At 54.1% G+C, this 51,360-nt stretch carries 43 protein-coding genes, 1 tRNA gene, 1 other RNA gene and 1 pseudogene (1 of these 46 running past the window's edge); 35 read left to right on the forward strand and 11 right to left on the reverse strand.

The window, feature by feature from the left end; genetic code table 11:
* The 6 genes from xseA to Abor_RS05525 form a co-directional block, all read left to right on the forward strand.
* On the forward strand, positions 1-1,284 hold the 3' portion of the coding sequence (xseA, locus tag Abor_RS05500; protein WP_048840829.1) for an exodeoxyribonuclease VII large subunit. 177 nt of this gene lie to the left of the window's left edge; only the last 1,284 of its 1,461 coding nucleotides appear in the window; its start codon lies off the left edge, out of view; the stop codon is at positions 1,282-1,284.
* Between the two features lie 109 nt (positions 1,285-1,393).
* Positions 1,394-1,741, forward strand: coding sequence for a hypothetical protein (locus Abor_RS05505; protein WP_048840830.1), 348 nt, complete (start codon positions 1,394-1,396; stop codon positions 1,739-1,741).
* Positions 1,742-1,847: 106 nt separating this feature from the next.
* A tRNA-Leu gene (locus tag Abor_RS05510) sits at positions 1,848-1,934 on the forward strand.
* 34 nt (positions 1,935-1,968) lie between these two features.
* Positions 1,969-3,147 (forward strand): phosphoserine transaminase, encoded by a 1,179-nt coding sequence (locus tag Abor_RS05515; protein WP_048840831.1) that lies wholly within the window; start codon positions 1,969-1,971, stop codon positions 3,145-3,147.
* 249 nt (positions 3,148-3,396) lie between these two features.
* On the forward strand, positions 3,397-5,385 hold the full coding sequence (locus Abor_RS05520; RefSeq protein WP_048840832.1) for a CocE/NonD family hydrolase: 1,989 nt from the start codon (positions 3,397-3,399) through the stop codon (positions 5,383-5,385).
* A gap of 98 nt (positions 5,386-5,483) precedes the next feature.
* Positions 5,484-6,290, forward strand: coding sequence for a creatininase family protein (locus tag Abor_RS05525; protein WP_048840833.1), 807 nt, complete (start codon positions 5,484-5,486; stop codon positions 6,288-6,290).
* A gap of 254 nt (positions 6,291-6,544) precedes the next feature.
* Here the strand turns inward: Abor_RS05525 and Abor_RS05530 are convergent, their stop codons facing one another.
* Positions 6,545-6,937: a hypothetical protein gene (locus tag Abor_RS05530; RefSeq protein ID WP_126621275.1), complete on the reverse strand. Its 393-nt coding sequence runs from the start codon at positions 6,935-6,937 to the stop codon at positions 6,545-6,547.
* Positions 6,938-7,285: 348 nt separating this feature from the next.
* Between Abor_RS05530 and Abor_RS05535 the strand changes: the two genes are divergently transcribed.
* From Abor_RS05535 to Abor_RS05565, 7 genes are all read left to right on the forward strand, one after another.
* The gene (locus Abor_RS05535) at positions 7,286-8,308 is read left to right on the forward strand and encodes an aspartate-semialdehyde dehydrogenase (RefSeq protein ID WP_048840835.1); all 1,023 of its coding nucleotides are present in this window, start codon (positions 7,286-7,288) and stop codon (positions 8,306-8,308) included.
* Between the two features lie 142 nt (positions 8,309-8,450).
* Positions 8,451-8,924: a succinate dehydrogenase, cytochrome b556 subunit gene (gene sdhC, locus Abor_RS05540; protein ID WP_048840836.1), complete on the forward strand. Its 474-nt coding sequence runs from the start codon at positions 8,451-8,453 to the stop codon at positions 8,922-8,924.
* 2 nt (positions 8,925-8,926) lie between these two features.
* Positions 8,927-9,343: a succinate dehydrogenase, hydrophobic membrane anchor protein gene (gene sdhD / locus Abor_RS05545; protein ID WP_048840837.1), complete on the forward strand. Its 417-nt coding sequence runs from the start codon at positions 8,927-8,929 to the stop codon at positions 9,341-9,343.
* A gap of 97 nt (positions 9,344-9,440) precedes the next feature.
* Positions 9,441-11,252 carry a succinate dehydrogenase flavoprotein subunit gene (sdhA, locus tag Abor_RS05550; RefSeq protein WP_048840838.1) on the forward strand — a complete coding sequence of 604 codons (1,812 nt, stop codon included), beginning with the start codon at positions 9,441-9,443 and terminating at the stop codon, positions 11,250-11,252.
* A 36-nt stretch (positions 11,253-11,288) separates the two neighbouring features.
* Positions 11,289-12,071 (forward strand): succinate dehydrogenase iron-sulfur subunit, encoded by a 783-nt coding sequence (locus Abor_RS05555; RefSeq protein WP_048840839.1) that lies wholly within the window; start codon positions 11,289-11,291, stop codon positions 12,069-12,071.
* Between the two features lie 468 nt (positions 12,072-12,539).
* Positions 12,540-13,037: a GNAT family N-acetyltransferase gene (locus tag Abor_RS05560; RefSeq protein ID WP_048840840.1), complete on the forward strand. Its 498-nt coding sequence runs from the start codon at positions 12,540-12,542 to the stop codon at positions 13,035-13,037.
* Positions 13,038-13,276: 239 nt separating this feature from the next.
* Positions 13,277-13,939, forward strand: coding sequence for a tyrosine-protein phosphatase (locus Abor_RS05565; protein ID WP_048840841.1), 663 nt, complete (start codon positions 13,277-13,279; stop codon positions 13,937-13,939).
* 496 nt (positions 13,940-14,435) lie between these two features.
* On the opposite strand, the gene Abor_RS05570 is transcribed toward Abor_RS05565, so the two are convergent.
* The 3 genes from Abor_RS05570 to Abor_RS05580 are packed head-to-tail and all read right to left on the reverse strand — an operon-like array spanning position 14,436 to position 18,672.
* A complete protein-coding gene (locus Abor_RS05570; protein WP_048840842.1) occupies positions 14,436-15,659 on the reverse strand; it encodes a phosphoglycerate kinase in 1,224 nt (407 codons plus the stop codon).
* Entirely contained in the window at positions 15,659-16,681 is a 1,023-nt protein-coding gene (gap, locus tag Abor_RS05575) for a type I glyceraldehyde-3-phosphate dehydrogenase (protein WP_048840843.1), read from the reverse strand. Before gap ends, Abor_RS05570 begins: the two co-directional genes overlap by 1 nt.
* A gap of 35 nt (positions 16,682-16,716) precedes the next feature.
* Positions 16,717-18,672 (reverse strand): transketolase-like TK C-terminal-containing protein, encoded by a 1,956-nt coding sequence (locus Abor_RS05580; RefSeq protein ID WP_048840844.1) that lies wholly within the window; start codon positions 18,670-18,672, stop codon positions 16,717-16,719.
* A gap of 251 nt (positions 18,673-18,923) precedes the next feature.
* On the opposite strand from Abor_RS05580, the gene Abor_RS05585 reads away from it, so the two are divergent.
* Complete coding sequence (locus Abor_RS05585; protein WP_232014979.1) at positions 18,924-19,397, forward strand: hypothetical protein; 474 nt, start codon at positions 18,924-18,926, stop codon at positions 19,395-19,397.
* Positions 19,398-19,501: 104 nt separating this feature from the next.
* Positions 19,502-20,767, forward strand: a complete 1,266-nt coding sequence (gene hemA / locus Abor_RS05590) for a 5-aminolevulinate synthase (RefSeq protein ID WP_048840846.1) — start codon at positions 19,502-19,504, stop codon at positions 20,765-20,767.
* A 149-nt stretch (positions 20,768-20,916) separates the two neighbouring features.
* Here hemA and Abor_RS05595 read toward each other — a convergent pair whose 3' ends face one another.
* Positions 20,917-21,693, reverse strand: a complete 777-nt coding sequence (locus tag Abor_RS05595; RefSeq protein WP_084594388.1) for a DsbA family protein — start codon at positions 21,691-21,693, stop codon at positions 20,917-20,919.
* A 244-nt stretch (positions 21,694-21,937) separates the two neighbouring features.
* On the opposite strand from Abor_RS05595, the gene Abor_RS05600 reads away from it, so the two are divergent.
* A complete protein-coding gene (locus Abor_RS05600; RefSeq protein ID WP_084594394.1) occupies positions 21,938-23,314 on the forward strand; it encodes a gamma-glutamyltransferase in 1,377 nt (458 codons plus the stop codon).
* Between the two features lie 284 nt (positions 23,315-23,598).
* Positions 23,599-24,630, forward strand: a complete 1,032-nt coding sequence (gene recA / locus Abor_RS05605) for a recombinase RecA (RefSeq protein WP_048840847.1) — start codon at positions 23,599-23,601, stop codon at positions 24,628-24,630.
* Between the two features lie 448 nt (positions 24,631-25,078).
* Here the strand turns inward: recA and Abor_RS05610 are convergent, their stop codons facing one another.
* Positions 25,079-25,594: a GNAT family N-acetyltransferase gene (locus tag Abor_RS05610; protein WP_048840848.1), complete on the reverse strand. Its 516-nt coding sequence runs from the start codon at positions 25,592-25,594 to the stop codon at positions 25,079-25,081.
* Positions 25,595-25,690: 96 nt separating this feature from the next.
* On the opposite strand from Abor_RS05610, the gene Abor_RS05615 reads away from it, so the two are divergent.
* The 4 genes from Abor_RS05615 to ypfJ all read left to right on the forward strand — a co-directional run bounded on the left by Abor_RS05615 (position 25,691) and on the right by ypfJ (position 31,003).
* Positions 25,691-26,050 carry a winged helix-turn-helix domain-containing protein gene (locus Abor_RS05615; RefSeq protein ID WP_048840849.1) on the forward strand — a complete coding sequence of 120 codons (360 nt, stop codon included), beginning with the start codon at positions 25,691-25,693 and terminating at the stop codon, positions 26,048-26,050.
* Positions 26,051-26,131: 81 nt separating this feature from the next.
* Positions 26,132-27,691, forward strand: a complete 1,560-nt coding sequence (locus Abor_RS05620; protein ID WP_244877870.1) for an OpgD/OpgG family glucan biosynthesis protein — start codon at positions 26,132-26,134, stop codon at positions 27,689-27,691.
* The gene (gene mdoH, locus Abor_RS05625) at positions 27,679-29,835 is read left to right on the forward strand and encodes a glucans biosynthesis glucosyltransferase MdoH (protein WP_261767201.1); all 2,157 of its coding nucleotides are present in this window, start codon (positions 27,679-27,681) and stop codon (positions 29,833-29,835) included. The genes Abor_RS05620 and mdoH overlap by 13 nt, the downstream gene beginning before the upstream one ends.
* 298 nt (positions 29,836-30,133) lie before the next feature.
* Positions 30,134-31,003: a KPN_02809 family neutral zinc metallopeptidase gene (gene ypfJ, locus Abor_RS05630; protein WP_048840851.1), complete on the forward strand. Its 870-nt coding sequence runs from the start codon at positions 30,134-30,136 to the stop codon at positions 31,001-31,003.
* Positions 31,004-31,271: 268 nt separating this feature from the next.
* Here ypfJ and Abor_RS05635 read toward each other — a convergent pair whose 3' ends face one another.
* Positions 31,272-31,700 (reverse strand): hypothetical protein, encoded by a 429-nt coding sequence (locus tag Abor_RS05635; RefSeq protein ID WP_179193374.1) that lies wholly within the window; start codon positions 31,698-31,700, stop codon positions 31,272-31,274.
* Positions 31,701-31,879: 179 nt separating this feature from the next.
* Between Abor_RS05635 and ffs the strand changes: the two genes are divergently transcribed.
* The 6 genes from ffs (at position 31,880) to folB (ending at position 36,505) form a co-directional block, all read left to right on the forward strand.
* Positions 31,880-31,977: signal recognition particle sRNA small type (gene ffs / locus Abor_RS05640), an RNA gene on the forward strand.
* Between the two features lie 62 nt (positions 31,978-32,039).
* Entirely contained in the window at positions 32,040-34,166 is a 2,127-nt protein-coding gene (locus Abor_RS05645) for a DNA polymerase III subunit gamma/tau (RefSeq protein WP_048840853.1), read from the forward strand.
* Between the two features lie 104 nt (positions 34,167-34,270).
* Positions 34,271-34,594 (forward strand): YbaB/EbfC family nucleoid-associated protein, encoded by a 324-nt coding sequence (locus Abor_RS05650; RefSeq protein WP_048840854.1) that lies wholly within the window; start codon positions 34,271-34,273, stop codon positions 34,592-34,594.
* A 56-nt stretch (positions 34,595-34,650) separates the two neighbouring features.
* On the forward strand, positions 34,651-35,247 hold the full coding sequence (gene recR / locus Abor_RS05655) for a recombination mediator RecR (RefSeq protein WP_048840855.1): 597 nt from the start codon (positions 34,651-34,653) through the stop codon (positions 35,245-35,247).
* A gap of 42 nt (positions 35,248-35,289) precedes the next feature.
* The gene (locus Abor_RS05660; RefSeq protein ID WP_048840856.1) at positions 35,290-36,090 is read left to right on the forward strand and encodes an SDR family oxidoreductase; all 801 of its coding nucleotides are present in this window, start codon (positions 35,290-35,292) and stop codon (positions 36,088-36,090) included.
* 1 nt (position 36,091) lies between these two features.
* A complete protein-coding gene (gene folB / locus Abor_RS05665) occupies positions 36,092-36,505 on the forward strand; it encodes a dihydroneopterin aldolase (RefSeq protein WP_048840857.1) in 414 nt (137 codons plus the stop codon).
* 105 nt (positions 36,506-36,610) lie between these two features.
* On the opposite strand, the gene Abor_RS05670 is transcribed toward folB, so the two are convergent.
* Positions 36,611-36,937: an FYDLN acid domain-containing protein gene (locus Abor_RS05670; RefSeq protein WP_048840858.1), complete on the reverse strand. Its 327-nt coding sequence runs from the start codon at positions 36,935-36,937 to the stop codon at positions 36,611-36,613.
* Positions 36,938-37,175: 238 nt separating this feature from the next.
* Between Abor_RS05670 and aroA the strand changes: the two genes are divergently transcribed.
* The 4 genes from aroA to Abor_RS05690 all read left to right on the forward strand — a co-directional run bounded on the left by aroA (position 37,176) and on the right by Abor_RS05690 (position 42,763).
* Positions 37,176-38,546 carry a 3-phosphoshikimate 1-carboxyvinyltransferase gene (gene aroA, locus Abor_RS05675; RefSeq protein ID WP_084594395.1) on the forward strand — a complete coding sequence of 457 codons (1,371 nt, stop codon included), beginning with the start codon at positions 37,176-37,178 and terminating at the stop codon, positions 38,544-38,546.
* A complete protein-coding gene (gene cmk, locus Abor_RS05680) occupies positions 38,543-39,184 on the forward strand; it encodes a (d)CMP kinase (protein WP_048840859.1) in 642 nt (213 codons plus the stop codon). The genes aroA and cmk overlap by 4 nt, the downstream gene beginning before the upstream one ends.
* A gap of 307 nt (positions 39,185-39,491) precedes the next feature.
* Positions 39,492-41,204 (forward strand): 30S ribosomal protein S1, encoded by a 1,713-nt coding sequence (gene rpsA, locus Abor_RS05685; RefSeq protein ID WP_048840860.1) that lies wholly within the window; start codon positions 39,492-39,494, stop codon positions 41,202-41,204.
* Positions 41,205-41,446: 242 nt separating this feature from the next.
* On the forward strand, positions 41,447-42,763 hold the full coding sequence (locus Abor_RS05690; protein WP_232014982.1) for an SMP-30/gluconolactonase/LRE family protein: 1,317 nt from the start codon (positions 41,447-41,449) through the stop codon (positions 42,761-42,763).
* 12 nt (positions 42,764-42,775) lie between these two features.
* On the opposite strand, the gene mtnK is transcribed toward Abor_RS05690, so the two are convergent.
* The 3 genes from mtnK to rph form a co-directional block, all read right to left on the reverse strand.
* A complete protein-coding gene (mtnK, locus tag Abor_RS05695; RefSeq protein WP_048840862.1) occupies positions 42,776-44,005 on the reverse strand; it encodes an S-methyl-5-thioribose kinase in 1,230 nt (409 codons plus the stop codon).
* 164 nt (positions 44,006-44,169) lie between these two features.
* Positions 44,170-44,769, reverse strand: a complete 600-nt coding sequence (rdgB, locus tag Abor_RS05700; RefSeq protein ID WP_048840863.1) for an RdgB/HAM1 family non-canonical purine NTP pyrophosphatase — start codon at positions 44,767-44,769, stop codon at positions 44,170-44,172.
* A complete protein-coding gene (gene rph / locus Abor_RS05705) occupies positions 44,766-45,497 on the reverse strand; it encodes a ribonuclease PH (protein ID WP_048840864.1) in 732 nt (243 codons plus the stop codon). The genes rdgB and rph overlap by 4 nt, the downstream gene beginning before the upstream one ends.
* 90 nt (positions 45,498-45,587) lie before the next feature.
* Between rph and hrcA the strand changes: the two genes are divergently transcribed.
* From hrcA to Abor_RS05725, 4 genes and pseudogenes are all read left to right on the forward strand, one after another.
* Positions 45,588-46,658: a heat-inducible transcriptional repressor HrcA gene (gene hrcA, locus Abor_RS05710; RefSeq protein WP_048840865.1), complete on the forward strand. Its 1,071-nt coding sequence runs from the start codon at positions 45,588-45,590 to the stop codon at positions 46,656-46,658.
* A gap of 78 nt (positions 46,659-46,736) precedes the next feature.
* Positions 46,737-49,472, forward strand: a complete 2,736-nt coding sequence (locus Abor_RS05715) for a penicillin-binding protein 1A (protein ID WP_048840866.1) — start codon at positions 46,737-46,739, stop codon at positions 49,470-49,472.
* 51 nt (positions 49,473-49,523) lie between these two features.
* A protein-coding gene (gene prfB / locus Abor_RS05720; protein WP_126621276.1) for a peptide chain release factor 2 occupies positions 49,524-50,655 on the forward strand; the annotation gives its coding sequence in 2 pieces (ribosomal slippage) (positions 49,524-49,592 and positions 49,594-50,655; 1,131 coding nt in all).
* A gap of 472 nt (positions 50,656-51,127) precedes the next feature.
* Positions 51,128-51,360: pseudogene (locus tag Abor_RS05725) on the forward strand (energy transducer TonB); the annotation flags it as partial.

Raw genomic sequence — 51,360 nt, forward strand, 5'->3', positions numbered from 1 at the left:
AAAGATGAGCACGGAAAAATTTCCGGCGTGGTGTGGCGTGGCTCTGTCAGCCGCCTTGGGTTGGTGCCCGAAAACGGGCTGGAAATTATAGCAACCGGCAAAATTTCGGCTTATGGCGAGCGCTCAAGCTACCAGCTTGTGGTTGAGCGTATGGAATATGCAGGTGAAGGCGCGTTGCTGGCCCGCATTGAGCGCCTGCGCCTTAAACTGGCCGAAGAAGGCCTGTTTGACGCTGCTCGCAAACGCTCCCTGCCCTTGCTGCCCCAAGTTATTGGGGTTGTAACCTCAGCCCAAGGTGCGGTGCTGCACGATATTTGCACAACTTTGGCCCGCCGCTTTCCGCGCCGCGTTGTGGTATGGCCCGTTGCTGTGCAGGGTGAAGGCGCAGCGGCACAGGTCTGTGCCGCTATAAACGGTTTTTCCCGCCTTGAAGCTGGTGGCCGGGTGCCCCGCCCAGAGGTGCTTATTGTGGCGCGTGGCGGTGGCTCCCTAGAAGACCTGATGGCCTTTAACGATGAGGGCGTGGTGCGGGCGGCGGCAGGTTGCTCTATCCCGCTTATTTCTGCCGTAGGGCACGAGACAGACACGACTCTGATAGATTTTGCCTCAGACCGTCGTGCCCCTACCCCAACAGCCGCGGCAGAAATGGCCGTGCCGGTACGCACAGAGGTTCTGGCAGACCTAGAGCACAGAGGGGCTAGAGCACTTGGGGCGCTATCGCGCCAATTGCAAACGGGCCGCCTGCGCCTAGATAGAGCTGCCGCCGCCCTGCCTGACCTCCCTTCTTTGTTGCAAACTGCGCGTATGCAGCTTGATGACCGGGGCCGCAGGCTGGAAGTGGCCCTGCCCGGCTTTGTGCAAAAACAGCGTGCAAACTTAGTGGCGGTTGAACGGCACATGCCCTCTGTTGAAACATTGCTGGCAGGGCGGCGTACACGTGTGGCCTTATTGGGCAATGGCCTGCAAAGCGGCTTGCGGCATAGCTTACAGGTAAGAGAAGCCCGGTTGGGGCGCTTGCGTATTTCACCCGCCCCCTTGGCAGCTCTTGTGCGTGAGCGCACGGCTAGGCTTGTGGGTATGGCGGGGCAGCTTGCGGCTGTTTCTCCGCGGGCGGTGCTGGCGCGTGGGTATGCGCTGGTAACGGCGCAGGGCCAACCTGTCACCTCGGCCAAAGCCTTAAAAGTGGGTGAGGCCGTGCAACTGACCTTTGGTGATGGCACGCAAGATGCCGTAATTGGCACCCCTGGTGCACCGGTACGAGCGCAGGGCTTGTTAGATTTTTAAGGGCGGCTTGGTGCTGGCGTATGCGTGTGCTTAGAGTGTGCTCCAGAATAATAACCGGCAACGGGGCCACTTTGCTGCGCCCTGCGGGCTGAAGAAAAGGAAAGAGAGTATGTCTATCCGCTTTATGTCTCGCGTTTTTGGGTGTGTTGGCGTGGCTATGCTGGCAGGGTGTGCGGCAACGCCACACGCCCCTGCCCATAAAATACCCCCGCAAAGTTTTGCGCCGGGCATGGTTTCAGACACGCCTGCTGCCAACGAGAGCCAGTTGGTAAACGACCCCTCTGCAGCCCTTGATACGCCATTATGTGGTACAGCTGCGCGTGAAGCACAGGCAACGGCAGTGCAAAATTATCCTCAGCCGCTTTCAGTGGGGAATAGCTGCACGCAAAATGCCTGCTTTAACCCCCAGACAGGCACCTATATTGCCGCCGATGGCACCCCGCGCGTGTGCCGTTAAGGTACTTTTTCTGGTGCTTAGGCCATTTTCTCGTGCCTAAAGCGCTGTAAAACCACGAAGCAGACTTTTCCGAACGGCAATTTGCTGATAGGAGAGGTCTCCAGCCGCGAGAGTGACGGAATCGGTAGACGTAGTCGGCTCAAAATCGACCGCCTTTACGGGCATAGGGGTTCGAGTCCCCTCTCTCGCACCAGAACTTGTCCCATCTCCCTATCCGGACAGGGTAAATGACCTCCACACAATCCAGCCTTTCTTCCCGCCCGGCAACTCGTCCGGTCAATCCGTGTTTCTCATCTGGCCCATGTGCCAAGCGTCCGGGGTGGAGTGTTGCGGCACTCTCTAACGCGCTCACGGGGCGCTCTCATCGCTCGGCTGAAGGCCGTGCCCGCTTGGGCGATGTGATTGAGCGCTCCTGCGCTATTTTGGGTGTGCCGGAGGGGTGGCGTGTTGGCATTGTGCCCGCATCAGACACAGGCGCTGTTGAAATGGCGTTGTGGTCTTTGCTTGGCCCTCGCCCGGTTGATGTGCTGGCGTTTGAAAGTTTTTCTACCCTTTGGGCGCAAGATATTGTCTCGCAGCTTAAGCTGGACAATGCACGCGTGCTTAAAGCTGAATACGGCCAACTACCAGACCTGAGCGCTGTTAATTGGGCGCATGATGTTGTGCTGGCATGGAACGGCACAACCTCTGGCGTATGTCTGCCCAATGCGCAGGCCATTCCCGCAGAGCATGACGGGTTGGTTATTTGCGATGCAACCTCTGCCGCTTTTGCCATGGATTTACCGTGGGACAGGTTGGATGTGGTGACATGGTCTTGGCAAAAAGCCTTAGGGGGTGAGGCCGCACATGGCATGCTGGCCCTTTCCCCCAGTGCGGTTGCCCGGTTGGAGCAGTTTGAAGCCCCACGCCCGCTACCTAAAATTTTCCGCCTAACCAAAAAAGGCGCGTTGATTGAGGGCATCTTTAAAGGTGACACCATCAACACCCCGTCTATGCTGTGCGTTGAAGACGCGCTGGATAGCCTGAAATGGGCACAAAGTGTTGGGGGCCTTGCTGGCTTAAAAGCCCGTAGCCAAGCAAACCTTGCCGCAGTAGCGGCGTGGGAAGCAAAAACGGAGTGGGCGTCTTTTCTGGCAGAAAAACCAGAAGAACGGTCTTCTACCGCTATTTGCCTGCGTATTGTGGCCCCGTGGTTTTTAGCGCTTGAGCCAGCCGCCCAAACAAAGGTGGTTAAGCAGATGACAGCTCTGCTCGATAAAGAAGGCGTTGCCTTTGATATTGCCAGCTACCGCGACGCCCCACCCGGTTTGCGTATTTGGGGTGGCGCTACGGTAGAGGCGTCTGATGTACAAGCACTCCTGCCGTGGCTAGACTGGGCTTTTGCACAGGTTACCCCGCACGCCTAACAGTCGTTTTTCATAAACTGTCATAATTTTTTGAAGAAACCGGCCTTACAACAGGGCCGGTTTTTTTTATGGGCATTTGTAACAAAGGCGGCTTGGTAGGGCATGACGTATTTTTACCCTGCCATGGCTGCTTTGCCTTTTTGCCAACTAAACAAGGCTGGACGGAGGGCAAAAACCCACGCATCGTTCAGGCTAAGATTTTTGCCCCAGTGCAAAACCCAGATTGACTGAGAAAGCAGAGTGCGCGGTATGTCTTTACCTTCAATAAAACTACGTGGTGTTGTCTCTGGGGTGCTTGTTACCCTGTTATCGGGCACGGCGTTGGCTGCAGCATCGGCTCTGACCGCGGGTGCGCCCGCTAAACAACAGCCAGATCTGTTGAGCGTGCAAACCGGCACGGATATTCCGAGCAAACTCAGCTTTCCCGAGGTAGAGCAGCAGCGCGACTATACAAAGCGCGAAGTGATGATTCCCATGCGTGATGGGGTCAAACTTTATACCATACTGGTTATACCCAAAAATGTGCGTAACGCGCCTATGCTGCTTACCCGCACACCCTACCATGCCAAAAACCGGGTTGACCGTACTGAAAACGCCCTAACACTACGCGAAACCCTGCCGCAGGGTGATGATGTGTTTGCAGATGGTACCTATATTCGGGTGTTTCAGGACATACGCGGCAAATACGATTCACAGGGGGACTACGTAATGGCCCGCCCCCCGCGCGGCCCGCTCAACCCCACCAAAACGGATGAAACAACAGATGCCTGGGACACGATAAACTGGCTGGTGCATAACGTGCCTGAAAGTAATGGCCGCGTTGGCATGACAGGCTCTTCTTACGAAGGGTTTACTGTGGTTATGGCGTTATTAGACCCCCACCCGGCCCTAAAAGTAGCCGCACCAGAAAGCCCAATGGTTGATGGTTGGATGGGTGATGACTGGTTCCATTATGGTGCCTTTCGGCAAGGGTCGTTTGATTACTTTGTTGGCCAAATGAGCTCACGCCGGGGCGGGGATGATATTCCGCGTAAAGATGCAGATGATTACACAAATTTCCTTAAAGCAGGGTCTGCTGGGGCTTTTGCACAGCAAGCAGGGCTAAATCAATATCCATTTTGGAACCGCTTACACGCCCACCCAGCTTATGACCAGTTTTGGCAGGCGCAAGCGCTCGATAAAATTTTAGCCGATAAAAAGCCAACAGTGCCAATGCTGTGGGAACAAGGCCTGTGGGACCAAGAAGATATGTGGGGTGCTATACATACGTGGCAGGCCCTTAAAGACAAAGATATTAAAACCCCCAATACCCTTGTTATGGGGCCTTGGCGGCATAGTGGGGTCAATTACAATGGTTCAAGTTTAGGGCCATTAGATTTTTCTATAGATACAGCCTACCAATATCGGCATGATGTGTTTCGACCCTTTTTTGATGCCTACCTTAAGCCTGGCAGTGCTTCTGTACATTTGCCTGATGCCATTATTTATAATACGGCAGAAAAAAAATGGGATTATTACCGGGCATGGCCGCAAGTATGCGAAGAAAATTGCAATGGTGGGTTAACGCCGCTCTATTTGTCTGAAAACCATAGTTTGAGCTTTTCTGCTGCCAGCAAAGAGGGAACAGACAGCTATTACGCAGACCCAGCACACCCCGTACCGTTTTTACCGCGGCCCTTTGCTTTTTCTGAGGGCGCACGCTGGAAAAGCTGGCTGGTGCAAGACCAGCGCGAGGCAGAAGCTCGTCCCGATGTGCTGACCTACGAAACTGATGTGCTTGATGCCCCTGTGCGCGTTAGTGGCGTGCCTGTGGCAGACCTTTTTGCCCAAACAACCGGTACAGATGCTGACTGGGTTGTAAAACTAATAGACGTGCAACCCGCACAAGTACCAGATAATCCCAAAATGGGCGGGTACGAACTCCCCCTTTCAATGGATATAATGAGGGGGCGCTACCGCAACAGTTTTGCAAAGCCAGAACCAATAGAGGCCAATAAAACAGAGCACTACCATTTTACATTGCCTGCGGTTAACCATGTTTTTGAAAAAGGCCATAGAATTATGGTACAAATTCAATCTTCATGGTTTCCATTGTATGACCGTAACCCGCAAAAATATGTGGCTAATATTTTTGATGCTAAGCCAGAAGACTATATTGGCGCAACGCAAACCCTGCATTATGGTGGGGTAAAGGCGACTTCTATTTTATTGCCGGTTGTGCAGGCTGATAAAGACTAGAAAAACACATAAAGGGGCAGGGTTAACTCTCATAAATAATAAAGGTTTTTGAGAGTTTAGCTCTGAATTAAAACCAGAGTTGAGAGGGCAGAGATAAAATGAAAAACCCTGTTCAAATGGCACAGTTAACAGCAGATGCCATGCGCAAAGTAGTACAACGGCAGCCGGTTATTTTGCTTCCTTTAGGAAGTTTTGAAGACCAAGGCCCCCATATGCCAATGGGGGACTATCTTTTAGCAGACATTATGGCCCAACATATTGCAACAGCCGCTACAGAGCAGGGGTATGAGACCTATACAGCCCCGGTACTGCCTTTTGGTGGGGCAGATTATTTTGGGTATATGCCCGGCGGTATTGCGCTTTCTCAAACAACATTGCGTGCTGTGCTGCAAGATATGCTAATAAGTCTTATAAAGCATGGTTTTAAAAAACTTGTTATTATTAATGGTCATGGTGGTAATTGTACCATGATCCATGATGTAACGCAGGCTTTGTTTCAGCACAATAAAACAATGGTGCCTAGTTTTTACCTTTGGCGTGCTGCGGCTGCTTTGTTACCAGATGTTGTGGGGGTAGAGCAGGCTAAACGCTCTGGTGGGCATGGCGCTAACCCTTTAACCAGTATTGGCCAATATTTGGTGCCAGAACTGGTTAAGGCAGAAAATATGATAACCCCAGACCAGACTAAAAAAGTATGGGGGCTTGATGTGCTTGATTTTGGGACAGTAAGCCTGCACGGCGTGCCTATTTCTGTGCCGCTAGAGGGCGATAAAACAGCAACCCAAGGCGTAGGGCGTGGCGACCCCCATTTTTGCAATGCAGAAACAGGCAAAGCCCTAACAGAAAAATTGGTGCAGACAGGTGTAGCGCTTATTGCACATATGAACACGCAACCACCGGTTTGATCTTGAGGGTTTTATAAAGTTTAAACGTATTTCATTAAAAGTATGCATAAAGCCGTAAGTGATCAATACGGTCGTGCACGGGGTAATATGTGAGGTTGGAGGCGTGGTGAAAGAGGCGCTGGTGAAGGGAAGGCTGGCGCTCACCAAAGCTGAGTGGAGGCACTTTTTGTTATCTCAGTGCTCGTTTTGCCTGTAAAACAGAGTAGAAATAAAAATTGCCACCCGTTTTACGCGCCTTGCGTTAAGCTTAGCTCTCACACACTTTTTAAATATTTTTTTGAATAAAAAAGATACAGCGTTACAAGTATAAGGGCGTTACCTATAAAAATTCTGAAAAAATCAAAATAACCATGTAAAGAGAATACATTTTGTTCAAAATTTATATCGCCAAATAAAACGATCGCTATCGTTATTAAAGCGGTGATGCTATTTTGTTTCTGAAAAAGTTTACCTTTTATGGAGTCTAAGCAATATAGACCAGCATATATGCCTAAAAAGACAGACATAACTTTTCCATAATTATTGAGTTGCTCAGCTTGATTGTTTATTCCGCTATAAAAAAGAAAAGAGATGTAGGATAAACTGCCAACCAATAAGACTGTTGATATTGCTCTATTAATATAAAGCGCAAATTTATCAGTCATCATTTAATACCCATGCCAACACTGTTACGCGGTGTCTTAGCAATAAAATGCCTTTGTTAGAATAAGGTATGTGGGGGCGTTGGCCTATAATGGGGTAGGAGTAGGCTGCCGGGTTGTAACCCTGTTTGGGGAGCCTATATGTGAGCAATAAGGGGCTTGTAACTGGCGGCGTGGTTAGCCGGTTAGCTGTGCTTTACGGGAAACATACGGCTAAAATGGTCTATTACAGAGGTAAAAAGCCTCTTTTTGGCTTGCTTGTCTGGTATGTGACAATTCCATTTATAGCCAGTTTGGTTTAGGTTCCTGCCCCGGTCAGACTTTTAAACAAGAATATAGAAGATAGGTGACGAAATGGGGTATCGGGTTGCAGTTGTGGGTGCCACAGGCGCTGTTGGACGTGAAATACTGAAAACGCTGGCAGAGCGGGAATTCCCGATTGATGACATTGTTGCTCTTGCCTCTCCCCGCTCTGCCGGACGCGAAATTTCTTTTGGCGACAGAGTTCTGAAAGTTCAGAACCTTGAAACGTTCGACTTTACAGGCTGGGACGTGGGTCTGTTCTCTCCCGGTGGCTCTGTGTCTGCAAAATATGCGCCTATTGCTGCTAAAGCAGGGTGTGTGGTCATTGATAATACGTCCCACTTCCGTATGGAGCCGGGCGTGCCGTTGGTGGTGCCGGAAGTAAACCCCAATGCCCTTAAAGGCATGAAGCACAATATTATTGCCAACCCCAATTGCTCAACCATTCAGATGGTGGTGGCCCTTAAACCCCTGCACGACCTGTTTACGCTTAAGCGTGTTGTTGTTTCTACCTATCAGGCAACCGCTGGTGCGGGCAAAGACGGCATGGATGAGCTGTTTGCCCAGACTCGTGGCAGCTTTGTAAACGACCCACCAAAAATTGAGCAGTTCCAAAAACAGATCGCGTTTAACTGCATTCCCCAAATCGACCGCTTTATGGATGACGGCGCGACCAAGGAAGAGTGGAAAATGACGGTCGAGACCAAAAAAATTCTCGACCCCGATATTGCTGTTATTGCCACATGCGTACGTGTGCCGGTGTTTATTGGCCACTCTGAATCTGTTGTGGCAGAATTTGAAGAGCCGGTTGACCTGGCTAAAGCGCGTGCAGCCCTGCGTGAGGCTGAAGGCGTTATTCTGCGCGATGAGCGCGAAGATGGTGGCTACGTAACCCCCATCGAATGTGTTGGTGAAGACGCAACCTATGTCTCGCGCCTGCGGGTTGACCCTACAGTACCAAACGGTCTGGCGTTTTGGTGTGTGGCAGATAACCTGCGTAAAGGGGCGGCCCTTAATGCTGTTCAGATTGCTGAAACAATGATTGCCCTAAACCTGCTGCCTAAACACGGCTGAGTGAGGCTGCCCCGCCTCTCGGTCTCGTGTTGCCTGACTGAATTGACCGCTTGGCAGGCGGGGCGTAGGACAAAAATCAATGCACGAGCACCCGCCACTCAGGCGGGTGTAGGGATAGACGGACGGGATACGAGGCTGACCAATGCAGGATATCCGCAAGGCCCTCTATGTAGGGAGCCGTAGTGACGGCAAACTGATTCAGCGGCCTATGTCGCCGCATCTGCAAATTTACCGTAGCCGACTTTCAATGGTTCTTTCCATTTCGAACCGTATTACCGGCGTTGTAGCAACCGGCGGGGCCGCCTTGGGCGTGTTCTGGCTTGGGGCTGCGGCAAAGGGGCCAAAGTCGTTTGAGGTGGCGCGCAAGGTAACGGGTAACCCGGTTGGCCAGCTTATGCTGGTTGGGTGGCTTGCTTCTGTTGTGTACCACACCGTTGGCGGTATCCGCCATCTGATCTGGGATAGCGGCTACCGCTATGACAAAGCCGAGATCAATAAAGACGGCCCCGTTGCCGTTGGCGTAACGGCAGGCGTAAGCACCGCTTTGGCTGCCGGGCTACTGGCTGTGGCATGTGGGCGCAAACGTGCCCGTGCCAAAGTAGGGAAGGCTTCCTGACCATGAACGCTTCTGTTTCTCATATTGAGGTCATGCGCTCACAGCTTGGCCGCGCACGTGGCCTTGGGGCCGGTGGGTCTGGCGTAGGGCATTGGTGGGCAGAGCGCGTTTCTGCTGCCAGCCTGTTGCCGCTTTCTGCTTGGTTTGTGGTGCAAATGTTCCGCCTAAGCGGTGCAGAGCATGCCCAAGTAGTTAAGTGGGGCAGCAAGCCTGTTAATGCCACCATGCTGACAGCCTTAATCATTACCACATTCTACCACGCCCAAATGGGGCTACAGGTTATTGTGGATGATTACGTGCACGGCAAGGCGCATTTGCCCACACGTATTTTGGTAAAAATCGGAACGTCTCTTATTGGGCTTCTGGGTGTTTTTGCCGTCATTAAACTGGTGGTTGCAGGCAGCAGCCGCAAATCCTGAATTTTCAGTCTGCGCTTTGTGCCGCTGCCCCGTGTAGTTGGGTATGGCATAATGCCAAAGACATGACAGGCCGAACGCACATGGGAGCGCCGTCACGATGAATGCTTCTTCCTCTCCTTCTCGGGGAGCTTACCGGATTGTCGACCACTCATATGATGTGGTGGTTGTAGGCGCAGGTGGTTCTGGCCTGCGCGCCACACTGGGCATGGGGGCCGCTGGCCTTAAAACTGCCTGTGTTACCAAGGTTTTCCCAACACGTAGCCATACGGTTGCGGCGCAGGGCGGTATTGGGGCCTCTTTGGGCAACATGGCCGAAGATAACTGGCGTTGGCACATGTACGACACCGTAAAGGGGTCTGACTGGCTAGGCGACCAAGACGCCATTGAATTTATGTGCCGTGAGGCCGTGCCCGCCGTGCAGGAACTGGAACATTTTGGTGTGCCGTTCTCTCGCACGGAAGATGGTAAAATTTACCAGCGCCCCTTTGGCGGCCATATGAGCGACTTTGGTAAAGCACCTGTGCCACGTGCCTGTGCTGCGGCTGACCGTACCGGCCATGCCATTTTGCACACGCTTTACCAGCAGTGCCTCAAGCATAACGTTGAATTTTTTGTCGAATACTTCGCCATTGACCTTATCATGGATGATGAAGGGGCATGTCGGGGTGTTGTGGCATGGGCGCAGGACGATGGGGTTATCCATCGCTTCAATGCTAAAATGGTTGTGCTGGCAACGGGTGGTTATGGCCGTGCGTACCAGTCTTGTACCTCTGCCCACACTTGCACAGGTGATGGCGGCGGCATGGCCATGCGTGCGGGTATTCCCACGCAGGATATGGAGTTTGTGCAGTTTCACCCAACCGGCATTTACCCAGCAGGCTGCCTGCTGACCGAAGGCTGCCGTGGTGAGGGTGGCTACCTGACCAACTCTGAGGGTGAGCGCTTTATGGAGCGTTATGCTCCTACCGCTAAAGACCTTGCCTCGCGCGATGTGGTGTCTCGCGCCATGACCATCGAAATTAAAGAAGGTCGTGGTGTCGGGCCGAAAAAAGACCACATCATGATGCATCTTGAGCATCTGGGCGCAGACCTTCTGCACCAGCGCTTGCCGGGTATTAGTGAAACGGCCCGTGTTTTTGCTGGGGTTGATGTAAGTAAAGAACCTGTACCGGTTCTGCCTACTGTGCATTATAATATGGGTGGCATACCCACCAATATTCATGGTGAGGTTATTCGCCCAACCAAAGACAACCCCGATGCGATTGTACCCGGCCTTATGGCAGTGGGTGAGGCAGCCTGTGTGTCTGTGCATGGGGCTAACCGCTTGGGCACAAACTCTCTGCTTGACCTTATTGTGTTTGGTCGTGCGGCAGCCCGCCGTGCAGCAGAAGTTGTCAAACCAACAGATTTTGTAAAACCCTTACCAGCCGGTGCAGGTGAAGGTGCGCTCGATAGGCTTGACCGTTTGCGTTACGCTAAAGGTGGCACCAAGGTTTCTGCTATGCGTGAGCGCTTGCAGCGCGACATGCAAAGCCATGCAGCTGTGTTCCGTACTGAAGAAAGCCTTCAAGACGGGGTCAACAAAATTCACGAAATCTGGGGTGGGTTGGATGACATTTCCGTCGCAGACTCGTCACTTATTTGGAACAGCGACCTTATGGAAGCGCTGGAATTTGAAAACCTGCTGGCTAACGGTACGGTTACTCTGGAAAGCGGTCTGGCCCGGCACGAAAGCCGTGGCGCACATGCCCGCGATGACTACCCAGACCGTGATGATAAAGAGTGGCTCAAGCACTCTGTTTCTTGGTTGGACGAAAAAGGCAGCGTTAACCTGTCTTACCGTCCGGTTCATATGAAGACTTTGACCGATGAAGTTGAAGTCTTCCCACCCAAAAAGCGCGTTTACTGATCTGCCGGCACGAACGAGCGAACAAGGGAGGTAGAAATGGTCGAATTCAGACTGCCGCGCAACAGCGTGATTGGTAAAGGCAAAACCTATCCGGCACCTGCTGGGGCAAAAAATGTCAAAACTTTCAAGGTGTACCGTTGGTCACCTGATGATGACAAAAACCCAGTGGTGGATTCTTACGAACTGGATCTGGACACTATTGGGCCAATGGTGCTGGACGCCATTATTCATATCAAAAACGATGTAGACCCCACGCTTACCTTCCGGCGGTCTTGCCGCGAAGGGATTTGCGGGTCTTGCGCTATGAATATTGATGGCGAAAACACGCTGGCGTGCCTTAAACCCATCAAAGACATTAAAGGTGATGTGCGCATTTACCCGCTGCCACATATGCCAATTGTAAAAGACCTTGTGTCTAACCTTGATGGTGCCTACGCACAGTTGCGCTCTGTTGAACCTTGGATGAAGTCTGACAGTGCGCCACCGCCTGATGCAGAGCGCCGGCAGAGCATTGAAGAACGTGCGAAGCTTGACGGTATGTGGGAGTGCATTTTGTGCTTCTGCTGCACAACCTCCTGCCCATCTTACTGGTGGAATGGTGACCGCTACCTAGGCCCAGCAGTGTTGTTGGCAGCCTATCGCTGGATTGCAGACAGCCGTGATGAGCACACGGGTGACCGTCTGGACGCACTTGAAGATACTTTCAAGTTGTATGCCTGCCGCACAATTATGAACTGCACGCAAACATGCCCCAAAGGCTTGAACCCAGCCAAAGCAATTGGCCGGATTAAAGAGTTGCAGCTCGAACGCAAAGTGTAAGATTTTTCGCATCATTTTGCGCATGCGTTTAAAGCCCGGTCTGCTTTATGCAGGCCGGTTTTTTTTATTGCGTATTTTTTTAAGAACTTTGCCAAATAACCAGAGTATATAATGGCCTTATCTTACAAATGTCTTGTGCAAAAAGACTTTTGTTGGCTGGCAGCAGGCGGCGTTAAGCTGGGTGTGAGCCGGTGTTCTGTAGGAGTTGAGTGGCCATATGGTAAGCGGCTTAGGCACCGGGTAATGGCTATTTTAGACGTTTAGAAGTGTGGGGCTTTAAGGTATTTTGTTATTTAACGGGCGGCTATGGCTAACCATGCACAGGGTATAGTGGCGTAAAAACACGGCATGTATGCGCGAAAAAGAAGCGAGATGAGAGTGAAGTGTCTTTTTGATAGCATCTGGCCTTTCAGTTTAGTGTTGCGTGTTGCAAGCTAATTTTTGGAAAAATATGACCGAGAGTGCCCTATGATCACCGTAAGAGATGCAACCGCGCAGGACGCTCAGGCTTTGGCTGAAATTTATAATTATGCCGTGCAGCATACCACAGCCATTTGGAACGAAACCTGCGTTGATGTGCAAAACCGTGCCCAATGGATATCGGAAAGACAAAAGGCTGGTTTTCCGGTTTTGGTAGCCTGCGCTGCTCAAGGTGTTGTGGTGGGGTACGCCAGTTATGGGCCTTGGCGCTTGTTTGAGGGCTACCGCTATACGGTTGAACATTCTGTTTATGTGCGGGCTAACTGCCAGAAGCGGGGCATAGGGCGTCTGCTCATGCAGGCGTTAATTGAGCGTGCAAAAGCCGCAGGCCTGCATGTTATGGTTGCGGGTATTGAGGCAGAAAATGCTCCCTCGTGCCGGTTGCATGCACAGCTTGGTTTTGTGCAGGCTGGCACTATGCGGCAGGTCGGCACAAAATTTGGCCGCTGGTTAGATTTGTCCTTTATGACACTTAATTTGGAATAAAATTAAAAGCAGCGATGATTTTTCTCTATTTTCAAAAAATATTGTAATGTTCATGCGGGATATTGTTGCTGAGTAATATGTAAGTGCTTAGAAAAATATTTAAATTAACATTTTTTATTTCTCTATAAGAACAGAAAATTTGACGTAAACGTCGTGTTTAGGCAAAGTTATACATCTGAGCCAGTGCATAATGGTAAAATATAGTTTCAAGCCAACACAGACAGGGGCGTAAGTTTAGAGTGTTCAAAGGTCAGATAACGTCTCGGGCAGATCGTAGGCGGGCTTGGGTTGATAGCCTGTTTGTTGATCATGCTGTGTTTCGGTTGGTATGGACAAATTTTCAGGCTGTTGTGCCGGGTAAGGTATACCGTTGCAACCACCCTACCCCTGCCCGGCTAAAGCGCGCTATGCAGCGTTATGGCTTGCGTACATTGGTCAATTTGCGTGGCCATAGGCAGTGTGGCTCAGATGCGCTTTCACGCACGGCAGCGCACAAGCTAGGCCTTGCGCATGTTGATATGGCATTTGAAAGCCGTGGTGCCCCCCACAGAGACCGTATTTTGCGCTTTGCCGGGCTATATAAAACGCTGGGTTTTCCTATACTCATGCACTGCAAATCTGGGGCAGACCGGGCAGGTTTAGCTTCTGGGTTGGTGGTGTTGTTTGAAGGTGGAACTGCGGCAGAGGCGCTTAAGCAGTTATCGTGGCGGTATGGCCATTTTAACAGCTCCCGCACTGGTATTTTGGATGCCTTTTTTCTGCGCTATCAGGCCGAGGGGGAAGGGCGCTTGCCTTTCTTGGAATGGGTTGAGCGTGACTATGATGAAGCGGCATTAAAGCGAGACTTTGTTGCGGGCAAGTTGGCGTCTTTCATGACAGATCAAGTGCTGCGTCGTGAATAAGGCGTAAGTAGTCATATTTTTATCAAAACATACAATTTTCAAAGGCTAATTTTGAAAAATAGTATTAAGAACTTTCGCCGTGTTTTTGTAACGTAATAGGTGCCTTTACAAGGCATGTTACGGCTTTAAGCAAGGTGTTTCTGGTGCAAATTAGCTTGTAAGGCTTATGAGGGGCTATTTTAAAAGTCGCTTAGACTCCCCATGTTCGTGTTGTTGCATCGGTAGGGGTGGTTTTTGCCCTCATACAGTAGAGTTATGGTTTTAAAGTAGCCTATATAGTCGAAAAATATCCTGACTAGCTCTTGCTTCAGAGTTTTTAAAACAGGTTCTTGCTTAGGCTGCACTTAAGGTGGCTACCAAGAGTATTTGTTTGTAGTTTTAGAAATAATTTTTCTTGAAAGAGAGTTTCAAAATTTTATTGTTTCTATAAACGAAAATAATAAAAAAGGGCTGCTCACATTATATGAGCAGCCCTTTTAAGAAAAACTATGTTTTCTTAAACTGGAATAGTGCGTTCCAGTGTGGTGCTAAGGGCTGTTAGGCCGGGTAGCACTTTCCCTTCAAGCCATTCCAAAAACGCACCACCGGCGGTGGAAACGTAGGTCATGTCTTCTAAAACACCTGCGTGGCGTAGGGCAGAAACAGTATCACCCCCACCTGCAATGGTTTTAAGGTTGCCAGCTTTGGTTAAGCGGGCTGCTTCTTGCGCTACGGCGTTGGTTGCTTCATCAAACGGTGGAAGCTCAAACACGCCAAGCGGGCCGTTCCAGACCAGAGTTTTAAGGCCCGCCAGTTTGGTTTTAAGTAGCGCAACAGTTTCTGGCCCAACGTCGAGAGCCATCCAGCCATCAGGAATATCTGTAACCGCGGCTACAGCAGTTGGGGCCCCTGCCATGAAATCTTCTGCCAAAACAACATCAATTGGCAAAATTAGTTCACAGTTTTTGGCTTTAGCCTGCTCTATAATTTGGCGTGCTGTATCCAGCATATCGTCTTCTTTTAAAGACTTGCCAACTTTATAGCCTTTGGCGGCAAGAAACGTGTTAGCCATAGCGCCGCCTACGGCCAAAACATCCACTTTTTCAAGCATGTTTTCAAGCAGGGCCAGCTTGGTAGAAACCTTTGCACCGCCCACAATAGCCCCAACTGGGCGTTGTGGGTTTTCAAGGGCGGCATCTAGGGCGGCCAGTTCGGCTTCCATTAAGCGGCCTGCGTAAGAGGGCAGGTGCTCTGCCACGCCAGCGGTAGAGGCATGGGCACGGTGCGCGGCTGAAAACGCATCGTTAACGTAAATATCACCCAGTTTTGCAAGGGCTGCGGCAAGGTCTGGCGCGTTGGTTTCTTCACCCGGTTGGAAGCGGGTGTTTTCAAGCAACAGCACTTCGCCATCTTGCAAAGAGGCCGCAGCCGCTTCTGCATCAGGGCCAATGCAATCGTGGGCAAAGCTTACCGGTTTGCCTAACGCTGTTGCCAGTGCCGTAGCAATGGGTTGCAGCGACAGGCCGGGCACAACTTTGCCTTTAGGGCGGTCAAAGTGGCTGAGCACAATAACGCGGCCACCTTTGTTTGCCAGTTCGGCAATGGTGGGCACAACGCGCTCAATACGGGTGAGGTCAGAAATGACCCCATCCTTCATGGGCACGTTCAGGTCAACGCGCAGTAGCACGCGTTTGCCGCGTGGGTCGAGCGTATCGAGCGTATTAAAAGGGATAACAGCCATTAGAGTTTTCCGAACAGAGCGGCTGTGTCAGCCATACGGTTGGAGAAGCCCCACTCATTATCGTACCAAGAGCAAATGCGCACCAGTTTACCGCCATCTACTAGAGAGGTTTGGGTTGCATCGAAGCTGGAAGAGGCCAGAGCGTGGTTGAAGTCTGAGCTGACCAAGGGTGCGGTTGAGTAAGCCAGAATGCCTTTAAGCGGGCCAGATTCAGAGGCCGCTTTCAGGGCATTATTTACTTCTTCAACAGAGCCCGGCACTTTTTTTGGTACGAAGTCGAGAGAGACAAGAGACACGTTGGCGGTTGGCACACGAATGGCCGTGCCATCGAGCTTACCTTTAAGGTGCGGGAGCACGAGCCCAACAGCGCGGGCTGCACCGGTAGAGGTCGGGATCATGTTCAGGCCAGCAGCGCGGGCGCGGCGCAGGTCTTTGTGCAGGGTGTCTACGGTGCGTTGGTCGCCGGTGTAGGAGTGAATGGTGACCATGTAGCCGCGCTCAATACCGAAGGTATCTTCAAGCACTTTGGCAACAGGGGCCAGACAGTTGGTGGTGCAGGACGCGTTGGAAATAACGGTCATGTCTGGGGTCAGAACGTCGTGGTTTACGCCGTAAACAATGGTTGCATCTACATCTGTGCCGGGGGCAGAGATAAGCACTTTGCGTGCACCAGCCTGCAACAGTTGCCCGGCTTTTTCTTTGGACGTGAAAAGACCTGTGCATTCCATGGCCACATCAACACCTTGGAAAGGTACTTTTGAGGGGTCACGCTCGGCAGAAACCGTAATGGGTGCCCATGTGCGGCCATTGGCGGTAATAATAAGTTTGTTGCCATCAACCTTAACATCGGCGGGCAGGCGGCCATGCACACTGTCGTAAGACAGCAGGTGGGCGTTGTCTTCAACGCTGCCAAGGTCGTTAATGGCTACGGGCACAACGTCGGTCCGTCCGCTTTCAATCAGCCCACGCAGGACAAGCCGGCCAATACGTCCAAAGCCATTGATCGCGATTTTGACTGCCATTTTCTATTCTCCGTTTTTATCCATGGTCGTGTCAGTTACGGTCCCCGTGCGTGCGCCCGGGGCTGGTGTGGTGCGGGTGGGGTAAGCCCCCGTATTGCACCAGAGGCAAAAAGATGGTGCTCCACCTTTTCACAGATCGCTTCGGCGGTAATGCCAAAACGCTCATACAAGGCGTTGGCCGGGGCAGATGTGCCAAAATCATCCATGCCAACAAAAACTCCTTCGGGGCCAAGCCAGCGCTCCCACCCAAAGCCGGAAGCCGCTTCTATGCCCACTCTTAACCCTGCGGTGCCCAGTACCTTCTGGCGGTAGCTTGAAGGTTGGTCTGCAAACAGCTCCCAACACGGTATGGACACAACAGCGGCCTGAATAGAGCGTTCGGCCAGATGGTGCGATGCTTCGAGCGCAATGGCAACCTCTGGGCCAGAGGCAATAAGCGTGACCTGTCTTTTTTCTGGTTGGGACACCACATACCCCCCACGTGCGGCACTACCGTAGTAAGCGTGGGGTACAGTGTGGGTGCTGCCTTGTGTGGGGCATAATACCAACACGGCGGGGCCGCCTTGCCATTCAAGCGCTGCTTCCCAGCATTTGAAGGTTTCATCTGGCGTGGCGGGTCTAAAAACGGCCAGGTGGGGTGTAGCGCGCAGGCTTGCCAACTGCTCTACGGGTTGCCAACCACCCCCACCATCACCCATGGCCAAGCCATCTCCTGTTAAGAGATAGAGCATTTTTTGGCGCATGAGGGCGGCCATGCGTAGGGCGGAGCGCATGCGGTCAACGGTCATCATGCTGGCGGCGCAACAGGGTAGCAGGCCCCCATGCAGCGCAAGGCCGTTAAGCAGGCCCGCCATGCCGTGTTCTTGAATATTACAATCGAGCTTGTTGGCTGTGGCAGGCTGGGTGCGTTTGCCCGTGTGCTCCTGCATGGCAGATGGCGCTGTGTAGGCAGAGGCCGCTGTCAGGCACACAAGTTCTGGCAAAATGTCTGACAGGGCGTGCAAGCCAGCAAGCCCGGCTTCTTGGGTTGAGGTATCGTGCGTTGAGCGCATGTGCCATTGCCATGCGCGGTGCCAGTCTTCTTCAAACAAGGCTGGGCGTTGGCGCAGATGTTCGCGCTCAAAAGCTGCACGCTGCCGGTGCCGCGCAAAGCGCCGCAACCAAGACCGGCGCGATGAAGCCCCACGCCGTGCGGTGGCACTCCATGGGCCTGTCAGTTCTTCCTCGGGTAACAGGTGCACCCCAAGGGATGATGTGGGAGAGGCCGAGGGCAGGCAGGCAATAAGTGTGGGCTTTCTGGCCCGCAAGGTTGCTGCCAGGGCAGAGGTAATGGCGGGCAGGTTATCGGCTTCTACCTTGCGTACTGTCCAGCCCGAGGCGCTAAAACGGGCCAGCGAGTCTGCAAATTCAGACCCTTGAGTGGCCGAGGGCGGGGCAACCAGCATGGCCAGCCGGTCTAGCCCAAAACGGCCTGCAAGCTGGGCGGCTTCCATCGCGACCCCGGTGGCAAGGTCTGTATCTTGTGCCAAAACCCATGTGCGGTGGTTTACCAAAGAGCGGCCAAAACGCAGGCTAGACTGTTGCTCTGCCAAGGCCATGCCAACAGCGGCGGCAACACCTTGCCCTGCAGGGCCGGGGGCTACTTCTATGGCGGGGTGGCGGCCATATTCTAATGGGGTGTGGGTATGGGCGGTGTTGCCTGTTAGTGTGAGCATGGCCCCAAGTAGGGGCAGCATGGTGGTAGAGGGTACGACAAAGCGGTCTCGGTCTGGCCAGTCTGGGGCTGTGGGGTCAAACCGTAAGACACGGCACCACAGCGCGGTAACGGGCAGGCACATTAAACTAAGCAGGTCAAAGGTGGGGTCTGGCAGGTTTTCAGCCTGTAGCAGCAGCCGGGCCGTATGGCTCATGCGCGCAACACCAATCTGTTGGGCGGAGAGGGCTCCGTCCTCATGCGAAAGGTGCGGGTCTGTGGTACTGGCTGTTGCCATGTGCCTGCCTTGTGTGACGGGCCTGATCATGGGTGACAGGTCTTCTCATCACTCTGCCTTTGCTCCTTAACGGTGTGCGCCATGAAGGGCAAGGGGGGAGGGCCTTGGTCGATTTGCATGGCTGTAGCATGCCATAGACAGCAGTTTTTTTGCGTCTGTTGCGCTGTCTGCCTTGCGTCTGGCCGCAATGGGCGCAAAACAGGGTAGAGTTAAAGACCCCGCCCTAGCGTACGAGTGGAGAAATGCCAGCCATGCCTTGTGTTGTTTATACCCGTATGCCGCGGCCTGCTGTTAAGCTGCTGCTTGTGGCGGGGGCGGTTGTCGGGTTAAGTGGCTGCAAGCTGGTAGACCAAAAAACCTTTAACCCGCAGGCGGGTAGGGCACCTCAGCCCTATATTCCACCCCCACCAGTGGTTGTGCCTATACCACCCCTTATTGAGTTGGTTGAGGGTACCCCGGTAAGCGCGTGGCAGCACCCCGTTGAGCAGATTGTGCATAAAGCACTGGCCCGTAAGCCCAATATTCTGTTTACTGTAAAATGCTTGGTGCCAGTGTCTGGCGATAGCGTCCACGACCAACAGGCGCTTATTCACTTGGTACAAGGTGATGGGCAGGCTGTGGCACAGACCATGACAGAGGCTGGCGCCCCACCAGAGCAGGTGGAAATAACCGCTATGCCGGATTCGACCGTGACGAAGCCCCTTGTCAGGGTGTATGTGCGATAACATCACATTTTTTACTGTGAAGATTGTGTTAAAGACCGGCCAGACGGCCGAAGGGCCACGTGCCGTGCCCCGACCGTTTCTGACGACGCGAGGAGAGTAGTAGCGTGGGATTGATCAAAAACGCGCGGCATCCGTTTTACGAGCACTGCCATACGGCACTTAACACCATTAGGCAGCAGGGGCGTTACCGTACCTTTACCCCGCTTGCCCGGTTGGCTGAGCGTTTTCCGCTGTATGAAGAAGATGTGCCCGCCCTGCCAGAAGGCCGGGAGGTTGTTGTGTGGTCTACCAACGATTACTTGGGCATGGGCGTTGTACCCGAAGTGCAGGAGGCCGCTATTGCGGCCATACGTGAACATGGGGCCGGTGCGGGTGGTACGCGCAATATTGCAGGCACCAGCCCGCTACACACCCAGCTAGAAGCCGAAATGGCCAGCCTGCATGGTAAAGAGGCTGGCCTGCTTTTTGTGTCTGGTTATGTGTCTAACCAAGCCAGTTTGCAGACCATTTTAACCTCTATGCCGGGTTGGATCTGTTTTTCTGACCGCATGAACCATGCTTCCATGATTGCGGGTATTAAGGGCGCACGTGGCTCCCAAACCGTTATTTTTGAACATAACGATTTAGCCGACCTTGAAGCCAAACTAGCCGCAGCCCCAGCAGATGCCCCTAAGCTAATTGCTTTTGAGAGCGTTTATTCCATGGACGGCGATATCTCTGATATTGCCGGTATTTGTGCCCTTGCCCGTAAATATAACGCTCTGACCTACCTTGATGAAGTGCATGCCGTTGGCCTGTATGGGGAAGAAGGCGGCGGTGTCTCCCAACGTGATGGGGTGGCGGATCAGGTTGATATTATTGAGGGCACCCTTGCCAAAGGCTTTGGGGTGCATGGCGGCTACATTACGGCCTCGGCTGAAATTGTAGATTTTTTGCGCTCTACCGCTTCGGGCTTTATTTTTACAACAGCTCTGCCGCCTTCTGTTGTTGGGGCTGCTTTGGTGAGCGTTAAAAAAGTACGGGCTGAAAATTGGCGGCGCGAGGCCATTTTTGAACGGGTTAACACCTTCCGCCAGCGCTTGCGGGCTGCGGGTATTCCCTTCACCATGACCCCAAGCCACATTGTACCCGTACCCATTGGCGATGCTGAAATTTGCAAACGCATTAGCCGCCGTTTGCTCAACGAGTACGGCCATTACGCAACGCCCATTAACTACCCCACCGTTGCACAAGGGACGGAACGCCTGCGCCTAACCCCTGGCCCTTTCCATACCGATGAAATGATGGACGATATGGTACGTGCTCTTGCCATACTGCTACGGGAAGAAGGCGTTTTGCGTGCCGCCGTTGCTGAAGAAGCAGTAGCGTAACGATTGGGTAAAACGGAGGGCGGGCAGGTTATTTGCGCCCTGCCCCTTTAAGTTATGCGCCATAGTGTTTATTGGCCGCACAGATATAAAAAGGGCCGCTACCCAGTCTATACAGGGGTAGCGGCCCTTTTTGTGGTGTGGCGTTTACGTTATTGAGCTTTGCGTAGGCGGGCCAGTGCGGCTTTGAGTTCTTCTAAAGACACAGCACCGGGAATAATTTCTTTATCCCCAATCACAAAGGTAGGCGTACCTTCAAGGTCTATGGAGCGGGCCAGATCAAGGTTCTGGCGCATGGTGTCCAGCACTTTTGGGTTTTTCATGTCGGCAATTAAGCGGTCTGCATCTAGGCCTACATGTTGGGCCACGCGCCGAATCCGGTCTGTTGAAGGGCTTGCGCTATCGCTCATCAGCGCTTTTTGGAACTTGCTGTAAGCGTTTTGCAGGCCTGCGGCTAAAATGGCCTGCGTGTCTAGCACGCTGTTGGCCCCTAGCACGGGTACAATTTTTTCAACCAAGCGCAGGTCTGGCTCAGAAGCGACTAGGGTATCTAGGTCTGCCAAGACTTTGCGGCAGTAGGGGCAGCGGGGGTCGTAAAATTCGACCACTTCAAGCGTGCCGTGGGGGTTGCCTAGCACAACATCTGTGTTGCTTTGGCCAAACTTAGCGCGGTCGCGTTTAACCACATCTAGGGCAGAAGAGGTTTTGCGTGCCGCAGCCTGTGTTTGCAGGGCCGTAATGGCGTCAGACAGAATACTCGGGTCTGTCTTGAGCGCGTTACGCAGTATTGTCACAATTTCTGCGCGTTGGGCCGGTGTAAAGCTGGTTTCAGCCGCGTGGCCAAAGGGTGTGCCAACACTCAGCAGGGACAGGCAGGTAACCCCGGCAAGGGCATACCGCCGGAAAGAAAGGGGGAGCAGCTTTTTCATATTGCGGAGCGTAAAGCAGAACCTGCACTATGGGAATGCCGTAATACTGGCGCTGAGTGCCGAAAACTCCGCATGAAATGCGGCCCGCGTGTTGCTGCCAGCGCAGAACGGGGTTAATCGGGAAGAGAGCCAAAAGTGCCCACAAACAGGGTGACCAGAGAGATGGAGAGACTAAGGCGTGTCCGAGCGTTTTAAAAAAGCCCGTTCTGCCCGGCTTACGCCGTTATTTTCAGCTCCGGCCCGTATGGGGGTGCTTCTGCTGGCAACGTCGCTTACGGCGTGCAGCATGTTTTCATCTGGGCAGAGCGCACCACCACGCACTGTAGCAGGCTTTATTGGTGAAGTTGTTGCAGATGAACCCCAAGCAGCCCTAGCCGCGCGTGATGTGCTGGCAAAGGGTGGTAACGCGGCTGATGCCGCCGCCGCACTGGGTTTGGCGCTTTCTGTCACCTTGCCCTCTCGTGCGTCTTTAGGGGCAGGTGGGGCCTGCTTAGCATGGAAACCGGGCCAGCCGCAGGGGCAGGCTTTCTTGTTCCTGCCTAAAGCAGGGCAGGCGCAAGCAGGGGCAGACCGCCCTGCTTCTGTGCCTATGCTGGCGCGTGGCCTGTACCTTATGCAGTTGCGTTACGGCAGTGTTGACTTTGGTGAGCTTGTTTTACCTGCCCGCAACATGGCGCGTGCTGGTGTGCCGGTAAGCCCGTTGCTGGCGGCAGATATGAGCGCGGTTGAAGCCCCTTTGTTGGCTGATGAAAAAACCAACGCCATTTTTAGCAACGGCAATGGCAGTGTGCTCAAAACCAGCGACCTTATGGTGCAGCCACGCCTTGCTGGGGCGCTGGAGCGGATTCGCATTGCAGGTGTAGGTGACCTGTACGAAGGGTCTTTGGCACAAACCTTTGTGCAGGCCGCCCAAGCCGCAGGGGGTGGGTTAAGCGCCCAAGACCTGCGTGCGAGCATAGCTGCGGTTTCTGCGCCACTTATGCTCCGTGCAAATGGAGTCGATATTAGTTTTCTGCCCCCACCAGCCGATGGTGGTTTGGGTACAGCGGCTGTGTTTGCCGGTGGGCAAAACCACGCTACAGTGCGGGGTGAGGCCGTTGTGGCGGGCTGGCGTGCCTCTGCCAAAGGCAGTGCGGCAAATGTTGCTGCGGCACAGGCTCTGCTCAATTCTGGCAATTTGCCCGGTGGTGCAGCCCTTCCGGCACTGCCCGCGTCAACCTCCTTTATCGTAACAGACCGGCAGGGTGGTGTTGTGAGCTGTGCGCTCAGCATGAACAACCTGTTTGGAACAGGGCGTGTTGCTGGCTCTACCGGTGTGGTGCTTGGGGCCTCTCCGGCTCGTTTGCCGCTGCCGTTGTTTACGGCGGCTATTGCGCACCAAGGGAGTGGGCAGTTCCGGGCTGCGGCTACCGCGTCTGGCCAGAATGTTGCAGCTGATACAGCGGCTGTTGCCCTACAGGCTGCACTGGCTGGCGGTAAGCCACAGGTTAGCAGTGGGCCGGGGCGTGGTAATTCCGTATCCTGCCCGGCGGGCTTGCCGGGTGATAGTGGCAAGTGCTTTGGTTGGACAGACCCGCGCGGCAGTGGCTTAGCGGTTTCATCTGGTGGGGTGCAAAAATAAGCGTCTAGCTTGCCCTAATGGGGTGCTAGCAAAAACAGGCGGCAGAGAGCCGCCTGTTTTTGGCTTGAATTGTTCTTATTTTGTTCTATTTAGAACAGAAGGAAACCGAATAGTTAAAGAAGTGCTAAAACAAAAGACAGCCCAGCCCGCACATTGCGAGCAAGGTTGTTTTTGTGGCACGTTTTGAACAAACGCGCTGTGTCGGAAAAGTGCTGTGCCAGCGTGGCAATGCCATTGTGATGCGTCTTTGGTAGAACCCAAAGGCCGAAGGGAAAAGTAAAAGCATGGATAAGGCAAAAGCTCTTGAAGGCGCATTAGGTCAGATTGAGCGCGCTTTTGGGAAAGGCTCTGTCATGCGTTTGGGCCAGCGCCCGCGTGAACAGGCTGATGTTATTCCCACCGGGTCTTTGGGGTTAGACATTGCGCTGGGCATTGGTGGCCTGCCGCGTGGCCGCGTTATTGAAATTTATGGCCCAGAAAGCTCTGGTAAAACCACCTTGGCACTGCACGCTATTGCCGAAGCGCAAAAACGCGGTGGCACTTGCGCCTTTATCGATGCCGAGCACGCGCTAGACCCCGGCTACGCTAAAAAGCTGGGTGTTGATATTGATAACCTGCTGATCAGCCAGCCAGATGCGGGCGAGCAGGCACTGGAAATTGCTGATACCTTGGTGCGCTCTGGTGCCATTGATGTGCTGGTGGTGGATAGTGTGGCAGCCCTTGTGCCGCGTGCCGAACTTGAAGGTGACATGGGCGACAGCCACGTGGGCCTGCATGCCCGCCTTATGAGCCAAGCCCTGCGTAAGCTGACGGGTTCGGTTGCCCGCTCTAACACCATGATGATCTTTTTGAACCAGATCCGTCTGAAAATTGGTGTAATGTTTGGCAACCCCGAAACCACAACAGGCGGCAACGCGCTTAAGTTTTATGCCTCTGTGCGTCTTGATATCCGCCGTATTGGGTCAATTAAAGATAAAGACGAAGTGGTGGGCAACCAAACCCGCGTGAAGGTGGTCAAAAACAAAATGGCCCCGCCTTTCAGGCAGGTTGAATTTGACATTATGTACGGCGAAGGCATTAGCAAGGTTGGTGAGCTTATTGACCTTGGGGTGAAAGCCGGTGTGGTTGAAAAGTCAGGCGCGTGGTTCTCGTGCGATAGCCAGCGTATTGGCCAAGGCCGCGAAAACGCCAAACAGTTCCTGCGTGACCACCCTGAAATGGCCGCTGAAATTGAACGAAAAGTGCGCGAGCATGCCGGTGTTGTGGCTGAGGCCATGATGGTTTCTCCAGACACGCACGAAGCTGAAGAAGACTAAAGGCCGCCTATAAGGCGCTTGGGTTAGCCCTCTGCGCTTTACAAGCTGTAAAACTGAGCACTGGCATGCTGTTTCAAAGAGCGTGCCAGTGCTTTTTTTATATGGTGTGCCGCACGGTGTTTCTCGGCACAGCCAAGGGGGCTGTTTCAAAAAATACTTAGGTCGGGCAGGTCTGTCTTTTGGTGCGTGCGCACGGTGTGTTTGGCCACTGCGGCAGCTCTAACGCTTCGTTGTATGGCCGCCTTTATAGGATTCATGAAAATGCTCAACCAGCCTGCAATGCCGTGTTTTTACACTAGCTTCTAAAGGTCGTGCAGGTTGGTTTTTTAAGCGCCGTATAAACGGCGCTGCCCCGGTAAGGGTATCCCGAGGCTCTTTATTTCAGGCGTAAACGCGTGGTTAGGTCTGTTTGCTTACGCCTGTATCGGTTTGGGCTATCTGCCGCCGGTTAGGGGGAGAGTGCGCGTGAGAGCAGTTGGGCTTCGGGGTCGTAACTGGCCAGTATGGTGTGTTCTGCCGGGGGGATGGTTTCTGGCTCAAAGCCTTGTTTGTACCAAAACCGCAAGGCGTGGCGGGTTGAAACCAGCGTAAGGCGCGCCAGCTTTCGGGCACGGGCAGCTTGTTCTGCCAAGGTTATGGCTTGCTGCGCAAAGCCTTGCCCGCGTGCAGCCTCAGAGAGAGCCAGGTCGTGAATGTACCATCTGTCTGGGTGTGCGGGCAGGGGGGGTAAGAGTGTATTAAGGGCGGGGGTGATCGTGCCCTGCCACGGGTGGCTTATCATGTAGCCTTCAAGGCCGTTGGGGCTGGCTAAAACGTGGCACCCTTCTGGTGCAACAGTCAGCCTTTGTGTGAAAACTTCGTGACTTTCTGGGTAATCCGTATGGATATGCGCGGCTAGGTCTTGGGTTGCGTCAAGATCATCTGGTGTCATTGCGCGCCAGATGATAGGTGCTAAAGGTGTCATGACAAAAGAATGCCTTGCTTTGAGCCGGTCAGTAAGAGAACAGATGAGTGGTCATAGTATCATGCGTGCAGGTATGCCACAGCAAGGGGCTGCCTAATGCCGCAACGCCTAAGACTAACCCTACGCCTTGATGCAGATGGTAAGCCTGCCATTGGGCACGGAAAAATAAAGTTGCTGGAGCAACTGGCCGAGACGGGTTCTATTTCTGCTGCGGGGCGGGCTATGGGTATGTCTTACCGCCGTACATGGCTTTTGGTAGACAGCCTTAACTCTTTGTTTGCCCAGCCTTTGGTGGCCACCCGGCCCGGCGGTGGTGGTGGCGCGGTTTTGACCGAAACAGGCCAAACCGTATTGCATCTTTATAAAGATATTGAGCAACAGGCAGCGCGCGCCAGTGCCGCCAGCCTAACCAAGCTCACGCGCCTGCTGGCGCAGCCAGAGGGGCCATGCCCTTAAAAAGCCGTATCGCAAAATTATTCATTTGGTGAGAAGCTGCAAACTATCATGCCGTCACATAACGGAATGCGGGAGATTAGTGTGTCATCATCCATTCAACGACGCGACCTTATGCGGGTTGGGGCCGGGGCAACTCTTGCCACATTGGCACAGACCAGCGTGCGTCAGGCCAAAGCACAAGACAACAAGGCACAGGTGCTGGCCGGGGCAACAGGCGCGTTTGATGATGGCACCGTAAGGCAAATAGCCAAACGGTTGGCCTCGGCCCCCTATAAAGGGCCAGACCAGTCTTTGCCAAAAGCCATTGAAAACCTGAATTTTGACCAGTATCGCGGTATTGCCTACCGCGAAGACCGCGCCCTGTGGCACAGCGATAATTTGGCATTTGATGTCGAGTTTTTTCCGCGTGGGTTTTTATACAAACCCCGGATAGAGATTTTTGAGGTCAATGACGGCCAGTCTGCTGCTGTGCCCTATAGCTCCGACCTGTTTACCTATAGCGACCCCGCACTTGAAGTGCAGCAAGACCTTGGTTTTGCCGGTTTGCGGCTGCGTACTGCCATTAACACCCCCGGTGTTATGGAAGAATTTTGCGTATTTTTGGGGGCGTCTTATTTTCGGGCTGTGGCTAAGGGGCAGAATTACGGCTTGTCTGCCCGTGGTTTTGCCAACGGCACGGGTGACCCAAAGGGGGAGGAGTTTGCGCTCTTCCGTGCTTTTTGGCTCGAAAAACCCCAGCCTAACGTTAAATCTGTGGTTATCCATGCGCTGATGGACAGCCCCTCTGTAACCGGAGCGTTCAGCTTTACCATTCGCCCCGGTGATACGACTGTGTTTGACGTGCAGTCTACTTTCTTCCCGCGTACGGCTATTCAGCAGCCGGGTGTGGCCCCCCTTACCGGCATGTTCTACTTTGATGCCAACGACCACAACCACGTAGATGATTGGCGCCCCGCTGCCCACGACAGCGAAGCCCTGCAAATGTGGACAGGGGCTGGCCAGCAGCTTTTCCGGCCCTTGCGGAACCCGCTCGACCTCCAGATTTCGGCATTTAATGACGTATCACCACGCGGGTTTGGCCTTATGCAGCGCCGCCGCCAGTTTCAAGACTTTGAAGACCTTGCCCTGAACTACGAAAAACGGCCCTCGCTCTGGATAGAACCAATCGGAGATTGGGGTGAAGGCTGGGTGGATTTGGTTGAAATTCCAACCCCGAACGAAGTGAACGATAATATCGTGTCGTTCTGGCGGCCTAAAGCCCCGTTGGCTGCGGGTAAGGAATACAGCTTTACCTACCGTATGTATTGGGGGTGGGATAACCCTTTCCCCACCTCTTTGGCCCGCATTGGGGCAACACGGGTTGGCTCTGTGGTGGATGATAAAAACGCCCGCTTCTTTGCTATAGACTTTGTGGGCACCCCGCTTGAGCACTTGCCGCTTGATACGCACCTGCACTTGGTGCCGCAGGCCTCTGCCGGTACAATTCGCAATGTGGTGGTAGAGCCTAACCCCAACGTTAAAGGCTGGCGTACAACGTTTGAATTTGTACCCGGAGACGAAAAAGTGGCCGAACTGCGCGCAGTCTTGGCAACCGATAGTGGCCCCATTTCAGAAGAGTGGTTGTACCGGTGGACACCCTAAGCGCACAGGTAATCAGCCCTACACACCATATGGCAGCGGCTCTCCCGCCCGAAGCACCGCTTGCCATGCCCGTGCAGGACTTGCACGCTGCCCCTAATTTTGAAGGGCGGCCCCGCACCCCGGTAACCGAGCCACGCACAATTGCCCTGCGCCGCTTGGCGGTTGTGGGGTCGGCTTTGCTGCTTACAGCCTTTGGTGCATGGCGCACCCATATGGTGCTAGACGCTAATGGCGTGACCTCGCTCGGGCTGATTATGCTCGTGCTGTTTGTGGCACTGTTTATCTGGATTGCGCTGGCTTTTACGTCCTCTCTTGCGGGGTTTTTCTCGCTCGTGACACGGGGCGGGTTGGGTTTAGGTATTACGCGCTCTGGCCCACTGCCTACGTTGCAAACCCGTACCGCCTTGTTGCTGCCAACCTATAACGAGCCACCCCACCGGGTTATGGCCGGGCTTAAAGCTATTTATACCAGCTTGCAGGAAACCGGGCAGGGCCATGCGTTTGATGTGTTTATTCTTTCAGACACAACAAACCCAGATGTGTGGGTAGAAGAAGAAGCGGCTTTTTTGGCCCTGCGCGAGCAAACGGGGGGCCATAACACTATTTTTTACCGCCGCAGGCATAATAACGTAGAGCGCAAAGCCGGTAACGTAGGCGAGTGGGTGCGCCGCTTTGGCGGGGCTTACCCCCAAATGGTTACGCTGGATGCAGACTCCGTTATGTCGGGTGACACGCTTGTGCGTATGGCGGCCGCTATGGAGCAGCACCCCGGCGTTGGGCTTATTCAGACCCTGCCGGTTATTGTGGGTGGTACCACGCTGTTTGCCCGCATGCAGCAATTTGCTGGCCGCGTGTATGGCCCCATTATTGCGCATGGTATTGCGTGGTGGCATGGCTCAGAAGGGAACTACTGGGGCCATAACGCCATTATTCGCACCCGTGCATTTGCTGGGCAAGCAGGCTTGCCCCATGTACCGGGGCGGCCCCCTTTTGGTGGGCATATTCTCAGCCATGATTTTGTTGAGGCCGCCCTTATGCGCCGGGGTGGCTGGGCTATTCATATGGTGCCAGCGCTTGATGGCTCTTACGAAGAAAGCCCACCATCTTTGACCGATGTGGCCATTCGTGACCGCCGGTGGTGCCAAGGCAACTTGCAGCACGTTAAAGTGCTGCCTACCAAAGGTTTGCACTGGGTTAGCCGTATGCACATGCTTGTGGGCATTGGTGCGTATGTTACATCGCCCCTATGGCTGATCTTTTTGCTAACGGGTATTTTGATTTCGCTTCAGGCGCATTTTCAACGCCCTGAATATTTTGGCGACACAAAAACCCTTTACCCACACTGGCCACATGTTGACCCCGTGCAGGCTAAGTATGTGTTTATAGGCACTATGTTGGTGCTGCTTGCCCCTAAAATGCTGGCTTATATTGCGCTGCTGTTTGACAGCGTAACCCGTAAAGGGTGTGGCGGCGCTATACGGGCTGCTTTGTCTATGCTGGTAGAAACCTTTATTGGCGGCCTTATTGCCCCTATTGCCATGCTTATTCAGACCTCTGGCGTGGTGTCTATTTTATCGGGGCACGACTCAGGTTGGAATACCCAGCGGCGCGATGACGGCGGGTTCCCGCTTATGGTGGTGGTTAAGCAATACGGTAAATTCACGCTATTTGGCTTGGTGTTGGGCTGTGGAGCGTGGGTGGTTTCTCCCTCGCTTTTCTTCTGGATGACACCCGTTTTGCTGGGGTTGGTTTTTTCAATTCCGCTGGTTGCACTTACCAGTAGCCGCGCTGCGGGTTTGGCGTTTCGTAAAGCTGGGCTTTTGCTTGTACCAGAAGAAACCAACACCCCAGACGTGTTGCGTAAAACTGAAGCCGCCGTGCAAGCAGAAGATACTCCCCCTTTGCCGACAGACGCCTTGCGTGGCCTCCGTGCCGATGCAGGGCTGCTTGCCGCCCATGTGGCTATGCTCCCCCCGGCTCGCAAACCGGGTGAGCCTATTAACCCAGACAGGTTAGTAGGGCTTGTAAAAGTAACCGAGGCACACACTCTTGCCGCAGCAGAAAAAGCCCTTACGTCCAAAGAAAAAGCAGCCGTTTTAGGCTGCCAAGAAGGGCTAGAGGCTATTATGAAGCTGCCGCAGTAAAGCAGTTTGGTTACAGTATAGTGTTTTATAAAAAACGCGGCAGGCTACCCTGCCGCGTTTTTGTTTTTTAAATCCTAAGTGTCTGATTTAAAATATATCTTGTTCACCAACTCCTCTTCGGTGAGCCTGTAACGCTCATTTTTGGAATAGGGTTTGAGTGTTCGCTGGAGGGAGAACCAGAAGGTATTACTTTATAACACTTCTGTTTTTTCTTTAGTGTGCAGTTTGTTTTTTTTTAAGACGCCGTATTACATGTTATACAGACCTTACCATTTTGCTGCACAAGGTAGAAAACACAATGCGTCTGGGCGATGAGCGCGAAAGTGATAATGTTGATGACCAACGTGGAAGCGGTGGTGGGGGCGGGCGCTCGCCTATACGTATTGGCAGTATAGGTGGCCTTATATTGGTGTTGGGCGCGCTCTATTTTGGTGTAGACCCTAGGCTGGTTATGGGCCTGCTTGATGGTGGGTCTTCTTCTGGGGTGGTGAGCACACAGAGCAACCAAGGGCTTGTGCCGCAAAACGATTCCCAAAAACGTTTTATTTCACAAATATTAGCTTCTACCGAAGATACATGGGGCGCTTATTTTAAACAGATGGGCCGCACATACCACGACCCCCGGCTTGTGCTTTTTACGGGTGGCATACAGTCTGCCTGTGGGTATGCCCAAACATCTGTCGGGCCATTTTATTGCCCGGCAGACCATAAAGTTTATCTTGATCTGGCATTTTTTCAGGAACTGCAAAACCGCCTTGGCGCAGGGGGAGACTTTGCCAAAGCCTATGTGGTGGCACATGAGGTTGGGCACCATGTGCAAAATGAGCTGGGTATTATGGCACAGGTTGAAAACGGCCAAAGTGGCGCGCCCGACAAAGGGGCCAGTGGCAGTTCTGTTAGGCTGGAGCTACAGGCCGATTGTTTTGCAGGTATATGGGCCAAACGTGCAAACGATGCCAAAAGCATTTTACAAAATGGCGATATAGAACAAGGCATGAATGCGGCCGCCGCCGTGGGTGATGACCGGTTGCAAAAGCAGGCACAAGGCTATGTTGTGCCAGATAGCTTTACGCACGGTACATCAGCACAGCGTGTAGAATGGTTTAGCCGTGGGTTTTCTTCGGGCGATATACAGCAGTGTAATACCTTCGCAGCTCCCAGCCTTTAAGGCTGGTTTAGCTGCGGTGTATGGGCAGAAAACCTCGTGTTTCCTGCCTGCTTTGCGGGAGTATTACTGTGGTCTTTTCTGCTCAGTGCCAAGTGTGCCGCAAAAATTTTGGCTGAATGCACACTATGGTCTTGCGCGGTAGGCAAGTATGCGAGAGCCCCTGCCGTAGTGCCGTAGTGCCGTAGTGCCGTAGTGCCGTAGTGCCGTAGGCCGCCCCAGCTTAGTTTGTGCGTACAGGCCTTCTCACACCATTTTGGCTGGGTGGTTGTTAGTCTGCTGCTCGGTCGGCTGTATCAGGCAGGCCGCCTAGTTTTTCGCATGTTTGCACCAGTTTAACGTCTGGGTTTGGCGTTTCGCACAGGTTGCGTACGTCTGGGGCGCACATTTCTATAGAATTTTCAAAATCTGATTCCAGCACGTCTTGTGCCACGGCAAGGTCTTGGTCGTTGGAGTGTTTTTGCTCTTCCTCCAACAGGGCCTGTGTTTTGTGCAGCTCTTTTAACGACTCCACGCAGGCCTCGCTCGCTGCTTCGGGCTTAAACTGAAGCACGGCCAGTTCTTTTTGTAGCTGCGCGTTGGGCACTTTGCTGCGTACCTCTGCGTCATCTCCGTCGTCCGCTCGGGCGTGCAGTGGGGCACAAAGCAGCATGGCCATAAAGAGAGCGGGCAGGAGGGTAAGAGTTTTTAAACCGGGCACGGGCACACTTTCTGCAAACAGGGGAACAACGCACGCTAAATCAGGCGCACTTTTTAGGGTGCGTTTTTTTGTCCTAGCGTGCTCTGGGCTATGGGGCCAAGCACAAACATGCGCCTATTGCACAGCCCCGCCATGTGCAGGGTTGGCAGAGGCCCCTTTTTGGTGCTATCCCTTGCGGCGGAAAGTCGACAGTGGACGGATACCTTGTTGACCTGGTCAGATCCGGAAGGAAGCAGCCACAGTGAGTTTCGTCCGGGTCATTGTTCGGCTTTCCACCTTATGCCGCCCAGCTTTACTTAACGGCTCTGCAGGCGTGACCTCTCACTCTTCGGAACTGTCATGACCGATAAGACCGATGCCGAGCTTTCTCAGGATGAGGGGCTTCCCACTCCTGTAATGGAAGGCCCCGGTCTGTTTGGTGATGAGCCCGCGGCAGCACAGCCCCCAAAAATAGTTACAGACTCCGCTCCGGCACAGGTGCCCACAGCGTCTCCTTACCGTGTTCTGGCCCGTAAATACCGGCCCACCACGTTTGATGATCTTATTGGTCAGGAAGCAATGGTGCGCACGCTGCGTAATGCGTTTGCGTTAGGGCGTGTGGCGCATGCTTTTATGCTTACCGGGGTGCGTGGTGTGGGCAAAACCACAACTGCCCGTATTATTGCCCGTGCGCTTAACTGTATTGGCCCAGATGGTAACGGCGGCCCCACCCCAGACCCGTGTGGTGTGTGTGCCAACTGCATTGCCATTCTCAACGACCGCCACCCAGATGTGCTGGAAATGGACGCCGCCTCTCGCACCGGCGTAGATGACGTGCGCGAAATTATAGAGGCCACGCGCTTTCGCCCCATGCAAGGGCGCATGAAGGTCTTTATTATTGACGAAGTGCATATGCTCTCGCGCAACGCCTTTAATGCGTTGCTTAAAACGCTAGAAGAGCCACCCGCACAGGTTACATTTATTTTTGCCACCACAGAACTGCGTAAAGTGCCGGTTACGGTACTCTCACGCTGCCAACGGTTTGACCTGCGGCGCGTACCCCAAGCAGACCTAACCGCCCTTTTTGGCCGCATTGCCCAAAAAGAGCAGGTTAGCCTCTCGGCAGATGCTTTGGCTCTTATCGCCCGCGCGGCAGATGGTTCTGTGCGTGATGGGTTGTCCTTGCTTGACCAAGCCATTGCCCAAGGCACGGCGGCAGATGGCTCCGCCCCAGAAATTGGGGCCGAACTGGTAAGCGACATGCTGGGGCTGGCAGACCGGCAAGTGGTGTTTGACCTGCTTGAAGCGGTCATGACCGGTAAGCCAGATAAAGCACTTGCCTTGGCAGATGCCGCCCATGCACGCGGTGCAGACCCCGGCCTTATGCTGACCGACATGCTGGATCTGGTGCATACAATTTCACGCTTGCGGGCGGTACCCAGCCTACGCGACTCGGCAGACTTGCCAGAGGCCGAGCGTGTGCGAGGTACTGAACTAGCTGAAACACTGCCCGTACCCGTTTTAATGCGGGCATGGCAGATGCTGGTTAAAGGCGTGCAGGAAGTTGAGGCCGCACCAGACCGTAGAGCGGCAGCAGATATGGTGCTGATACGCCTAGCCTTTGTGGCAGATATGCCATCGCCCGAAGAGGTCATTCGCCACTTGTCGGCTCAGCAGGGCGGTGGTGCGTCAGGCTCAGGCTCAGGCTCAGGCTCAGGCTCAGGCTCAGGTGGCAGTGGCGGCGGGGCCATGTCTGTGCAGGCCACACGCTCTATAGCCGGTAGTGCTACACCTCAGCCGCCTCAGGCTGCTTTGCAGCCCTCTGCCTTGCAGGGTGGCGGGCCGCAGCAAGGCCCGGCGTTGCGTATGGTGGGCGGCACCGCTTTAGCCGCGGTAGAAGCAGCTCCCCTTGCGCCCCCCCAGCAAGAAGTTACCCCCCCACAGCCTGCGGTAGAACCTGTTGCTGAGGTAATACCTCCGCCACCGGCTGCAACAGAGCCAGACGTGCCCCCCATGCCCAGAACATGGCGCGAGGCCGTGGCTTTGGTACGCGACCAGCGCAAGGCCAGCTTGCACGGGTTACTGCGTAACGCTGTGCATGTTGTGTCTTTTACGCCGGGGCATATTAGTATCCGGCCACAAGCTGGTGTACCGGCAGACCTTGGCAAGCAACTGCAACGCGTGCTGCAAGAGGCGACCCAAACCCCGTGGCGTGTTACCCTCTCGCGTGATGAAGGGGAGCCAACGCTAGACCAGCAAGGCGCTGAAATTATTCAGTTCCAGCGGCGCACGGCAGAGGCACACCCGCTGGTAAAAGCCATACTGGCAACCTTTCCCGATGCAGAACTGGGCGAAGTGCGTGACCACGCACTAGATGAGTACGGCCTGCCACCCGAAGAGGTGCCAGACCTGCTTTTTGCCCCGCTTGATGCAGAATTTCTGGACGATGATGAACGACCCTTTGACCCGGGTTCGTCCATGGACTAGGCGGGCAACAGCCCGTTTGGTTTAACGTTTATTAAAGACCATACCCACAGGCCCCCTGTGGCAAGGCTGCACGGTGTGCGCCTAGACTGAAGGAGAGTAAGAGCATGAAAAACCTTGCCGGATTAATGAAGCAAGCAACCCAGATGCAGGCTAAAATGGAAGCCATGCAGTCTACCCTTGAAGCCATGAGCATTGATGGGTCTGCCGGTGCAGGTATGGTCAAGGTGGTGCTAAGCGGTAAGGGTGACATGCGCTCCATTACCATCGACCCCAAGCTGGCTGACCCAACAGAGATGGAAATGCTGCAAGACCTTATTCTTGCCGCCTGTGCAGATGCCCGCACCAAGCTGGACGCAAAAGCAGCAGAAGAAATGCAAAAAGTAACTGGTGGCCTTAACCTGCCTGCAGGCATGAAACTGCCTTTCTAAAACAAGAGCCTACGCAGTGGGGCATACGTTAGGGCACACGGTAAAAAGGGCAGGGCATGCGTGGGCATGAAATAGAGCAGCTTATCAAGCTCCTTGGGCGTTTACCGGGGTTTGGCCCGCGCTCTGCCCGCCGTATTGCCCTGCACCTTTTGCGTGAGCCACAAGCCCGCCTTGTACCCTTGGCCCGTGCGCTAGACCACGCAGCACAGGCCGTTAAAACCTGCACAACCTGCGGCAACCTTGATACGTCAGACCCCTGCCATATCTGTACCGACCCCGTGCGCGACCGTAGCGTTGTGTGCGTGGTTGAAACAGTGGGTGACCTGTGGGCGCTAGAGCGTGCGGGGGTGCACCGTGGGGTGTATCAGGTATTAGGGGGCACGTTGTCTCCGTTGGCGGGTATCGGGCCGGAAGACCTCAATATTGCTTCTTTGCTTGACCGGCTTGAGTGCGGCGGCGTGCGAGAGGTTATTTTGGCCCTTGGCGCAACGGTTGAAGGCGCAACCACCATGCATTGGCTTATGGACAAGCTCAGCCAGTACGAAGGGGTTGCCGTAAGCCGCGTAGCCCAAGGCGTACCCGTTGGCGGTGCGCTAGACGTGTTGGATGATGGCACACTGGCCGCAGCCCTTGGGGCACGGCGGCCTGCGTAACACCCGCGCACCAGCCCGGCAGCATTTTTAAAGAGAACAGGCATGGCTGAAAATTTTTTCCCCATTTCCGATAAAATACCGCGTAGGGCGCTTGTCACAGGTGGTAAGGCCCGGTTGGGGCAGGCCCTTGCCTTGGCGTTGGCGCAAGCCGGGTTTGATGTGGCTATTCATTACCGTGGCAACACAGCCGAGGCCGAAAAAACCGCTCAGGCCGTGCGTGACCTAGGCCGCAAGGCGTGCTTGCTGCAAGCAGACCTTATGCGAGAGGAAGAGGTAGAGCCACTGGTGGCTGATGCCGCACATGCGCTGGGTGGCCCACTTGGGGTGCTGGTTAATAATGCCTCTACCTTTGAGCGAGACGAGTGGGACGACTGCACGCGTGAGAGCTGGATGGAGCACATGAAGCCCAACCTGCGTGCCCCATTTGTGCTTATGCAGGCATTTGGCAAAGCGCTGCCTGAGCCTGCCGAGGGGCTTATTCTCAATATGCTCGACCAGCGTGTGTGGTCTCTTACCCCGCATTTTGTGAGTTATACGGTGTCTAAAAGCGCGTTATGGACACTTACCAAAACTATGGCGTTGGCGCTGGCGCCGCACGGTATCCGGGTTAATGCTATTGGGCCGGGGCCTGCTTTGGCCAGCACCCGCCAGTCAGATGAGCAGTTTGCCCGCCAGTGTGCCTCTGTGCCGTTGGGGCATGGTACCTCTCCGGCAGAAGTGGCCCGTGCGGCTTTGGCGTTTTTGGCATTGCCAGCGGTTACAGGGCAAATGCTGGCGTTAGATGGTGGTCAGCACTTGCAATGGTCTCCCGCCATTGCGGCTGGCGCAGCCTTGGAAGAATAAAATGACTGTTTTTGCACCTTGGGCTGATCAGCCACCGTTGCGGTGCCTGTTTCTTAACAACATGGTGGTTGATGCGCATATTGGCGTTTTCCCGCATGAGCAGGGGGTAACGCAGCGTGTGCGTATTTCTGTCACCTTTGGTGTGCAGGACGATGATACGCTGAATGTAGGCGTTGATGACCTAAGCCGCACAGTGTCTTACGAGCATGTGGTGCTCTTGGTGCGCCAGATTGTGCAAGAAGGCCATGTCAGGCTTGTTGAAACCTTGGCCGAGCGTATTGCTGCCGGTGTGTTGGCTGATACGCGCGTGCATGTTGTGCGCGTTAAAATTGAAAAGCTGGACGTGTTTGAGGAAATCGAATCTGTGGGCGTTGAGATTGAGCGCCGCACAGCGCGGGTTGTAAGCGCACCGTAAACAACCTGCTTTACCCGCTACAACACGCATAAAAAAAGCCCGCATAAAGCGGGCTTTTCAAGCTGCACTACCGGAGGGAACCTCTGGTAGTGTAGGCACAGAATATCAGGAGTCGTGCTCGTCCGAATCCGTGCTGACATCAATGTCAGAGCTGATATCGTCGTCATCGTCATCCAGATCTGATGTGTCTTCAATCACATCATCATCTGTATCGGCATCTGTATCCAGATCCAGATCCTCATCGTCCTTCTTCACCGGTGCGGCGGTAGAAGGAATGGAGGAGAGGCTGTCCGTGCTGCGGCGCAGACGGGGCACCAGATCGGGCTGTTCAGTGCTGCACTTAGGGCAGACAGCCGGAGCGTGGTTAAGGTCATAAAAGCGGGCACCGCAGGACACGCAGACGCGTTTGGTGCCGAGATCGGGCTGGGACATCTTGCTACCTGTCGATCCTGAGCAGAGAGGGCGGCAGGCCGCCCCGGAAAAGCAACGATTCCCGGCACTGAAAACCCTCAATGCCAAGAACAGCTACAACGCTATAAGCCGTGGGCAAATGCCATTGCACAAGGGCGCTGTCAAACCCTGCGTGCACGAAAAGCAACATTTTACCCACATATTGCGCAGTTTCCACACTTAGGCGGATTGACTTAGGGCAGGACAAGCCGGAATGAACATGAGCATGACACAGCCAGTATCCTCCCCCTCTCACCCTGTTGTTCGCTCTTTGCGTGTGTGCCGTCTGGGTACAGCGCTAACAGGCACCGTGGCGGTGCCGGGCGATAAATCCATCAGCCACCGTGCTCTCATGTTTTCGGCTTTGGCCGAAGGGGAAACCCGCATTGTGGGCCTTTTGGAAGGTGAAGATGTGCTCCGTACCGCACAGGCCATGCGGGCTTTGGGTGCGCGTATCACGCGGGAGAACGATGGCCGGTGGCACGTGCATGGGTGCGGCCTAGGTGCCCTGCATGAGCCAGCCGATGTGTTGGATATGGGTAATTCTGGCACCGCAGCCCGCTTATTGTCTGGTTTGCTGGCCAGCCACGGCATTATGTCTGTCATGACCGGAGACGCCAGCCTGCGCCGCAGGCCCATGAAGCGCGTTATGGACCCCTTGGCCGCAACGGGCGCTACATTTTTAGCGCGTGAAGGTGGCCGCCTACCGTTGGCCATTAAAGGCAGTGCAACCCCTGCCCCGCTGACATACCGCCTGCCTGTGGCCTCTGCGCAGGTTAAATCTGCCGTTTTGCTGGCTGGTTTAAACGCCCAAGGCCAAACGCAGGTAGAAGAACCCGTACCCACCCGTGACCATACCGAAAATATGCTGCGCCACTTTGGTGCGCACGTAACGGTAGAAGAAACACCCGAAGGGGGCCGGATTGTACGGCTAGAGGGCAAACCCCGCCTTATTGCCCGCGATGTGACTGTACCGGGTGACCCATCTTCGGCGGCCTTTGTGCTCGTTGCTGCGCTGCTGGTGCCGGGGTCTGATGTGATTATGACCAATGTAGGGCTTAACCCGCTGCGTACCGGCCTGTTTACCACCCTGCGGGAAATGGGCGCGCGGCTGGATGTAACCAACGAGCGCACAGAAGGCGGCGAGCCGGTAGGTGACCTGCGCGTGCAGGCCTCTTCGTTGCAAGCGGTTGATGTCCCTGCCGATCGGGCCGCTTCCATGATTGATGAATACCCTATTCTGGCCGTAGCAGCAGCGTACGCCACAGGTATTTCGCGCTTTAGGGGCGTTGAAGAACTGCGCGTGAAGGAAAGCGACCGCTTGGCTTCTACCGTTGCCTTGCTGGAAAAGAACGGCGTGCGCACCAAGGTCGATGGAAACGACCTGATTATTTACGGCACGCAGGGGGCTATTCCCGGCGGTGGTGTGGTTGAAACCCACATGGACCATCGCTTGGCCATGAGCGCATCTGTTTTGGGGCTGGTTGCAGAAAACCCGGTGGATATTGATGACACCGTGTTTATCGATACCAGTTTCCCCGGCTATTTTGCGCTGTTTAACAACCTTGGCGCAGGGTTTGCCGCAGCATGAGCGGCGGCCCGGTTATAGCGGTTGATGGGCCAGCAGCGGCTGGTAAGGGCACCTTGGCCAAGCGTATGGCAGCAGAACTTGGCCTGCCCTACCTAGATACTGGCCTGTTGTACCGTGCGGTGGGGCGTTTGGCGTTGGATAAAGGCCAAGACCCCGCAGCGCCTGCCCAACATCTTGCAGAGCAGCTTACCCGCCAAGATATGGCCCGCACAGACCTGCGCACAACCGAGGTTGCCCAAGCCGCCAGCAAAGTAGCGGCCCAACCCGCTGTGCGTGCGGCTTTGGTAGAAACCCAACGCCGCTTTGCCGCAGAGCAAGGGGCCGTGCTGGATGGGCGTGATATTGGTACGGCCATTTTCCCACAGGCTGATGCCAAGCTGTTTATTACAGCCTCTGCCGCCACACGGGCACGTAGGCGCTACCTACAACTGGGCGGAGTGCTAAGTGCACCAGACGCGCAAGCCCAACTGGCCGAGATGGAAGCCGCTCTCAAAGCCCGAGACGAGGCGGATTCCAGCCGTGCCTCTGCTCCCATGCAAGTGGCGGCTGATGCTTTGGTGATAGAAACCGATAACGCCACAGCCGATGAAGTTTTGGCACAGGCTTTGGCCTATGTGCGCGAGCGACTCGGCAGGTAAGCTGGGGAGTGTGTGGTTGCGCTGTGTGCGTTGTTTGGCACAGCGTAGCCTTGATCACGGCTTTTCGATGGGTTTGGCGTAATTTTCGTAGGCTTTGTGTTGACAACGCGCTGCCAGAGGGTGTCTCTGCCAAGGAAGGTGCCTGCTCTTAGGGTGGGCTTCTGTTCTTTTTCACATCTGGCCTGACGGAACATGAGCCGCATATGCTCTCATGCCTTTTTCCGGGGCAAGTCGTGCTGCATTTAAGGTAGCGCGCAGGAATGACCGGCAGCACCCTTGCCCGCCGGTGCAGGATTTACAGTTACACATGGCTTCAGCCGCAACCCCGACCGCGGATCACTTCCGCGGCGAAGATTTTGCTACCCTTCTTGACGAAACCCTGGGCCGCGATACCGGCTTTGAAGGTTCCGTTGTACGTGGGCGTATTGTTCGCCTGACCGACGAATTCGCAATCGTTGATGTCGGTTTGAAGAGCGAAGGCCGCGTTTCCCTGCGTGAATTTGCTCCTCCCGGCGTTACCCCCGACATTAAGCCGGGCGATGTGATTGAGCTTTATGTTGAACGTTACGAAGACCGTGACGGCAGCATTGTTCTGTCTCGTGAAAAAGCACGCCGTGAAGAAGCCTGGACCAACCTGGAAAAAGCTTTCGAAGCAAACCAGCGCGTGAACGGCACCATTTACGGCCGCGTTAAGGGTGGTTTCACGGTTGACCTGGGTGGCGCTATGGCGTTCCTGCCCGGTAGCCAGGTTGACATCCGCCCAGTGCGTGACGTTGGCCCGCTTATGGGTGTGCCCCAGCCCTTCCAGATCCTGAAAATGGATCGTGCACGTGGCAACATTGTTGTTTCTCGTCGTGCCGTTCTGGAAGAAACCCGTGCAGAACAGCGCAGCGAACTGATTCAGGGCCTGACCGAAGGCATGATTCTGGACGGCGTTGTCAAGAACATCACCGATTACGGTGCGTTCGTTGACCTCGGCGGTGTTGACGGCCTGCTGCACGTAACCGACATTGCTTGGAAGCGCATCAACCACCCATCTGAAGCACTGCAAATTGGCCAGCCAGTTCGCGTGCAGGTGATCCGCTTCAACTCCGACACGCAGCGTATCTCTCTTGGCATGAAGCAGCTTGAAGCTGATCCATGGGAAAATGTTGCTCTTAAATACCCACCAGGCGCACGCTATTCTGGCCGCGTTACCAACATCACCGATTACGGTGCATTTGTTGAGCTGGAACCGGGTGTTGAAGGTCTGGTGCACGTTTCTGAAATGTCTTGGACGAAGAAGAACGTACACCCCGGCAAAATTGTCGCCACTTCTCAGGAAGTTGACGTCATGGTGCTGGACGTTGACAGCGCAAAACGCCGTATCTCTCTGGGTCTGAAACAAGTTCAGCGCAACCCATGGGAGCAGTTTGCAGAAGAGCACAAAGTTGGCTCAACTGTAGAAGGCGAAATCCGCAACATCACCGAATTCGGTCTGTTCGTGGGTCTGTCTGCAGACATCGACGGCATGGTACACATGTCCGACCTGTCTTGGGACGAAGCTGGCGAAGAAGCCATGAAAAACTACGAAAAGGGCCAGGTTGTTAAAGCCAAGGTTCTGGACGTAGACGTTGAAAAAGAACGTATCTCTCTGGGCATCAAACAGCTTCAGGAAGATCCGGCAGCTGACGTGCTGACCAGCGTTCAGAAAGGTGCAATCGTAACCTGCACCGTAACCGCAATTCAGTCCAACGGGATTGAAGTGAAGGTTGACGACGTTCTGACCGGCTTCATCCGTCGTGCAGAACTGGCTCGTGATAAAGCTGAACAGCGCCCAGAACGCTTTGCCGTTGGCGAACGCGTTGACGCGAAAGTGGTCTCTGTTGACCGCGCAGCACGCAAGCTGGCTCTGACCATTAAGGGCCGCGAAGTAGAAGAAGACAAACAGGCTATCAACGAATACGGCTCATCCGACAGCGGTGCGTCTCTCGGTGATATTCTGGGTGCGGCGATCCGTCGTCGTAACACAGACGCCTAAAACACAGACCTTATGTGCTGGGGTAGGTAGCTTTGCTCCTGCCTTGGCACGGTGTGTGATACGTCAAAAAAAGGCGGTACCGGAAACGGTGCCGCTTTTTTTGTGCAAAATGCCGCGCCAGTACCGCCTAAATGTGACCCTGCACCCGCAACCCTAGGGTTGTGCCATGCGCTTAGGAATGAAAGCATAAAGCTGCACGGCAGTGCTTTTAATTTTGGGGTAGGCAAAAGGCGTTACAGTACATGACTTATGGTAAGGTAGGGCAGCATAAAGCCCGCAGCATGCAGGGTAATAAGCACAGCGCAAAACCATGTGGGGTTGGCCGTACGTTTCTAAACCGCCGTGCAGCTTTACTAGGTGTGGCGGTAACACCGTTGGTTGCCTCAACACTGGCAGGTGCAAAGGCTTACGCCGCAGCGCCTGCCATAAAAGCCCTCCCCCAAACAACAGGCGTAAACGGAGATCAAGGCTACGCCCCCGCTGGGTCTTTTGAGGTCGTGGCAGAGTTTTATGGCCCCGGCCCCTCTGGCGTGGTGGTGAGTGAAAACGGGCGTATTTTTGTTGGTTTCCCGCGCCATGCCATAAACCATAAAGGGGCTACATTGGGGGAGTTAGTAAACGGGCGCGTTGTACCGTGGCCTAGTGCCGCTCTGAGCATGCCCTCTAACGCTGCCCCCGCAGACAGGTTTATGTCTATTCATGGCATGACGTTGGATACGCAGGGCCGCCTATGGGCCATAGATGATGGTAAATTAGCCGGGCAACCTTTCGCACCGGGGGCTGCAAAGATTCTGTGCCTCGATGTAGCGACAGGCAAAATTGTGTACAGCATTGTGCTGAAAAGCCCGGCCCTTTTGCCAGACAGCCATATGAACGACCTGCGTGTTGACCTAACCCATGGTAGCAAAGGTACGGTGTATGTGTCTGACAGTTCGTTTGGGCATAGCCCTGCCTTAGTGGTGGTTGATGTTGCAACAGGCCAGCAGCGCCGGGTATTGGCAACGCACCCATCCATTCAAGCAGAAGAAGGCTTTATGGTTGTGGTAGAGGGCGTGCCGTTAGTGTACCACGCCCAGCAAAAACCGCACTTTGTTGTGGGTGGGGTTGATGGTGTTACCCTAAGCCCTAATAGCGACCGGTTATATTATGCCGCACTTACCAGCCGTAAACTGTACAGCCTGCCTACAGCCTTGCTGGCCAACTTTAACGTATCGGATGCTGAACTTGCTGCCGCAGTGCAGTACGAAGGCGAAAAAGGTACAGCAGACGGTTTAGCAACAGACAAACAGGGCCGTATTTACACTACTAATTTTGAACATGACTGCATTTTACGGCGCAATACAGATGGCACCTTTGAGCTGATGGTGCATGACCCCCGCATACTCTCACCCGATGGTATTTTTTGCACCCCAACCCATGTGTATTGCACATTAGGGCAATGGAACCGCTTAGCCAGCTTTAATAACGGCCAAGATAAACGCCACCCACCGTACCACTTAATCAGTTTTCCCATAGAGCCTGTTGCGGCTTATAATGCAGAGGGTGGAGTTAATGGTTAATTAGAAAACTTCTCAGTTTTTAAGCAATAAATCTAAAAAATCTTGTATCGAAAATATAGGCGTTTGTGGGCTAAGGCATGCCGTAGCAAATTGTAGGGCTGCTTTTTTGCGGGCAGCGCGGTGTGTGGGGGTGGGGAGGGCTGAGAAGTCTGCCACGTGGGCATAGCCAATAATACGGCGGACTATTTCTGTGCCACAAAAACCAATGGTGTCTTGCAATATGCTGTTGAGAAAAGCCTGTTTATGGGTTTGGCTGATAGGGCCTAATGCTGTGCTGTAATAGTGTGTGGCAGGGTCTTGGGGTGGGTTTTGAGCCTCCCACAAGGTAAGGAAAGTTTTTTCAAATTCCTGCCAAAAATTGTTAATCATGTTAATATGTAAAGAACTATTTTGACCTGACGGGCTAGAAAATAGGCTCAGGATCACATTGGCAATAAACAGTCCAGCATCAAACCCAATAGGCCCGTATGTGGCAAATTCGCCGTCTATTACGCGGGTGTCGTCTTCTGTGGTCATGATGGAGCCTGTGTGCAGGTCTCCGTGTAGAAGGGCTTGTGGGTTGGAAAGAAAATGCAGGCGCAAGGCATCTACGCGGGTGCGTAATGGTGCGTTAGCACGAAGAGCGTTAACCACGGGTGTAAGTTCGGGTTCTGCCCAGTGGTTGCGTGGGTGGGGTATGTAGGGGTCTGTTAAAATTAGGTCTACTGTAATGCGTGTTAGCGTTTGGTTGCGCGCAAAACATATGCGCCGGTTCATCACTTTTTCAAATGGTTCGGCCAGTAAAGAGGTGGCAAACGTGCTGCGGGCTACAAATTGGCCAATGCGGGTGGCAATGTCTGGGTTTACTGGCCCTTGCATAAGCGCTGTACGTAAAACTTTATGACCAGAAAGGCTTTCAACAACAAGAATAAACTGCTCTGGGTCAAAATGCAGGCATTCTGTTGTAAGGTTTGGCACATGCGGGAAAACTTCGCGCAGGTAGGCTGCTTCAAAAAAAGTCCGGTCGAGCGGCATTTTCCATGATGGGTCGACACGCACATGGGGGAGCGCTTGTTTAAGGCACACACCACCTGCTGGGCCTTCGGCTAAAAAGACCATGTTTAAGTTGCCGTCACTTACTTCTCTCACCTGCCACGTGGCGGGAGTGCCCCCTAAACGCTCAGCTAAGTGGGCCAGGTTGGCCACGTAGGCCCGTACACCTGCTGCATCGAGTGTGCGGTAGGCTTGGTTAGGTGTAGCCATATTGAAAACTCCTGCAGCAGTTCAGAAACAATGACGGAGATAGAAATTTTATAAGTACGGGTATTGGGTCACCAAAAATTCTTATTAACGCCAGATGCCCCTAGAGTAATTGCTAATATGTCTAAGGGCGTTTGGGCATATTTGTAAGGTTAACCCTGTCGCGTTTATGCAAGGCAGGCTTTACGAAAAGCGGCAAAAGCCTGTGCTCGGTGGCTTATGGCGTTTTTTTTAGCCTCGGCCATTTCTGCAAAGGTGTGTGTTTCGCCATTGGGTGTAAAAATGGGGTCGTAGCCGTGGCCTTTTGCACCACGGGGGGGCCACGTAATGTGGCCTGTTACGCGGCCTTCAAAACTGTGGGTTGTACCATCAGGAAACGCAAGGCACAGCACGCATACAAACCACGCATCGCGCTCATCTGTGCCAATGCCTTCGTTAATGCGGGCCATTGCTGCGTCAAAGTCTTTGTCGGGGCCAGCCCAGCGGGCAGAGTAAATGCCCGGTGCGCCCCCAAGGGCAGACACGCAGAGGCCAGAATCATCAGCCAATGCAGGCAGGTTGGTAGCTTTGGCGGCGGCAAGCGCTTTAAGGGCTGCGTTACCGGCAAAGGTTGTTTCTGTCTCATCGGGTTCGGGCAGGTTTAGGTCACCGGCAGAGAGCACGGTTACCCCAAAGTCTGCCAGCAGAGTAGAAAACTCTGCCAGCTTACCCTTGTTGTGGCTGGCCAGCACCAGTTTGGTGCCAGCGGCTAAGGGCAATGTGCTCATGAGTGGTGTTCTGCACGCTCAACAGCAGCAAGCTGTGCTGTAAACAATTCATCAACCCCATGGCGGGCGAGCGCAAATAGTGCGTTAAAGGAATCTTCGGTAAAGGGTGCCTCTTCTGCCGTGCCCTGAATTTCGACAATGCGGCGGTCTGCGGTAAGCACAAAGTTGGTGTCTGCTGCGGCAGAGCTGTCTTCTTGGTAGTCTAGGTCAAGTACGGGGCCAGCTTTTGTCAGGCCGCAAGAGACCGCTGCAACCTGCCCACGTAGTGGCAGTTGGCGTAACACGTTATTGGCGACCAGTTTGCCCAAGGCCAAACGCAGGGCAACCCATGCCCCGGTAATAGAAGCGCACCGTGTGCCACCATCTGCGTTTAAAACGTCACAATCTAGCGTAATGCTCATTTCACCCAATGCGGCAAGGTCAACCACAGAGCGTAAGGAGCGGCCAATAAGGCGCTGAATTTCTTGCGTGCGGCCAGACTGTTTGCCTTTGGCGGCTTCGCGGTTGCCGCGGGTGTGGGTGGCACGGGGCAGCATGCCGTATTCTGCCGTAACCCAGCCGGTGCCTTGCCCACGCAAGAAAGGGGGTACGCGGTTTTCTACGCTGGCGGTGCACAGCACTTCTGTGCCACCAACACGAATAAGGGCAGAGCCTTCAGCGTGGTGGGCAAAGCCTGTTTCAATGGAAATGGGGCGCATCTGGTTGGGTTGGCGGCCTGAAGGGCGCATACTCTGAAACTCCTTGAGGTAAGTCTTGTTGTTTGCACATAAAGCGGTTTGCGTAAGAGTGAAACCACCAAGAAAGAAAGCCGATAGCCAATGACGCGTGGTTTGCTGCCTGTAAGGTCTTCTTTGCCGCCAGAGTTAGATGCCCGCTCTGCCGCCATTTTGCGTGAGGTGGTAGAAGAATATGTGGCCAGTGGTGAGCCGGTGGGCTCTCGCACGCTGGCGCGCAGGCTGGGGCTGCCGCTTTCTCCGGCAACTATTCGTAACGTTATGGCGTCTTTGACGGAGGCCGGGCTTTTATTTTCCCCCCATACCTCAGCAGGGCGGCTACCGACCGAGGCAGGCTTGCGGCTGTTTGTTGATGGCCTGCTCCAGTTTGGGAGCCTGTCGGAAGAAGAGCAGGCGGGTATTGGCCGCACGTTAGAAGCCCGTGGCCGGTCTTTGCAGGACACCTTGACCGAGGCATCGGCCCTGTTGTCTGGCATGTCTGATGCAGCAGGGCTGGTTGTTGCCCCCAAGAGTGAGAGCAGTATTAAACATATAGAGTTTGTGGCGCTTGGTGGTAACCGTGCCCTTGTTGTGCTGGTGGGCACAGATGGCCGGGTTGAAAACCGGGTAATGGATACCCCCCTTGGCATGCCCGCCTCTGCTTTAGTAGAAGCGGCAAACTACCTTAATGCGCGCTTAGCTGGGGCAACCCTGCCTGATTTACGCAAACGCGTAGGGGCCGAAATAACCGAAAACCAGCACATGCTAGACCAGTTAACGGCAGATGTTGTTGAGAGTGGGCTTGCCATTTGGGGCGGGGGTGATGAACGCGGCGGCACTCTGATTGTACGTGGTCAGGGTAAGTTACTGACCGATGTAGATGGGCAGGAGCGCCTGCAAGCTATTCAAACCCTTTTTGACCGCCTTGAAACGCAAGAGACTATGCTGCGTTTGCTTGAACTGGCTGAAAACTCTGAAGGCGTGCGTATTTTTATTGGTGCAGAAAGTGGCCTGTTTGGCTCGTCTGGCATGTCTATGGTGGTGGCGCCAGCCCGTAACGAAACCAACCGTATTGTTGGGGCTATAGGGGTTATTGGGCCAAAGCGCATTAATTATGGCCGGATTATTCCGGTAGTTGATTATACGGCCCGTTTTCTGGGCGAAATGCTGGGTTAAGGTCTTTTTGCCATCATGTCGCCAAGATAGCGCATGAGAGAGGGAGACGGCAGCACGTGGGAGTGATAAAGAGCCGGCATGACACAAACTCCGTCTTCTGGTGATACTGGTTCTTCTTCCGGGCAGGATAAACGCGTGCGTATGCCGCGTTTTCGCCGCTGGCGGGGGCTTTTGGGTGGTGTAGCGGCTGTTGCGTTAGTGGGCAGCACAGGGGCCGGTCTGGTGGCGTGGCAACAATACGAAGGTATTGTGGCAAGCCTACCCACGGTTGATGGCCTGCGCTCTTACCAACCCCCTGTTATGAGCCGGATTTACGCCGGAGATGACCGCGTTATTGCCGAACTGGCTGATGAGCGGCGTGTGTTTGTGCCCTACAGCGCGATACCCGACCGGATTAAAAACGCCGTTTTAGCCGCAGAAGACCAGAAATTCTGGACACATAAGGGCGTAGACCCCATGGCCATTTTGCGTGCGGGTTTAACAGACCTTACGCGTGGCAAAGGGCGTAGGCCTATTGGGGCCTCTACCATTACCCAGCAGGTTGCCCGCATTATGTTGCTGGGCTCTAATGCTGTGTCTCTCAAGCGTAAAGCGCAGGAAGCCTTTTTGGCTATGCGTATTGAGCAGGTGCTGCCCAAAGAAAAAATTCTCGAAATTTACCTGAACGAAATTTATCTGGGCAGCGGTGCATACGGCATTGCCGCCGCCGCCCAAACGTACTTCAATAAACCCCTAGACCAGCTTGATGATGCTGAAGCCGCTTTTTTAGGCGCGCTGCCTAAGTCTCCAACCAATTATAACCCAACCCGCTACCCAGATGCCGCGCGCGGCCGCCGTAACTGGGTGCTGGAACGTATGGTTGAAACGGGCACCCTAAGCCGCGAGGCCGCACAGACCGCACAGGCTGAACCCCTTATACCGCACGCCTTTGTGCGCCCCGGCCCGGCTCCGGGGTCTGAATGGTTTGCAGAAGAAGTACGCCGCCAGCTGCTAGAAAAATACGGGCAAGATACCACCATGCAAGGCGGGTTAGAGGTACATACCAGCCTAGACCCGGCCCTTCAGCTTTCTGTGCAAAATACGCTGCGCCAAGGCCTTATGGCGTATGACCGCGCACATAGCGGGTGGCGTGGCCCCGTTAAACAGCTTTCAGCACTGCCTGCTAATGCCCCAGAAGATGTTTGGGTAGACGTGCTCCAGCATGAGGTAGCGCCTCTTGGTATGCTAGACCAATGGCGTCTGGCCGTTGTGCTAGACCCCGCCAAGGGCCGCGTAGGTTGGCTTGAAGGCGCCATTGTGCGCCGTGGTGCGGCCCAGCAAGGGGGCGTACCCCAAACGGGCCAGATTGTAGAGCGCGACATAAGCTGGGCCCGCCGGGCGCACCCCTTGAAAGTGGGTGACCTCGTTATGGTACAGCCCCAAGCGCAGGGTGAGCGCGTAAGCCTGATGCAAATACCGCGTGTTGAAGGCGCTGTGGTAACCCTTAACGCGCATACGGGCCGCGTGCTGGCTATGGTTGGGGGCTGGTCTTTCCAAACATCGCAGTTTGACCGTGCAACGCAGGCGTTGCGTCAGCCGGGGTCATCGTTCAAGCCGTTTGTGTATTTGGAGGCAATGGAGCAAGGGATTTCTCCGTCTCAGGAGTTTGATGACTCCCCCGTCTCTTACGGCACATGGCACCCCAACAACTACGAAAAAGACTTTTGGGGCCCAACCTCTTTGCATGATGCATTGCGAGAGTCCCGCAATCTTGTGACCATTCGGTTGGCTGCGCATATCGGTATTAAAAGTGTTGCAGACCTTGCCACCCAAATTGGCCTTGTTGACTCTATGCCCCATGTTTTGCCTGCGGCATTGGGGGCAGTAGAAACGACAGTGTTAAAAGAAGCCGCAGCTTACGCCACCTTGGCGGCTGGTGGGCTTAAAGTGACACCTTCTTTGATTGATGACGTGCAAGACCGGCAAGGTAAAGTCATCTGGCGTGCGCCCAGTTTCTCGCTTGTCTCTGCTGCGTCTCAAGCTGGGGTAGGAGCCAATACGGGGGCAGATAAAACCAAGTTGTCTGAACCCAATGCGGTGTTCCCCGGTGGGCAAGCTGATGAGCCGCAACAGGTTGACGGTGCGGCAACAGTGCCCAACGCAACCGCCGCTGCGGCTTTGGGTATGGATGACATGCCTTTCCTACTCGATAACCGCCCCCGTGTTGCGTCCGAGCAAAGTGCGTTTCAGATCACCGCTATGCTGCAAGACGTGATACGCCACGGCACTGGTTTTTCTGCGGGTAAAGGCATTGATAACCCGGTTGCGGGTAAAACCGGCACCAGCCAGAATTTTAACGATGCATGGTTTGCTGGCTATTCCCCAGACCTCGTAACGGTTGTCTGGATCGGGTTTGATACGCCGCAATCTTTGGGCAAAAACGAAACCGGTGGCGCTATTGCTGGCCCTATCTGGAACAAGGTGATGAAAACCGCCTTTGAGGGGTATCCCAAGCTCGACTTCCCGGTGCCTGAGGGCATTACGCTTGTGCGTTACGACACGGGCCGAGGGGTCGGTATTGATGGGTTTAAACCAGACCAAATTCCGGGTGTGAGCGTAAGCCTTGCAGATAATGGTGCTGCACAAGAACTTACCGCTGCCGATACCGGAGCGGAAAACATGGCCGATTCTGAAAGTGATATGGCCTCTGGTGGGGCGCAGGGTGGTGGCCCCTCTAACGGTGCGGCTGCTCCCCCCACAGGCCAACCGGGAGGGGGGCAGAAACCCGTGCAACAACCTTCTGGGGGTGACATTGGCATGGGTGGCCTTTATTGAGGCCACACAAACGTAAATAAATACGCCTAGAAGTAATGGAGAATCGGCCCGATGTCTGCCGAGACAGAAGCCCTTAACGACCAGATTAAGCAGTCAGTGGCACTGCTGAGGAGGCATCTTTAACTGGGATGTCGCTGAAGCCAGACTGGCAGAATTAAACAACCGGGCAGAAGACCCTGACCTGTGGAACGACCCTGAAGCTGCCCAGAAAATGATGCGTGAGCGCACATTGCTGGCTGGCCAGATTGAGGGCGTTCTAGCGCTGGAAACCAGCGTGCAGGACACGTGCGAGCTGGTAGAGCTTGCCGAAGCTGAAGATGACGCCGAAATGGTGCGCGAAGGAGTGGCAACACTCAAAGCGCTGGCAGAAGAAGCCAAACGCCGCGAAACAGAAAGCCTGCTTTCTGGCGAGGCAGACAGCAACGACTGCTACCTAGAAGTAAACGCCGGTGCAGGCGGCACAGAAGCGCAAGATTGGGCGCAAATGATGCTGCGCATGTACACCCGCTGGGCAGAAGCGCATGGCTACAAGGTCACGCTGATGGAAAGCTCAGAAGGGGAACAGGCAGGTCTTAAATCTGCTACTATTTTGGTCAGTGGGCCTAACGCCTATGGCTGGCTGAAAACAGAAGCAGGCGTGCACCGTTTGGTGCGTATTTCTCCGTTTGATGCCGCAGCACGCCGCCAGACCTCTTTTGCCTCTGTGTGGGTTTACCCCGTGATTGATGATTCAATCGAGATCGAAGTCAACGATTCGGACTTGAAGGTAGACACCTTCCGTGCGTCTGGTGCGGGTGGTCAGCACGTTAACAAAACGGACTCGGCTATTCGTATTACCCATATACCCAGTGGTATTGTGGTGGCTTGCCAAACTGACCGCTCACAGCATCGTAACCGTGCAACGGCTATGCAAATGCTGCGTGCCCGGTTGTATGAGGCAGAGCTGCAAAAGCGTGAAGCTGCCGCTGCCGCAACAGAAGCCGCCAAAACCGATATTGGCTGGGGGCATCAGATTCGCTCTTATGTTTTGGCTCCTTACCAGATGGTCAAAGACCTGCGCACAAGCGTTGAAACCGGTAACCCAGATGCCGTGCTTGATGGCGATCTAGACCCTTTTATGGCCGCTGCTCTGGCTGCCCGTGTAGGGGCTACCCGCTCTGAGGCGAGCGCCAGCGCGCAATAAAGTTTCGGGTTAAAAAAGAAAGTTTTGTTAAAAACGGGTCGCACTTTGCGGCCCGTTTTGCGTTTGTTGCCAAAAGGTAAAGCAATCCTTGTCCAACGGGTCAGACAAGGTGCATTTTTTTTCATTCCGACAATGTTATAAAAAAGTGCATGAGCAGCAGAAAATGCCGCACTTTTGAAAGAGAATATGGCGATTTTCTGCCACAGGGGCTTGCGTGCCTATTTTTTAAGCAGATTGCTTTATACGAAGCATGTCGTGATTTATGAAATTTTACAGAAAGAACATTCTTGACATATCATCTCTCAAATTGCCCAATCAGAGGCAGAAAGATGGCAGGTATGCAGCCCTGTACGTCTTTCTAGTGCTGAGGCACGAAATACTGGGCTGTCGCTTTAGGGCGAAAACCCGTTTTTAGATACGGAAAACAGTCCAGTGTTTTTTGGCTGGCGTGGAACAAGGAGGATGTAGAAATATGAAGGACCACGCACAACAGCAACGCAGTCCGGTGCGCTTTGTCGTCGGGACCAGTGCTGTTGTCGGTGTTGTTGCCCTGCTGGTAGTTATTCTGCTGCATATTTTAGCAGTTATCGGTCTGACACTTGGTATGGGAGCCTCTACGAGCGTTCCAGTGCCTAAGCCCCCGATCCAGACCCGGGTGCTGCCACCACCACCACCACCGCCCCCACCACCCCCGCCGCCGCCGCC

The organism is Acetobacter orientalis (assembly GCF_000963965.1).
In the GTDB taxonomy this organism is placed as follows: Bacteria; Pseudomonadota; Alphaproteobacteria; order Acetobacterales; family Acetobacteraceae; genus Acetobacter; species Acetobacter orientalis.

Excerpts from the sequence above, each read along its gene's own strand:
- Abor_RS05585 (WP_232014979.1), top strand. The coding sequence starts at position 18,924 with ATGCCTTGTGTTGTTTATACCCGTATGCCGCGGCCTGCTGTTAAGCTG.
- sdhC (WP_048840836.1), top strand. The coding sequence starts at position 8,451 with ATGCAGGATATCCGCAAGGCCCTCTATGTAGGGAGCCGTAGTGACGGC.
- Abor_RS05610 (WP_048840848.1), bottom strand. The coding sequence starts at position 25,594 with ATGACACCTTTAGCACCTATCATCTGGCGCGCAATGACACCAGATGAT.
- aroA (WP_084594395.1), top strand. The coding sequence starts at position 37,176 with ATGAGCATGACACAGCCAGTATCCTCCCCCTCTCACCCTGTTGTTCGC.
- gap (WP_048840843.1), bottom strand. The coding sequence starts at position 16,681 with ATGGCAGTCAAAATCGCGATCAATGGCTTTGGACGTATTGGCCGGCTT.
- folB (WP_048840857.1), top strand. The coding sequence starts at position 36,092 with ATGACTGTTTTTGCACCTTGGGCTGATCAGCCACCGTTGCGGTGCCTG.
- sdhD (WP_048840837.1), top strand. The coding sequence starts at position 8,927 with ATGAACGCTTCTGTTTCTCATATTGAGGTCATGCGCTCACAGCTTGGC.
- cmk (WP_048840859.1), top strand. The coding sequence starts at position 38,543 with ATGAGCGGCGGCCCGGTTATAGCGGTTGATGGGCCAGCAGCGGCTGGT.
- Abor_RS05660 (WP_048840856.1), top strand. The coding sequence starts at position 35,290 with ATGGCTGAAAATTTTTTCCCCATTTCCGATAAAATACCGCGTAGGGCG.
- Abor_RS05525 (WP_048840833.1), top strand. The coding sequence starts at position 5,484 with ATGAAAAACCCTGTTCAAATGGCACAGTTAACAGCAGATGCCATGCGC.
- Abor_RS05595 (WP_084594388.1), bottom strand. The coding sequence starts at position 21,693 with ATGAAAAAGCTGCTCCCCCTTTCTTTCCGGCGGTATGCCCTTGCCGGG.
- Abor_RS05560 (WP_048840840.1), top strand. The coding sequence starts at position 12,540 with ATGATCACCGTAAGAGATGCAACCGCGCAGGACGCTCAGGCTTTGGCT.
- Abor_RS05570 (WP_048840842.1), bottom strand. The coding sequence starts at position 15,659 with ATGGCTGTTATCCCTTTTAATACGCTCGATACGCTCGACCCACGCGGC.
- Abor_RS05650 (WP_048840854.1), top strand. The coding sequence starts at position 34,271 with ATGAAAAACCTTGCCGGATTAATGAAGCAAGCAACCCAGATGCAGGCT.
- Abor_RS05580 (WP_048840844.1), bottom strand. The coding sequence starts at position 18,672 with ATGGCAACAGCCAGTACCACAGACCCGCACCTTTCGCATGAGGACGGA.
- Abor_RS05505 (WP_048840830.1), top strand. The coding sequence starts at position 1,394 with ATGTCTATCCGCTTTATGTCTCGCGTTTTTGGGTGTGTTGGCGTGGCT.
- mtnK (WP_048840862.1), bottom strand. The coding sequence starts at position 44,005 with ATGGCTACACCTAACCAAGCCTACCGCACACTCGATGCAGCAGGTGTA.
- recR (WP_048840855.1), top strand. The coding sequence starts at position 34,651 with ATGCGTGGGCATGAAATAGAGCAGCTTATCAAGCTCCTTGGGCGTTTA.
- hrcA (WP_048840865.1), top strand. The coding sequence starts at position 45,588 with ATGACGCGTGGTTTGCTGCCTGTAAGGTCTTCTTTGCCGCCAGAGTTA.
- recA (WP_048840847.1), top strand. The coding sequence starts at position 23,599 with ATGGATAAGGCAAAAGCTCTTGAAGGCGCATTAGGTCAGATTGAGCGC.
- rdgB (WP_048840863.1), bottom strand. The coding sequence starts at position 44,769 with ATGAGCACATTGCCCTTAGCCGCTGGCACCAAACTGGTGCTGGCCAGC.
- rpsA (WP_048840860.1), top strand. The coding sequence starts at position 39,492 with ATGGCTTCAGCCGCAACCCCGACCGCGGATCACTTCCGCGGCGAAGAT.
- Abor_RS05535 (WP_048840835.1), top strand. The coding sequence starts at position 7,286 with ATGGGGTATCGGGTTGCAGTTGTGGGTGCCACAGGCGCTGTTGGACGT.
- Abor_RS05645 (WP_048840853.1), top strand. The coding sequence starts at position 32,040 with ATGACCGATAAGACCGATGCCGAGCTTTCTCAGGATGAGGGGCTTCCC.
- Abor_RS05615 (WP_048840849.1), top strand. The coding sequence starts at position 25,691 with ATGCCGCAACGCCTAAGACTAACCCTACGCCTTGATGCAGATGGTAAG.
- Abor_RS05600 (WP_084594394.1), top strand. The coding sequence starts at position 21,938 with ATGGGGGTGCTTCTGCTGGCAACGTCGCTTACGGCGTGCAGCATGTTT.
- Abor_RS05520 (WP_048840832.1), top strand. The coding sequence starts at position 3,397 with ATGTCTTTACCTTCAATAAAACTACGTGGTGTTGTCTCTGGGGTGCTT.
- Abor_RS05555 (WP_048840839.1), top strand. The coding sequence starts at position 11,289 with ATGGTCGAATTCAGACTGCCGCGCAACAGCGTGATTGGTAAAGGCAAA.
- sdhA (WP_048840838.1), top strand. The coding sequence starts at position 9,441 with ATGAATGCTTCTTCCTCTCCTTCTCGGGGAGCTTACCGGATTGTCGAC.
- Abor_RS05670 (WP_048840858.1), bottom strand. The coding sequence starts at position 36,937 with ATGTCCCAGCCCGATCTCGGCACCAAACGCGTCTGCGTGTCCTGCGGT.
- ypfJ (WP_048840851.1), top strand. The coding sequence starts at position 30,134 with ATGCGTCTGGGCGATGAGCGCGAAAGTGATAATGTTGATGACCAACGT.
- Abor_RS05715 (WP_048840866.1), top strand. The coding sequence starts at position 46,737 with ATGACACAAACTCCGTCTTCTGGTGATACTGGTTCTTCTTCCGGGCAG.
- Abor_RS05530 (WP_126621275.1), bottom strand. The coding sequence starts at position 6,937 with ATGATGACTGATAAATTTGCGCTTTATATTAATAGAGCAATATCAACA.
- Abor_RS05690 (WP_232014982.1), top strand. The coding sequence starts at position 41,447 with ATGACTTATGGTAAGGTAGGGCAGCATAAAGCCCGCAGCATGCAGGGT.
- Abor_RS05515 (WP_048840831.1), top strand. The coding sequence starts at position 1,969 with ATGACCTCCACACAATCCAGCCTTTCTTCCCGCCCGGCAACTCGTCCG.
- rph (WP_048840864.1), bottom strand. The coding sequence starts at position 45,497 with ATGCGCCCTTCAGGCCGCCAACCCAACCAGATGCGCCCCATTTCCATT.